The sequence below is a fragment of the Enterobacter cloacae complex sp. P2B genome (assembly GCF_014895985.1).
Lineage (GTDB): Bacteria > Pseudomonadota > Gammaproteobacteria > Enterobacterales > Enterobacteriaceae > Enterobacter > Enterobacter bugandensis.
In genome coordinates, this window is record NZ_JADBQQ010000020.1 from 57,672 (window position 1) to 113,865 (window position 56,194).

The following is a 56,194-nucleotide window of genomic DNA, read 5'->3' on the forward strand; positions in this document are numbered from 1 at the left end:
TACGGAATGTCCAGTTATCATCCATATAATAGGTGGTACCCAACGCAATGCGATAGGCGTCGTGGAAGCTCTCGTCCTTATAGAACAGCGTTTGACCGTTGGTGCCGGTCGCTTTCAGCTCCTGGAACTGGCTCCAGCTGGTATAGGCCAGGCTATAGTGAATAGCCCACTGTGGCGCTACGCGGTTGTAACCTGAGACTTCCCACATTTCTGGCAGATGCAGTGACAGTGAGCCAGGGACAGTTTGACCGGAAGTCCCCCACGGGATAGTGGTACCCGCACCAGGGACCAGGCTGTTGACCGGCGTCAGGATGCCGCTCTTGTAATCGCCGTCGAAGTCAATTTTTACTTCGGAACGATAGGTCAGGCCCCAGCGGTTGTTTTTGTCCAGCTCGTACAGAATACCGGCGTTCCAGCCATAGCCCCACTCATCACCCTTCAGGCTGGCAATTTTGTTGCTGTTTTTCGGCAGGCGAGCCGTTTGTTCACCGGCGTAACGCTCAATTTTTGCATCGGCGTAGACGGCATCAAAGCCCAGACCGAAGCTCCAGCTGTCGTTCAGACGATAAGCACCGCTCAGGTTCAGGTTTAGCGTTGTCAGGTCTGTTTTACCGCCGTATTCGCCTGCCGGGTAGTTGTTATTGAACTCGGTAGCAAGGCCATAGTTAGACGTGACGGATGCGCCCCAGCCAAATTGTTCATTGATTGGTGCAACGAAGTGCAGGTTAGGTACCCACGCCGTTGGCGCAATGTTATCTGCTTTCAGGCTCGCACCAGATGGTGACGTGCCGGAAATGTTGACATCAGGATCGATATACACCGCACCAGCAGAGAAGGTCGGGCGATCGAACATCATGATTAATGCAGGGTTACGGCTTGCGTTACCCGCATCATCAGCGATTGCACCTTCCCCTGAATACGCGCGGCCAAGGCCAGAGGAAGAAAATTCGTTTAGCTGAAAGCCCGCTGACCAGGCGGAAGTAGAGACGATTGCCACTGCGACTGCCAGCGCAGTCTTGTTGAACAGGGTTTTCTGGCTCATGACCATAACCTCATTGAGTTATTTTTATTCAATAATTGTTACATACCGTAACAGGAGCGCGAAGTGTAGGGTCTGAGGTATGACAGACAAATCAGACCAGTGGCCAGAGTATAGGTCCGACCAGCCTGAATGTTGCAAGTTTGTTTATTAATATTTTCAAACATGTTTCTTGAAACGAGATCTGGTTGGCAAAATTGTGACCATCGCGGCTCACCCAAAAGGGTGGTTTTTGTTTTAGATCATTTTTTAGTGTGATATCGGTCACTTATCCGATTTTGCGCCATTAACGGCTGGAGAGAGCCAGCGCTGGGGCGTAAAATATCAGCATCGTGTTTATCTCGCGCGCAGCGCGAATACAGAGGAAATTGAGCTATGAGTAAATGCAGTGCTGATGAAACCCCGGTTTGCTGCTGTATGGATGTTGGCACCATCATGGACAACACCGATTGCACCGCGTCTTACAGCCGTGTGTTCACCAACCGCGCCGAAGCCGAAGAAACGCTGGCCGCGCTGAGCAAGCGCGCGCGTGATGTGGAGTCCGATCCGTGTGAAATCAAATCTACCTTCACGGAAGTGGACGGCGGCGTGAAGCTGGATATCGACTTTGTTTTTGCCTGCGAAGCTGAAACGCTGATTTTCCAGCTCGGTCTGCGTTAATCCTTTTTGCCCGGCGGCGCTTCGCTTGCACGGGCCTGGGATCGTGTAGGCCGGGTAAGGCACCGTCGCCACCCGGCAACAAACCGCACAATTGCCTCTGCCATGCAGGGGCATTTTCTTTTTCTTCTCTGTGTTTTACCTCGCATTTTTAAGCTTCCCCGATTGGCTGAATGTAAAAAAATGGTTAAGACTGTTATCAGGTCAGACCACTTTATAGTCATGTAAAATTTTTCACAGGGGAAGGTTATGAGTCAGGCATTACCGCTAATCACCCGACAAGGTGACCGCATTGCCATTGTCAGCGGTCTGCGTACGCCGTTTGCACGTCAGGCGACGGCGTTTCACGGTATACCGGCTGTCGATCTGGGGAAAATGGTAGTGGGGGAGATGCTGGCTCGCAGCGAAATTCCGCCTGAGGTCATCGAACAGCTGGTCTTCGGCCAGGTGGTACAGATGCCTGAAGCCCCTAACATTGCGCGGGAGATTGTTCTCGGTACCGGCATGAACGTTCATACCGATGCCTACAGCGTCAGCCGCGCGTGCGCGACCAGCTTCCAGGCGGTAGCAAACGTGGCGGAAAGCCTGATGGCGGGCACCATTCGCGCCGGGATTGCAGGTGGCGCCGATTCTTCCTCCGTACTGCCGATTGGAGTCAGTAAAAAGCTGGCCCGCATTCTGGTGGATGCTAATAAAGCCCGCACCACCGGTGCGAAGCTCAAACTCTTCTCGCGTTTACGCCTGCGCGATCTCTTGCCCGTGCCACCTGCCGTCGCGGAATATTCGACTGGCCTGCGAATGGGCGATACCGCCGAGCAGATGGCCAAAACCTACGGCATCACCCGCGAGCAGCAGGATGCGCTGGCGCATCGCTCGCATCAGCTGGCAGCGAAAGCCTGGTCGGAGGGCAAACTCACCGACGAGGTCATGACCGCCTACACGCCTCCCTATCGAGAGCCTCTTACTGAAGACAACAATATTCGTGGCACCTCGACGCTGGCGGATTACGCCAAACTGCGCCCGGCGTTTGACCGCAAGCACGGCACCGTGACGGCGGCCAACAGTACGCCGCTGACCGATGGTGCTGCTGCGGTGATCCTGATGACGGAGTCGCGTGCAAAAGAGCTGGGCATCACGCCGCTGGGCTATTTGCGCAGCTATGCCTTTACCGCCATTGATGTCTGGCAGGACATGCTGTTAGGTCCGGCGTGGTCCACGCCGCTGGCGCTGGATCGCGCGGGGCTAACCCTGGCGGATTTAACCCTGATTGATATGCACGAAGCCTTTGCCGCGCAAACCCTGGCAAACGTGCAGCTGCTGGCAAGCGAGCGTTTTGCACGCGACGTGCTGGGCCGCGCCCATGCCACCGGCGAAGTGGATCAGAGCAAATTCAACGTGCTGGGTGGGTCGATCGCCTACGGCCATCCGTTTGCGGCCACGGGTGCGCGAATGATCACCCAGACACTACACGAACTCCGTCGCCGCGGCGGTGGGTTTGGTCTCGTCACCGCCTGCGCGGCGGGCGGCCTTGGGGCAGCAATGGTTCTGGAGGCTGAATAATGGATATGCCATCTGCATTTAATCTGACGGTTCGCCTCGATAACGTCGCGGTTATCACTATTGATGTGCCTGATGAAAAGATGAATACCCTGAAGGCTGAATTCGGCACTCAGGTTCGCGCCATGCTCAAGCAGATCCGCGAAAATAAAGCGATTCGTGGTCTGGTCTTTATCTCGGCTAAGCCGGATAACTTTATTGCCGGGGCCGATATCAACATGATCGCCCGAGCGAAAAGCGCGCAGGAAGCTGAAGATCTGGCGCGTCAGGGACAGCAGGTGATGGCTGAAATCAACGCTCTGCCGATTCCGGTTATTGCCGCGATCCACGGTGCCTGCCTGGGCGGCGGGCTGGAGCTGGCGCTGGCCTGTCACAGCCGTATCTGCACTGACGATCCGAAAACCGTTTTAGGGTTGCCAGAAGTGCAGTTAGGCCTGCTGCCGGGATCGGGTGGAACACAGCGTCTGCCGCGTCTGGTTGGGGTTAGCACCGCCCTGGAGATGATTTTAACCGGTAAGCAGCTACGCCCCCGTCAGGCACTGAAAGTGGGGGTGGTTGACGACGTCGTTCCGCACACCATTTTACTGGACGCTGCCGTTGAGCTGGCGCTGAAGGGACGTCAGACAAAACGTCTTCTCCCTGTACGCGAGCGCGTGCTGGCAGGGCCACTGGGTCGCGCGCTTCTGTTCAACATGGTAGGCAAAAAGACAGAGCAAAAAACCAAAGGCAACTACCCGGCGGCAAAGCGCATTCTGGAAGTGATGGAAACCGGGTTGTCGCAGGGCAGCAGCAGCGGCTATGCCGCTGAAGCCAAAGCCTTTGGCGAACTGGCGATGACGCCGCAGTCGCAGGCGCTGCGCAGCATCTTCTTCGCCAGTACTGAGGTGAAAAAAGATCCGGGCAGCGAGGCTGAGCCTGCGCCGCTGCGCGCCGTTGGCGTGCTGGGCGGTGGGCTGATGGGCGGCGGAATCGCGTTTGTTACCGCCAGCAAAGGCAAATTGCCCGTGCGTATCAAAGACATCAGCGCAAAGGGCATCAACCACGCGCTGCAGTACAGCTGGCAGAACCTTGATCGGAAGGTCAAACGCCGCCATATCAAGGCAAGCGAGCGTGATAAAACCCTGGCGACGATCTCCGGCACGACGGATTACAGCGGTTTTGCGCACCGGGACCTGGTGATTGAAGCCGTATTTGAAGACCTGGCGCTTAAGCAGCAGATGGTGGCTGACGTGGAGCAGCACTGCGCGCGGCACACTATTTTCGCCTCAAACACCTCGTCTTTACCGATTGGCGATATCGCGGCGAAAGCTGCTCGTCCGGAGCAGGTCATTGGTCTGCACTTTTTCAGTCCGGTCGAAAAAATGCCGCTGGTGGAGGTGATCCCGCACGCCACGACCAGCCCGCAGACCATCGCCACCGTGGTGAAGCTGGCGAAAAAACAGGGTAAAACCCCAATCGTGGTCGCGGACAAGGCTGGCTTCTACGTCAACCGTATTCTGGCACCCTATATCAACGAAGCGATGCGGCTGCTGACGGAAGGGGAGAAAATCGAGCACGTTGACGAGGCGCTCGTAAAGTTTGGCTTCCCCGTCGGTCCAATCCAACTTTTGGATGAGGTGGGAATAGACACCGGCACTAAAATTATACCTGTGCTGGAAGCGGCTTATGGCGATCGTTTTACCCCGCCTGCAAACATTGTTTCTGCAATTTTGAAGGACGATCGCAAAGGCAGAAAAAATGAACGCGGTTTCTATCTTTACGGCGCGAAAGGGCGTAAAAGCAAGAAACAGGTCGACCCTTCGGTTTATGGGCTTATTTCGGCCACCGGTCAGGGAAGACTGTCTGCCGTTCAGTGCGCAGAACGTTGCGTGATGATGATGCTCAATGAAGCGGCGCGCTGCTTTGGTGAAGAGGTGATCAAGAGCGCACGCGATGGCGACATCGGCGCGGTATTTGGTATTGGTTTCCCGCCGTTCCTTGGCGGCCCGTTCCGTTACATGGATACGCTCGGTGCGGGTGAAGTGGTTGTCATTTTGCAACGTCTGGCCTCGCAATACGGTCCGCGGTTTACACCGTGTGACGAATTATTGCAGATGGCGGAGCGGGGCCAGACATTCTGGCCTGCAAGGGAAACTGATTTCGTAAACTGAAGTCAAAGAAGGGTAAATCCTGAGGTGAATGAACCTGTTCTGGCGATTTTGTAAACAGAGATTGACTATACTTACGCCATTGAGGTAAAAAACAGCGTTTCATTCACCGAATGGATCAGGCACAATGCCCGGCCATCGGGTTTTCTACCTCAGAGCATTAATCGCGGGTAGTTAACGCCGGTGATTCTGGTTAACAAAAGCGGTGCAATATGCAAGTTTTTATCATGCGTCACGGCGACGCGGCACTCGATGCCGCCAGTGACTCAGTACGTCCTTTAACCGTCTGTGGCTGTGACGAATCCCGTCAAATGGCGACGTGGCTTAAAGGTCAAAAAGTGGACATTGAACGCGTTCTGGTGAGTCCGTTCCTGCGTGCAGAACAGACGCTGGACGTGGTAGGGGAGTGTATGAACCTGCCATCCAGCGTGGACGTTCTCCCTGAGCTGACGCCATGCGGCGATGTCGGTCTTGTCAGCGCTTACCTTCAGGCGCTGTGCAATGAAGGTGTCGCTTCCGCACTGGTCATTTCCCACCTGCCGCTGGTCGGCTATCTGGTATCTGAGCTGTGCCCGGGCGAAACGCCGCCAATGTTCACCACTTCCGCCATTGCCAACGTCACTCTCGACGAAACCGGCAAAGGGGTCTTCAACTGGCAAATGAGCCCGTGCAACCTGAAGATGGCAAAAGCCATCTGACGTGACGTGTGACAGGGCGGGGTACTACGTGTTTCCCGCCCTTCTGTCAGGGCAACTCTGGCGGCTGCCACTCCTCAATTTCAATCAACACCAGCAATGCGGCATCGCCGCCGTACTCTTTCGGTGCCTGATGAAACGCCATCACGTGCGGGTGCTGAGCCAGCCACAGCGGCGTCTGTTGCTTCAGAATGTGTTTACCGTGGCCGTGCATCACGCAGGCGCAAAAAACGTGTTCGCGACGACAGGCGGCAATCAACGCCCCCAGCTCCTGTTTCGCCTGCATCTGCGTTAGGCCGTGCAGATCGAGAAACAGCTCCGGCGAATAATCTCCGCGTCGTAACTTTTTCAGCTCAAAATGGCTGACGTCTTCGCGCACGTACTTCACAGCCCCTTGCGTATTGAGCAGCGGCTGAAATTCATCTGAAAAATAGTGGCTGTTATCCGCCTGCTCCTGGAGCAGCCGTTTGACCGGAACTTCGCTGATTTTTTTACGCTGCGGACGGTGGACAATCGTGTCCTGCGCGATTTTACGCGTCCCGGTCATCAGCTGGCGGAAGAGAGCCTGATCCTCCTCGCTGAGCGATGTTTTCTTTTTCATTCGTCATTCTCATCTCGTATTTCCGATAGTGTACCCGACTAAACGCATTTTTTAACCTCAAGCGGTACGCGTCATTGCTGATTTATCGCCGTCTTCATGGCAAACTAGCCGCCGAAAATTATGCGAGCATGCCCTGGAGGAAAGAGTGGATAAAATATTTGTCGATGAAGCAGTAAACGAGCTGCATACCATACAGGACATGTTGCGCTGGTCGGTTAGCCGCTTCAGCGCCGCTAATATCTGGTACGGTCACGGTACCGATAACCCGTGGGACGAGGCCGTTCAGCTGGTGCTGCCGTCTCTTTACCTGCCGCTGGACATTCCGGAAGACATGCGCACCGCGCGCCTGACCTCCAGCGAAAAACATCGCATCGTTGAGCGCGTGATCCGTCGCGTAAACGAGCGCATTCCGGTCGCCTATCTGACCAACAAAGCCTGGTTCTGCGGCCACGAGTTTTACGTCGATGAACGCGTGCTGGTACCGCGCTCGCCGATTGGTGAGCTGATCAACAATCACTTTGAAGGCCTGATTAACCATCAGCCGCAGCACATTCTCGATATGTGCACCGGCAGTGGCTGCATCGCTATTGCCTGCGCCTACGCTTTCCCTGAAGCGGAAGTGGACGCCGTCGATATCTCCACCGACGCGCTGGCCGTGACCGAACACAACATCGAAGAGCACGGCCTGATCCATCACGTCACGCCAATCCGCTCTGACCTGTTCCGCGACCTGCCGACGCTGCAGTACGATCTGATCGTCACTAACCCGCCGTACGTCGATGCAGAAGACATGTCCGATCTGCCGAACGAATATCGTCACGAGCCGGAGCTGGGCCTGGCGTCAGGCTCTGACGGCCTGAAGCTGACCCGCCGCATTCTGGCCTGCGCGCCGGATTACCTGACCGATGACGGCGTTCTGATTTGTGAAGTGGGCAACAGCATGGTACATCTGATAGAGCAGTACCCGGATGTGCCGTTCACCTGGCTTGAGTTCGACAACGGCGGTGACGGCGTCTTTATGCTGACCAAAGCGCAGCTGCTCGACGCGCGCGAGCATTTCAGCATCTATAAAGATTAATCCAGCGGGCTTCGGCCCGTTTCACAACGCTCAAACACAAACAACAACATCGGAGCCGTGATGGCAGGAAACAGTATTGGACAGTTATTCCGCGTGACCACCTTTGGCGAGTCGCACGGGCTGGCGCTGGGCTGTATCGTTGATGGCGTACCGCCAGGCATCGAACTGACCGAAGCAGATTTACAGCACGACCTTGACCGCCGTCGTCCGGGCACCTCTCGCTACACCACGCAGCGTCGCGAGCCGGACCAGGTCAAAATTCTCTCCGGCGTTTTTGAAGGCCGCACCACCGGCACCAGCATTGGTCTGCTGATTGAAAACACCGATCAGCGCTCTCAGGACTACGGTGCTATCAAGGACGTGTTCCGCCCGGGCCATGCCGACTACACCTACGAGCAAAAGTACGGCTTTCGCGACTATCGCGGCGGCGGACGCTCTTCCGCGCGTGAAACCGCGATGCGCGTGGCCGCTGGCGCGATTGCTAAAAAGTATTTGCAGCAGAAATTTGGCATCGTCATTCGCGGCTGTCTGTCCCAGATGGGCGACATTCCGCTGGCGATCAAAGACTGGGATCAGGTCGAGCAAAACCCGTTCTTCTGCGCCGATGCGGATAAGCTTGACGCGCTGGACGAACTGATGCGCGGCCTGAAAAAAGAGGGCGACTCCATTGGCGCGAAAGTCACCGTGGTGGCAGATGGCGTCCCGGCTGGCTGGGGCGAGCCGGTATTTGACCGTCTCGACGCCGATATCGCCCACGCGCTGATGAGCATCAACGCGGTGAAGGGCGTCGAGATTGGCGACGGCTTCGACGTGGTGGCGCTTCGCGGCAGCCAGAACCGCGACGAAATCACGAAAGCGGGCTTCCAGAGCAACCATGCGGGCGGCATTCTCGGCGGTATCAGCAGTGGACAGCAGATTATTGCCAACATCGCGCTGAAGCCGACCTCAAGCATCACCGTGCCGGGCCACACGATTAACCGCTCAGGCGAAGAAGTTGAGATGATCACCAAAGGTCGTCACGATCCGTGCGTGGGGATCCGTGCGGTGCCGATCGCGGAAGCGATGCTGGCGATCGTGCTGATGGATCACTTCCTGCGCCAGCGCGCGCAGAACGCGGACGTGACGACCACCATTCCACGCTGGTAAACATGAAAAAAACCGCAATTGCTCTGCTGGCGCTGCTGGCCAGTGGAGCCAGTCTGGCCGCCACGCCGTGGCAAAAAATCACCCATCCGGTGGCGGGAAGCGCGCAGTCCATCGGCGCCTTCTCTAACGGCTGTATCGTGGGCGCGCAGGAGCTGCCGCTGCAATCAGATACCTATCAGGTGATGCGTACCGACCAGCGTCGTTACTTCGGCCACCCTGATCTGGTGCTGTTCATTCAGCGACTGGGGAACCAGGTGCATAACCTGGGGCTGGGGACGATGCTGATTGGCGATATGGGGATGCCTGCCGGTGGCCGCTTTAACGGCGGGCACGCCAGCCACCAGACCGGACTGGATGTCGACATCTTCCTGCAGCTGCCGAAAACGCGCTGGACGTCTGCGCAGCTGCTGAAGCCGCAGGCGCTGGATCTGGTGTCGCGCGACGGCAAAAGCGTGGTGCCATCACTGTGGTCACGGGATATTTCGAGCCTGATCAAGCTGGCGGCGAAAGATAACGACGTCACGCGGATTTTCGTCAACCCGGCGATCAAGCAGCAGCTTTGCCTGGATGCGGGGACGGATCGCGACTGGCTGCGCAAAGTGCGCCCGTGGTTCCAGCATCGTGCGCATATGCACGTTCGTCTGCGCTGCCCGGCGAACAGCCTGGAATGTGAAGATCAGCCGCTACCGCCGCCAGGCGATGGCTGTGGTTACGAACTGCAAAGCTGGTTTGAGCCGGCAAAACCTGGAACCTCTAAGCCTGAGAAGAAGACACCGCCTCCGTTGCCGCCTTCCTGCCAGGCGCTACTGGATGAGCATGTACTTTAATGGATAATTTCGTCGATCTGTTTATGGTGTCACCGCTGCTGCTGGTGGTGCTGTTCTTCGTGGCCATGCTGGCCGGTTTTATCGATGCGCTCGCGGGCGGCGGCGGGCTGTTAACCGTGCCCGCGCTGCTGGCGGCGGGCATGAGCCCGGCGCAGGCGCTTGCCACCAATAAGCTGCAGGCCTGCGGCGGCTCGCTTTCGGCGTCGCTCTATTTTATCCGCCGCAAGGTGGTGAATCTCGCCGACCAGAAGCTCAATATCCTGATGACCTTTATCGGCTCAACGTCGGGCGCGCTGCTGGTGCAGCACGTGCAGTCGGATATTTTGCGCCAGATCCTGCCGGTTCTGGTTATCTGCATCGGTCTCTATTTCCTGCTGATGCCTAAGCTCGGCGAGGAAGACCGGGCGCGGCGGCTGCACGGCCTGCCGTTTGCGCTGATTGCCGGTGGCTGCGTCGGCTTTTACGACGGCTTCTTTGGCCCGGGGGCAGGCTCGTTTTACGCGCTGGCGTTCGTGACGCTGGCCGGCTTTAACCTCGCTAAATCCACCGCCCACGCTAAGGTGCTGAATGCGACCTCGAACGTCGGCGGCCTGCTGCTGTTTATCATTGGCGGCAAGGTTATCTGGGCAACCGGGTTTGTGATGATGGCAGGGCAGTTTTTGGGCGCGCGCGCAGGCTCGCGTCTGGTATTAAGCAAAGGGCAAAAGCTGATCCGCCCGATGATTGTTGTCGTCTCGGCGGTGATGAGCGCCAAACTTCTTTATGACAGCCATGGACAGGAGATCCTCACCTGGTTGGGGATGAACTAATGAACAGTACGCATAAATACGAACAGCTGATTGAGATCTTCGATAGCTGTTTTGCTGATGATTTTAATACCCGTCTGATTAAAGGCGACGACGAACCGATCTATCTTCCTGCTGATGCAGAGGTTCCGTACAACCGCATCGTCTTTGCCCACGGCTTTTACGCCAGCGGTTTGCACGAGATTTCGCACTGGTGCATCGCGGGGAAAGCGCGTCGCGAGCTGGTGGACTTCGGTTACTGGTACTGTCCGGACGGGCGCGACGCCGCCACCCAGGGCCAGTTTGAAGACGTGGAAGTGAAGCCGCAGGCGCTGGAATGGCTGTTCTGCGTGGCGGCGGGTTTCCCGTTCAACGTGAGCTGTGACAACCTTGAAGGTGACTTTGAGCCAGACCGTATCGTCTTCCAGCGCCGCGTGCATGCGCAGGTGATGGAGTATCTTGAGAAAGGCATCCCGGAACGTCCGGCGCGCCTGATCGAGGCTTTACAGAATTATTACCACACGCCGGAGATCACGGCGGAATGCTTCCCTTGGCCGGAAGATCTTTAACAGAGGAAAGAAGATGATCGCAGAATTTGAATCACGCATTCTGGCGTTAATTGATGACATGGTGGAACACGCCAGTGATGATGAGCTGTTCGCCAGCGGTTATCTGCGTGGTCACCTGACGCTGGCGGTAGCCGAGCTGGAAGCAGGTGACGATCACTCTGCCGACGCCGTTCACGCTGAAGTCACGCGCAGCCTGGAAAAAGCCATTCTGGCCGGGGAGCTCTCTCCGCGCGACCAGTCTCTGGTGCTGGGGATGTGGGACAATTTATTCCAGCAGGCTAAACGCTAAGCCGCTGTCCACTCTTCCCTCTCCCCTTTGGGGAGAGGGGATTCGACCGCACCCTACTTAACCATTTTCCCCTTCAGCAGTTTCCTTACCCACAACCGGTTCGGATTCAGCCCCGCGAGCGTAACCCTGTCCAGAGGAACCGGCTCATCGCTCATTTGCGCAGCAAGCACCTCTGCCAGCAACGGCGCGGAGCACAATCCTCGCGATCCTAATCCGCCCAGCATGAACAGTTCAGGATAAACCGGGGCACTTACCGCCGTTTCCTTGTTTTCTGCCAGATCCTGATAGAGTTCAAGCGTGGCTTCATAGTCCGGCACGTTTCCCGCCATCGGCAGGTGATCGCGGGTCGCGCAGCGCACGCCGCAGCGCGCTTCGCCCTCGCTAACGTCAACCTCTTTCGCCCACGCCGCGTCCGGGAAGCAGTCAATCAGGCGCTGGCGGTTTTGCTGCTGATCCGCTTCGCTGTAGCGCATATCCGCTTCGCCACGATGATAGCTGGCGCCGATGCAGTGATGTCCGTTAGACGGATTTTGTGGCGTCAGATAGCCGTCATAGCACAGCACCTGGCGCAGCTTGCTCAGTTCGGGCGCGGTTGGGATATGGCTTACCTGGCCGCCGACCGGATAAACCGGCAACGTCTCGGTCTGGATAAACTGGCTGATGTTATGTCCGTTTGCCAGCACAACGCTGGCATGGTGTGCCGCTTTGCCATCAGCAAAATGCAGAGTCCACCGTTCTGACCGGCTAAGCGATTCAACCTTATGAGAATAATGCACCCTCAGCCCGCGTGACTGCGCCAGGCTAATCGCCGCCGCGGTCAGTTCAGCCGGGCACAGCCAGCCGCCGAGCGGATATTGAATGCCGCCACAGCCGGTTTCCACGCCCGCCATGTCTGCCACCTCTTGCGCACTGACCGCGCGGGCAATCTCCTCCGGCAGACCCAGCGACAGCATCTGGGCGATTTTTTGCTGGCTTTTTTCATCCCAGCCGAGCTGCGTCACGCCGCACCAGTCATGGTCGAATGCCACCGGAATGGAATCATACAGGCGGCGAGCGAAGGTAAACGCTGCCGGGAAAAACTGGAACAGGGCCGGGTCGTGCGCGCTTAAAAGCGGGTAAAGCGCGCCCTGGCGGTTGCCGGACGCGCCGTTGGCTGGTGCCTCGTCAGCGCAGTAGAGCGTCACCTGCCAGCCCCGGTGCAGCAGCGCGAGAGAGAGCAGGGCGCTGGCGATCCCTCCGCCAACGATCGCCACTTCGCGCGATGCGCTGGCGCTGCGCGCAAACCAGGGAGCCCGAGCGGGAACGTCCAACGTCCGTTCCATCGTGCCGACCAGCATGTCGCGCTTGCGGCCAAAGCCTTTGGTCTTCTGCATGGTAAAGCCCGCGTCCTGCAGGCCGCGGCGAACAAAGCCGGCCGAGGTAAAGGTGGCGAGCGTTGCGCCGGGACGCGCCAGCCGGGCCATCGCGCTAAACAGATGCTGGCTCCACATGTCCGGGTTCTTGGCGGGCGCAAAGCCGTCAAGGAACCACGCGTCCACCGTCTGGTTCATCGCGTCGTCGAGCGTATCGGTCAGGTCGTTAATGTCGCCCAGCCATAAATCCAGCGTCACCCGTCCGCCGTCCAGAATCAGACGGTGGCAGCCGCCGATATGCGGCGGCCACTGCGCCTGAAGCTGCTCCGCCCAGGCTGCAAGCTCCGGCCAGCGCTGGTGGGCGAGCCGCAGATCGTGCGCGGTAAGCGGAAATTTTTCAAAACTGATGAAATGTAATCTTTGTAGCGTAGCCTCGGGGTGTGCAGCGCGAAATCGATCGAACGCCTGCCAGAGAGTCAGAAAATTCAGTCCGGTTCCGAAGCCGCTTTCCGCAACAACGAACAGACTGCGCGGGTGCGCAGGGAACCGGGCGCTGAGCTGGTTTCCCTCGAGGAAAACATAGCGGGTTTCTTCGAGTCCGTTATCATTAGAAAAGTAGACGTCATCAAAATCTCGGGAAACAGGTGTACCCTCAGCGTTGAATTCGAGGTTGGCGGGTTGTATAGCGTTTTGTTTCACGTAAGTTACTCGTCTGACAGGCAGTGGCACGATCTTAACGATGTGAGTCCATCGGTGCAAATTTCCGCAGAAAATGTCTGATCGGACTTGTTCGGCGTACAAGTGTACGCTATTGTGCGACTCGAAACTTTTTATAGTGCGACTTACAGAGGTATTGAATGAAACGTGCAGTGATTACTGGCCTGGGCATTGTTTCCAGCATCGGTAATAACCAGCAGGAAGTCCTGGCATCTCTGCGTGAAGGACGCTCCGGGATCACTTTCTCTGAAGAGTTTAAAGATTCAGGTATGCGTAGCCACGTATGGGGTAACGTCAAACTGGACACCACCGGTTTGATTGACCGTAAAGTGGTTCGTTTCATGAACGATGCCTCTATTTATGCTTATCTCTCCATGCAGGAAGCGATCAAAGATTCCGGCCTGAGCGAAGAGGTTTATCAGAACAACCCGCGCGTGGGCCTGATTGCCGGTTCCGGCGGTTCCTCTAAAGCGCAGGTATTCGGTGCTGACGCCATGCGCAGCCCGCGTGGTCTGAAAGCGGTAGGTCCGTACGTGGTGACTAAAGCCATGGGTTCTGCGGTTTCCGCGTGCCTGGCGACCCCGTTCAAAATTCACGGTGTGAACTACTCCATCAGCTCCGCGTGTGCGACTTCCGCACACTGTATCGGTAACGCTGTTGAGCAGATCCAGCTGGGTAAACAGGACATCGTATTTGCTGGCGGCGGCGAAGAGCTGGGCTGGGAAATGGCCTGTGAGTTCGACGCGATGGGCGCACTGTCCACCAAGTACAACGAAACCCCAGACAAAGCCTCCCGTACTTATGACGCGCACCGTGACGGTTTCGTCATCGCGGGCGGCGGCGGTATGGTTGTGGTTGAAGAGCTTGAGCACGCGCTGGCGCGTGGCGCGCACATCTATGCTGAGATCGTGGGCTACGGCGCAACGTCCGACGGCGCCGACATGGTTGCTCCGTCCGGCGAAGGCGCGGTGCGCTGCATGAAGATGGCGATGCACGGTGTTGATACCCCAATCGACTACCTGAACTCCCACGGTACCTCTACTCCGGTAGGTGACGTGAAAGAGCTGGGTGCGATCCGCGAAGTGTTCGGCGACAACAGCCCGGCTATCTCTGCCACCAAAGCCATGACCGGTCACTCTCTGGGTGCGGCGGGCGTGCAGGAAGCGATCTACTCTCTGCTGATGCTGGAAAACGGCTTTATCGCCCCAAGCATCAACATCGACGAGATGGACGAGCAGGCGGCTGGCCTGAACATCGTGACCAAACCAACGGAAGCGACGCTGACCACCGTCATGTCCAACAGCTTCGGCTTCGGCGGCACCAACGCCACACTGGTTATGCGCAAGCTGAAAGCATAAGCGTTTGAATGTATAATAGAAGGGAGCCGGAAGGCTCCCTTTTTTATGCCTGAACACGGAGTTATGCATGAAGGCTGTTACCGCCGAGAAGGGCACTCCTTCCGGGAACCTTTCTCTTTTCCGCATCGCCTTTGCGGTATTCCTGACCTACATGACCGTTGGCCTGCCGCTGCCGGTGATCCCGCTGTTCGTTCATCAGGAACTCGGCTATGGCAACACCATGGTCGGCATTGCTGTGGGCATCCAGTTTTTAGCCACGGTATTAACCCGCGGCTACGCAGGACGGCTGGCCGATCAGCACGGTGCAAAACGCTCGGCGCTGCAGGGAATGTTTGCCTGCGGTCTGGCGGGGGGCGCGTGGCTGCTGGCCGCTCTCCTGCCGGTCGACGCCGCGTATAAATTTGCGCTGCTGGTGGTGGGCCGTTTAATCCTTGGCTTCGGTGAAAGCCAGCTGCTGACCGGCACCCTGACCTGGGGGATGGGGCTGGTGGGGCCTGCGCGCTCCGGCAAAGTGATGTCATGGAACGGGATGGCGATTTATGGCGCACTGGCTGCAGGCGCGCCGCTGGGTTTGCTGATCCACAGCCAGTTTGGTTTTGCGGTACTGGCAGCAACCACCATAGTATTACCGCTGCTGGCGTGGGCTTTTAACGGTTCGGTACGCAAGGTGCCCGCCCATAAAGGCGAACGTCCTTCGCTGTGGAGCGTGGTGGGGCAAATCTGGCAGCCAGGGCTGGGGCTGGCGCTTCAGGGAGTAGGCTTCGCGGTGATTGGCACCTTCGTCTCCCTCTATTTCATGAGCCGCGGCTGGGCAATGGCGGGCTTTACGCTGACGGCCTTTGGCGGCGCGTTTGTCCTGATGCGTGTCCTGTTCGGCTGGATGCCGGATCGCTTTGGCGGCGTGAAGGTGGCGGTGGCGTCGCTGGTGATTGAAACCGTTGGGCTGGTGCTGCTCTGGCAGGCGCCGGTCGCCTCCGTTGCGCTGCTGGGTGCGGCGTTAACCGGCTGCGGCTGCTCGCTGATCTTCCCGGCGCTGGGCGTTGAGGTGGTTAAGCGCGTGGCGCCGCAGGTCCGCGGTACGGCGCTGGGCGGCTATGCGGCGTTTCAGGATATCTCATACGGCGTAACCGGGCCGCTGGCGGGTCTGTTAGCCACCTCGTTTGGCTACCCGTCCGTCTTCCTGGCCGGCGCGGTTTCTGCGGTGGTGGGGATCGTGGTGACGCTGGTGGCGTTTCGCAGAAATTAACTGTTGTCGCCGGGGGGCGGCTGCGCCTTACCCGGCCTACGGTTCGAGCCGCTGTAAGCGTAGCGCCACCGGGCAAATCCTCAGGCAACCAGCCAGAAAATCGCCAGCGCAATCAATAATGCAATCAACATTAATCCCGGACGGGCAGAGAGCGTTCTGAACGTCTCCACAACGGGCGCAAACAGCGGGCTGTAGATCGGCTGAACGTTTCTTACCTCCGGCACGCCACCTTCCCGCTCGGCGCGGCGAACAAAGATCTGATTCAGCAGATCCTGCACCTGCGCGGTGGTCAGTACCGTTTGCGGCGTGGCCTGCCAGTTCTGCTGGGCGTAATCCCGAATCACCTCGAACTCGTGCGGTTCCAGCGGCTGTTTAAGCGCCGCCTGAACGGTATGCAGGGTAGGGGCGCTCTGGGTGCTGAGCGTCTGGCGCGCCTGGAGCCAGGTCACCAGATGGGTAAACTGTTTGGCCGGAATCAGCTCGCCCGCCTTCACGCCGGACAGTTCCAGCATGGATTGCCAGATAAGCTTCGTCGACTCGCCGGTGGCGGCGGCCAGTTTGGTCACCATCTGGTTCAGCGTGTTGTGCTCGGCAGGCTGCAGCGGGCGCTCGGTTGAGGGGCGCACCTGAGGCTGCGGAATAGACAACTGATTGTTCTGCAACAGCGTCAGCACGGTTTTAAGCTGGTCTGGCGTCAGCTGGCTCAGGGCGGTCTGGCCATACTGCTGACGGATAAAGTCACTGACAGCCTGACGGTTATTTCCCTGGCCCAGCAGCTCGGTCAACTGCGTGACAATCTGACGCGTGGTGTGGTTCTGCTGCGCGGTCGTAATACGCTGGTTGAGATTTTGCTCGGCGGCAGGGAAATGGCGCGACTGCAGCGGTGCGTCGTTCCTCACGCCTAAATCATGCTTTACCCCGGCCCAGACTTCCGCGTTTTGCTGCGAAGTCAGCGCTATCAGGCGCGTGATCAGTCGCTCCAGCACGGTGCGCTGTTGCGTGGATAGTGGCTGTTCACCGGCAACGTTTGGCGTGACAGGGCCTTCACCCGGAGGGCGTGGCGGCGTACCTGAAATGGGCTGCATCGTCAAAAATCCTTAAAGTCAAAACTCAGCGTAAACCCGGCATACGTATATGCCTGGCGGCCAGATTATGGCACACTTGGCAGGTTTTCTTCCTCTCAAACAGGTACTCAGACGTGAAAATCCTCGTTGATGAAAATATGCCTTACGCCCGCGAGCTGTTTAGCCGCCTCGGCGACGTTAAGGCTGTCCCTGGTCGCCCGATCCCGGTTAACGAACTGGATGACGCAGACGCGCTGATGGTGCGCTCGGTGACCAAAGTAAATGAGGCGTTGCTTGCCGGTAAAGCGATTAAGTTTGTCGGAACCGCAACGGCAGGGACCGATCATGTGGATGATCAGTGGCTGAAGCAGGCCGGAATCGGTTTTTCCGCCGCGCCGGGCTGTAATGCCATTGCCGTCGTGGAATACGTTTTCTCCTCGCTGCTGATGCTGGCCGAGCGCGATGGTTTTGCGCTGAAAGACCGCACCGTGGGGATTGTCGGCGTGGGTAACGTCGGCGGGCGTCTGCAAAAGCGCCTTGAAGCGTTAGGTATCCGCACGCTGCTGTGCGATCCGCCGCGTAAAGACAACGGTGACGACGAGGATTTCCGCGCGCTGGATGAGCTGGTTGAACAGTGCGATGTGCTAACGTTCCACACGCCGCTGTTTAAAGAAGGGCCGTATAAGTCCCTGCATCTGGCGGACGAGGCGCTGATTCGCCGTCTGAAGGCTGGCACTATTCTGATTAATGCCTGCCGTGGCCCGGTGGTGGATAATGCCGCGCTGCTGAAATGTCTGAATGAAGGAAAAGATCTCAGCGTGGTGCTGGACGTCTGGGAGCCGGAGCCGGATCTCAACGTTGAGCTGCTGAACAAGGTTGACGTTGCCACCGCGCATATTGCGGGCTATACGCTTGAAGGCAAAGCGCGCGGCACGACGCAGGTGTTTGAAGCCTACAGCGCCTTTATCGGCCATCCGCAGCAGGTGGCGCTTGATACTTTACTCCCCGCGCCTGAATTTGGCCGCATTACCCTGCATGGCCCGCTCGATCAGGCAACGCTGAAAAGGCTGGTGCATTTGGTGTATGATGTGCGCCGCGACGATGCGCTGCTGCGTAAGGTGGCGGGGATCCCGGGTGAATTTGATAAGCTGCGCAAGAACTACGTTGAGCGCCGCGAGTGGTCTTCCCTGTATGTGATGTGCGACGACGCAGCGGCTGCGACGTTGCTCAAGAAACTGGGTTTTAACGCCGTTCATCATCCGGCGCATTAATGTCTTCTTAATGCTCCCTGTCGGATACGCCGACAGGGACGCTTTTTTATTTCTGGAGTAAACCACCATGTCTGAAGGCTGGAACATTGCCATTTTAGGTGCCACGGGTGCCGTGGGCGAAGCCCTGCTCGAAACTCTTGCCGAGCGTCAGTTCCCGGTGGGAGATATCTATGCGCTGGCGCGCACCGACAGCGCGGGCGAACATCTGCGCTTTGGCGGTAAATCCGTGATGGTTCAGGATGCGGCCGCGTTTGACTGGACCCAGGCGCAGCTGGCGTTTTTTGCCGCAGGTGCTGAAGCCACGGCGTCTTACATTGAAGAGGCGACCAATTCGGGCTGTCTGGTGATCGACCTGAGCAGTCTGTTCTCCCTGGAGCCGGACGTGCCGCTGGTGGTCCCGGACGTCAATCCGTTTGTGCTGGCTGACTACCGCAACCGTAACGTTATCGCGGTACCGAACAGCCTGACCAGCCAGCTGCTGACCGCGCTGAAGCCGCTGATTGACGACGGAGGCCTGTCGCGCATTACCGTCACCAGCCTGCTGTCCGCGTCGGCGAACGGTAAAAAGGCTGTTGACGCGCTGGCCGGGCAGAGTGCGAAGCTGCTGAACGGCATCCCGATCGACGAAGATGATTTCTTTGGCCGCCAGCTGGCGTTCAACATGCTGCCGCTGCTGCCGGATCGTGAAGGTTCCGTGCGCGAAGAGCGTCGTCTCGTCGACGAAGCGCGCAAGATTCTGCAGGACGAGGGGCTGATGATTTCCGCCAGCGTCGTACAGTCCCCGGTCTTCTACGGCCACGCGCAGATGGTCGGTTTTGAAGCGCTGCGCCCGCTGGCGGCAGAGGAAGCGCGCGACGCGTTTGGCCGCGGTGAAGACATCGTCCTTTCCGAAGAGAGCGAGTTCCCGACCCAGGTGGGCGACGCCACCGGCAGCGCGCATCTTTCCGTTGGCTGCGTGCGTAACGACTACGGTATGCCGGAGCAGGTTCAGTTCTGGTCCGTTGCCGATAACGTTCGCTTTGGCGGCGCGCTGATGGCGGTCAAGATCGCCGAGAAGCTGGTGCAGGAGTATCTGTACTGATGTCCGAAGTGGATCAAAAGCCGGTTCATAAAATTGCCTTGGGTATTGAGTACGATGGCAGTAAATATTATGGCTGGCAGCGTCAGAATGAGGTGCGCAGCGTTCAGGAAAAGCTGGAGAAAGCGCTCTCTCAGGTGGCAAACGAGCCGATTAACGTCCTGTGCGCGGGGCGTACGGACGCGGGTGTTCATGGCACGGGGCAGGTGGTTCACTTTGAAACCACCGCCGTGCGTAAGGATGCCGCCTGGACGCTGGGTGTAAATGCGAATTTACCTGGTGACATCGCGGTGCGTTGGGTGAAAGCTGTGCCGGATGATTTTCACGCGCGCTTCAGCGCAACGGCGCGTCGCTATCGCTATGTCATCTACAACCAGCGTCTGCGCCCGGCGGTGTTAAGCCAGGGTGTGACGCATTTTTATGAACCGCTCGATGCAGAACGTATGCATCGCGCGGCGCAGTGTCTGATTGGTGAAAATGACTTTACGTCGTTTCGTGCGGTGCAGTGTCAGTCCCGTACGCCGTGGCGTAACGTCATGCACATTAACGTCAGTCGTTTTGGCGCGTATGTGGTGGTGGATATCAAAGCCAATGCCTTTGTACATCATATGGTGCGGAATATTGTAGGCAGCCTGATGGAAGTGGGCGCCGGACACCAGCCGGAGAGCTGGATTGCAGAACTGCTGGCAGCGAAGGACAGAACGCTTGCGGCAGCAACGGCGAAAGCGGAAGGGCTTTATCTGGTCTCGGTAGACTATCCGGATCGGTTTGACCTGCCAAAACCGCCAATGGGCCCGCTGTTTTTAGCGGACTAAACAAAGGTGCAATTAAGGCTTAGACAATATGGACGTAATACGTTTTCTGATTGATTTCATTCTGCATATTGATGTTCACCTGGCGGAGCTGGTCGCGCAGTACGGCGTCTGGGTTTACGCCATTCTGTTCCTGATTCTGTTCTGTGAAACCGGTCTGGTCGTTACCCCGTTCCTGCCGGGAGACTCGCTGCTGTTTGTGGCCGGTGCGTTGTCGGCGCTGCCCACCAATGATTTGAACGTGCATCTGATGGTCGTGTTGATGGTGATTGCCGCGATTGTCGGGGATGCGGTCAACTATACGATTGGCCGGGTGTTCGGTGAGCGGTTGTTCAGTAATCCGGACTCGAAAATTTTCCGCCGCAGCTATTTAGACAAGACCCATGCCTTCTATGAACGTCATGGTGGAAAAACCATTATCCTTGCGCGTTTTGTGCCTATTGTGCGCACATTTGCGCCTTTTGTGGCGGGAATGGGCCATATGTCCTATCGTCATTTTGCAATGTATAACGTGGTGGGCGCACTGCTTTGGGTGTTGCTCTTTACCTATGCTGGCTACCTGTTTGGCGACTTGCCGGTGGTTCAGGAAAACCTTAAGTTACTGATTGTAACGATTATTGTGCTTTCCGTTCTGCCGGGTGTTATCGAAATCATTCGTCACAAACGCGCGGCAGCAAAGCAAGCGAAGTAAATGCACGCTGGCGGTTCGACCACTTTTTTATCCAAAGTTTCGGGCTGTTATGTTTTAATGTGCAACATTCATGGTCTGTTGGAGGCAAAAATGGCATTATTCGCCTCTTATAGCAAAACTGGCATACGACCAGGTTCAGGCAGAAAGGTTATCAATGAGCTGGATTGAACGAATTAAAAGCAACATTACCCCGACGCGCAAAGCGAGCATTCCTGAAGGGGTATGGACGAAGTGTGATAGCTGCGGCCAGGTTCTGTATCGCGCAGAGCTGGAACGCAATCTCGAGGTGTGTCCGAAGTGTGACCACCACATGCGTATGTCGGCGCGCAACCGCCTGCATAGCCTGCTGGACGAAGGTTCTCTGGTAGAACTGGGCAGCGAACTGGAGCCAAAAGATGTGCTCAAGTTCCGCGACTCCAAAAAATACAAAGATCGTCTGGCCTCTGCACAGAAAGAGACCGGCGAGAAAGACGCGCTGATCGTCATGAAAGGCACCCTGCACGAGATGCCGGTGGTTGCCGCTGCGTTTGAGTTCTCCTTTATGGGCGGCTCAATGGGCTCCGTGGTCGGCGCGCGTTTCGTGCGTGCCGTTGAGCAGGCGCTGGAAGACAACTGTCCGCTGATCTGCTTCTCCGCCTCCGGTGGTGCACGTATGCAGGAAGCGCTGATGTCCCTGATGCAGATGGCGAAAACCTCTGCGGCGCTGGCGAAAATGCAGGAGCGCGGTCTGCCGTACATCTCGGTGCTGACCGACCCAACCATGGGTGGCGTCTCCGCAAGCTTCGCGATGCTGGGTGACCTGAACATCGCTGAGCCAAAAGCGCTGATCGGCTTTGCCGGTCCTCGCGTCATCGAGCAGACCGTTCGTGAAAAACTGCCGCCGGGCTTCCAGCGCAGTGAGTTCCTCATTGAGAAAGGCGCTATCGATATGATCGTCCGCCGTCCGGAAATGCGCCTGAAACTGGCCAGCATTCTGGCGAAGCTGATGAATCTGCCAACGCCTAACCCGGATGAGCCGCGCGAAGGCGTGGTGGTACCGGATCAGGAACCCGAGGCCTGATAACTGAAAAGGGCAGGGCCAGATGGCGCTGCCCTTTTGCTTTATAACCTGTTAATGACAACCGGGCATTATGGAAAATAAAAGCATTCCCCAAGCCACGTCGCCCCTGGCCGCGTGGCTTTCTTATCTGGAAAACCTGCACAGTAAAACCATCGATATGGGCCTTGAGCGCGTAAGCCAGGTTGCCGCGCGTCTCGACGTGCTGAAACCGGCTCCGTTCGTGTTCACCGTTGCAGGTACTAACGGTAAAGGGACGACCTGCCGCACGCTGGAGTCAGTCCTGATGGCTGCGGGGTACAAGGTTGGCGTTTACAGCTCACCGCATCTGGTGCGCTATACCGAGCGCGTGCGGGTGCAGAACACCGAGCTGGCGGAATCTGCCCATACGGCGTCGTTCGCGGCTATCGAAGCGGCGCGCGGGGAAATCTCATTAACCTATTTTGAATACGGCACCCTGTCGGCGCTGTGGCTGTTCAAACAGGCGCAGCTGGACGTGGTGATCCTGGAAGTGGGGCTGGGCGGGCGTCTGGATGCCACCAATATGGTGGATGCGGACGTGGCGGTGGTCACCAGCATCGCGCTGGATCATACCGACTGGCTGGGCCCGGACCGTGAAAGCATTGGCCGCGAGAAGGCCGGTATTTTCCGGGCGAATAAGCCCGCCGTGGTGGGCGAGCCGGACATGCCGCATACCATTGCCGACGTGGCGAAAGAGAAGGGCGCACATCTGTTGCGCCGAGGCGTTGACTGGCAGTATGAGGTGCAGGGCAACGGCTGGCGCTTCAGCGATGCGCAGGGCGTGCTGGAGAATCTGCCGCTGCCGCAGGTGCCACAGCCTAACGCTGCAACCGCGCTGGCGGCACTGCGCGCCAGCGGATTAGCCGTAAGTGAGCAGGCGATCCGTGACGGCATTCAGAATGCGCTGCTGCCGGGTCGTTTCCAGATAGTCAGCGAGTCACCGCGTCTGATTCTGGATGTGGCGCACAACCCGCATGCGGCGGCGTATCTCGCAGGACGTCTCAAATCGTTACCAAAAACCGGGCGCGTGCTGGCGGTTATCGGTATGCTTCATGATAAAGATATCGGCGGCACGCTAGCCTGCATGGAGAGTGTGGTCGATAGCTGGTATTGTGCTCCTCTGGAGGGGCCGCGCGGTGCGACTGCTGAGCAGTTGATGGAACATCTCGGCAAAGGTGCAATCTACAGTAGCGTGGCGCAGGCCTGGCATGCCGCGATGGCGGATGCTAAACCAGAAGATACCGTGCTGGTGTGTGGCTCTTTCCACACGGTGGCACATGTCATGGAAGTGATGGACGCGGGGAGAACCGGTGGCGAGTAAGTTTCAGAACCGTTTAACAGGAACCATTGTGCTGGTCGCGCTCGGGGTGATTATTCTTCCCGGGCTGCTCGACGGGCAGAAAAAACATTATCAGGACGAGTTTGCAGCCATTCCGCTGGTGCCGAAGCCGGGCGACCGCGATGAGCCGGATATGCTGCCTGCGGCGACTCAGGCGCTGCCTGCTCAGCCGCCTGAAGGGGCGGCGGAAGAAGTTCGCGCGGGCGATGCCGCTGCACCGTCACTCGACCCGTCGCGTCTGGCGGCGAATAACAACATCGAGATCGATCCGGTACCGGTAGAGAAGCCTAAACCTGTTGAAAAACCGAAGCCGGTAGAGAAACCGCAGCCGAAGCCTCAGCAACAGCGAGATAAAGCAGCAGAGCAGCTGGCTGCAGCGTCTGAAACCCCACCACCGGCGAAGCAAGACGCAGCGCCGACCGGCAAAGCCTACGTTGTGCAGCTGGGGGCGCTGAAAAACGCCGATAAAGTCAACGAGGTTGTGGGTAAACTGCGCAGCGCGGGCTATCGCGTTTACACTTCACCTTCCACGCCGGTGCAGGGTAAAATCACCCGTATCCTCGTGGGGCCGGAGGCGTCGAAAGACAAGCTGAAAGGGTCGCTGGGCGAGCTGAAGCAGATCTCCGGGCTGAGTGGTGTGGTGATGAGCTACAGCGCGAACTAAGTACGACCTGCTCCTTTAGAGAGAGGCGATAAGCCACGGCGTTGAACATTTTTTCAGCGCCTTTTTTATTTACGCGCGGGAAGGAAATCCCTACGCAAACGTTTTCTTTTTCTGTTAGAATTCGCCCCGAACTGGATGACAGGGCGTTTAATCGTGGGACACATATGGTCTGGATTGATTACGCCATCATTGCGGTGATTGGTTTTTCCTGTCTGGTTAGCCTGATCCGTGGCTTTGTTCGTGAAGCGTTATCGCTGGTAACCTGGGGTTGTGCTTTCTTTGTTGCCAGTCATTACTACACTTACCTGTCTGTCTGGTTCACGGGCTTTGAAGATGAACTGGTCCGAAATGGAATCGCCATCGCGGTGCTGTTTATCGCGACGCTGATTGTCGGCGCTATCGTGAATTACGTGATAGGTCAGCTGGTCGAGAAAACCGGTCTGTCAGGAACGGACAGGGTACTCGGGATCTGTTTCGGGGCATTACGAGGCGTGCTGATTGTGGCCGCGATCCTGTTCTTCCTGGATACCTTCACCGGGTTCTCCAAAAGCGAAGACTGGCAAAAATCGCAGCTCATTCCAGAGTTCAGCTTCATCATCAGATGGTTCTTTGACTATCTGCAAAGCTCGTCGAGTTTTTTGCCCAGGGCATAAACCCTGAGATGTGGCTTAACGAGGAAAAGACGAATGTGCGGTATTGTCGGTATCGCCGGTTTCATGCCGGTAAACCAGTCGATTTATGACGCGTTAACGGTGCTTCAGCACCGTGGGCAGGATGCTGCGGGTATCATCACCATTGATGCAAACAACTGCTTCCGTTTACGTAAGGCCAATGGCCTGGTAAACGATGTATTTGAAGCCCGCCATATGCAGCGTCTGCAAGGTAATATGGGGATCGGTCACGTTCGTTATCCTACTGCTGGCAGTTCCAGCGCCTCTGAGGCACAGCCTTTCTACGTCAACTCACCGTATGGCATCACGCTTGCCCATAACGGCAACCTGACCAACGCTCATGAGCTGCGTAAGAAGCTGTTCGAAGAGAAACGTCGCCACATTAACACCACCTCTGATTCAGAAATCCTGCTCAATGTGTTCGCCAGCGAGCTGGATAACTTCCGTCACTACCCGCTGGAAGCAGACAATATCTTCGCTGCCATTGCCGCGACCAACCGCCAGATCCGCGGTGCGTACGCCTGCGTGGCGATGATCATCGGTCACGGCATGGTCGCCTTCCGCGATCCAAACGGCATTCGTCCGCTGGTGCTGGGCAAGCGCGACCTCGGCGATGGCCGTACCGAATATATGGTTGCCTCTGAGAGCGTGGCGCTGGATACCCTGGGCTTCGAATTCCTGCGCGACGTTGCGCCGGGCGAAGCGGTGTATATCACCGAGAAGGGCCAGTTGTTCACCCGTCAGTGTGCCGACAACCCGGTCAGCAACCCGTGCCTGTTTGAATACGTCTATTTTGCCCGTCCGGATTCGTTCATCGACAAGATTTCCGTCTACAGCGCGCGCGTCAATATGGGCACGAAGCTCGGCGAGAAGATTGCCCGCGAGTGGGACGATCTCGACATTGACGTAGTTATTCCTATCCCGGAAACCTCCTGCGATATCGCCCTGGAGATCGCCCGCATTCTGGACAAGCCGTACCGTCAGGGCTTCGTGAAGAACCGCTACGTTGGCCGCACGTTTATCATGCCGGGCCAGCACCTGCGCCGTAAGTCCGTGCGCCGCAAGCTGAACGCCAACCGCGCGGAATTCCGCGACAAGAACGTTCTGCTGGTGGATGACTCCATCGTTCGCGGCACCACCTCTGAGCAGATTATCGAGATGGCGCGCGAAGCGGGTGCGAAGAAAGTCTACCTGGCGTCTGCCGCGCCGGAGATTCGCTTCCCGAACGTGTACGGCATTGATATGCCAACCGCCAACGAGCTGATTGCTCACGGCCGTGAAGTGGATGAGATTCGCCAGATCATCGGGGCCGACGGCCTGATTTTCCAGGATCTGAACGATCTCATCGACGCGGTGCGCGCCGAGAACCCGGAGATTCAGCAGTTCGAATGCTCCGTGTTCAATGGCGTCTACGTGACGAAAGACGTTGACCAGCAGTACCTCGACTACCTTGATTCGCTGCGCAACGACGATGCGAAAGCCGTTCAGCTGCAAAACGATCTCGAAAGCTTAGAGATGCACAACGAAGGTTAATCTCTCAGCAGGTGAGGGCGCTCGCCCTCACTTGCAACTCCCCGCAAAATCCTGCACAGTCAGCCCAGAATTCAGCAAGGGCGAAATCATGAAACGACTCATAATAGGCATCAGCGGTGCCAGCGGCGCGATTTACGGCGTACGCCTGCTACAGGTTTTGCGTAACGTGGCAGAAGTGGAAACGCATCTGGTGATGAGCCAGGCGGCGCGGCAAACCCTTTCCCTTGAAACGGATCTCTCCCTGCGCGATGTCCAGGCGATGGCGGACGTGGTTCACGATGCCCGCGATATCGCCGCCAGCATCTCCTCAGGCTCGTTTAAAACCGCCGGTATGGTGATCCTGCCCTGTTCAATCAAAACGCTCTCCGGGATTGTGAACAGCTATACCGACAAGCTGGTAACGCGCGCGGCGGATGTGGTGCTGAAGGAGCGCCGCCCGCTGGTGCTCTGCGTGCGGGAAACGCCGCTGCACCTGGGCCATCTGCGCCTCATGACCCAGGCCGCCGAGTTGGGCGCAGTGATCATGCCGCCGGTGCCGGCGTTCTATCACCGACCGCAGTCGCTGGACGATGTGATCAATCAGACCGTCAATCGCGTGCTGGATCAGTTTGACATCGACCTGCCCGAAGACCTCTTCACCCGCTGGCAGGGAGCCTGATTCTGTGCACAAATGCTGTGCATGAAAAGAGACGTTGCCCTGTTTCAGGGCAATTATGCAACGGCGATCATATCCTCGACATTTAATTCGCTTTTTCCCTTTTTCTCTTTCCGGTTCGTTCGGCAGACCTGCTATCTTTCACCATTAAGGCAATATCGCAACGTTTTATTAACATATTTAACGTCGAAGTTTTGACCAGACGGCAATGTGGCATAAGACCTGCAAGAGAAGCCTGCAACACAACACACAACACAATACATAATAAAATCACGGTACTTGAGGGTAAATGTATGAAGAAGACGGTTCTGGCTCTGTCTTTGCTGGTGGGGTTAAGTGCGGCGGCAGGTAGCTACGCAGCGCTTCCACAGACGGTTCGTATCGGTACAGACGCAACCTACGCGCCATTCTCTTCCAAGGATGCGAAAGGCGATTTCGTGGGGTTTGATATCGATTTGGGAAATGAAATGTGCAAACGTATGGAAGTGAAATGCACATGGGTGGGCAGCGACTTCGACGCGTTAATCCCGTCGCTGAAGGCAAAGAAAATCGACGCCATTATCTCTTCTCTCTCCATCACCGAAAAACGCCAGCAGGAGATTGCCTTCTCTGACAAGCTCTACGCTGCGGATTCGCGTCTGATTGCCGCGAAAGGTTCCCCGATCCAGCCGACCATCGACTCGCTGAAAGGCAAGCATGTGGGCGTGCTCCAGGGCTCGACCCAAGAAGGTTACGCGAATGCCAACTGGCGCGAGAAGGGCGTCGACGTGGTGGCTTACCAGAACCAGGATCTGATCTACTCTGACCTGGCGGCAGGCCGTCTGGATGCCGCATTCCAGGATGAAGTCGCGGCGAGCGAAGGCTTCCTGAAGCAGCCGGCCGGTAAAGATTACGCCTTTGCGGGCCCGTCCGTGAAAGACAAAAAATACTTTGGTGACGGCACCGGCATCGGCCTGCGTAAGGACGATAAAGAGCTGAAAGCCGCCTTTGACAAAGCATTCACGGAACTGCGCAAAGACGGTACCTACGACAAACTGGCGAAGAAATACTTCGACTTCAACGTCTACGGTGACTAACGCACCGGCGTGGTGCGTCGCGGGTGTGGATGATTCAATATGGTGCAATTCGTGCACCATATTGGGTCGCTACGTGCATACTTAAGCATTTATAATGCAAAAATTCCCGTCTGAAAGGCATTATTCTTTGCCTGACAGCGTGGATTAATGGCACATTAACCCCACCCCGTCGTCGTAAAAAACCGTATGAAGACAGTTTGTTGAGGACAAATATGAAAAAACTCGTGTTGTCATTATCTCTGGTACTGGCCTTTTCCAGCGCCACCGCGGCCTTCGCAGCCATTCCGCAGAAAATTCGTATTGGCACCGATCCAACCTACGCGCCGTTTGAATCGAAGAATTCAAAGGGTGAACTGGTGGGTTTTGACATCGATCTGGCCAATGAGCTGTGCAAACGCATCAAAGCACAGTGTACTTATGTAGAGAACCCGCTGGATGCGCTGATCCCTTCCCTGAAAGCTAAAAAAATAGACGCGATTATGTCCTCGCTTTCCATCACCGAGAAACGTCAGCAGGAGATTGCCTTCACCGACAAGCTCTATGCGGCCGATTCACGTCTGGTAGTGGCTAAGTCTTCTGACATTCAACCGACCCTCGAGTCGCTGAACGGGAAACGCGTGGGCGTGCTGCAGGGCACCACGCAGGAAACCTACGGTAACGAACACTGGGCGCCGAAGGGGATCGAAATCGTCTCCTATCAGGGCCAGGAAAATATTTACGCAGACCTGACGGCAGGCCGTATTGATGCGGCATTCCAGGATGAAGTCGCGGCAAGCGAAGGTTTCCTGAAAACGCCGGTGGGTAAAGATTACAAGTTCGGCGGTCCGTCCATTAAGGATGAGAAGCTCTTTGGCGTGGGTACCGGTATGGGCCTGCGTAAGGAAGACAACGAACTGCGTGAGGCGCTGAACAAAGCGTTTGCTGAAATGCGCGCTGACGGTACCTACGATAAGCTGGCGAAAAAGTACTTCGATTTCAATGTGTACGGCGGCTAATCGCTCCGTCAAATAACGTGCGGCCCCTCCCGCTGGAGGAGGGGATAAGACACGGTTTACCACTCACGATACGACAGGGCTCGCGGTATGCTGTACGGATTTTCTGGCGTTATTTTACAGGGCGCGCTTGTCACCCTTGAGCTGGCTATCAGCTCCGTGGTGCTGGCGGTGCTGATAGGTCTGGCGGGCGCAGGGGCGAAGCTTTCGGCTAACAAACCGCTGTCGCTCATTTTCGAAGGCTATACCACGCTCATTCGCGGCGTACCCGATCTGGTGCTGATGCTGCTTATTTTTTACGGCCTGCAGATTGCCCTGAACAGCGTGACGGATGCGATGGGCATGGGACAAATTGATATCGACCCGATGGTGGCCGGTATTATCACCCTCGGTTTTATCTACGGTGCCTACTTCACGGAAACCTTCCGTGGCGCTTATATGGCGGTTCCCAGAGGACACATTGAAGCGGCAACCGCATTTGGTTTTACCTCTTCACAAACGTTTCGCCGGATTATGTTCCCGGCCATGATGCGCTATGCGCTGCCGGGCATCGGCAACAACTGGCAGGTTATCCTCAAAGCGACGGCGCTGGTCTCTCTGCTCGGTCTGGAAGACGTCGTGAAAGCGACTCAGCTGGCGGGCAAGAGCACCTGGGAGCCGTTCTACTTTGCGGTGGTCTGCGGCGCGATCTATCTGGTCTTTACGACCGTCTCCAATGGTGTGCTGCTTCTGCTCGAGCGTCGCTACTCCGTGGGTGTGAAGAGGGCTGACCTGTGATTGAGATTATTCAGGAATACTGGAAATCCCTGCTGTGGACGGATGGCTACCGCTTTACCGGCGTGGCGATCACGCTCTGGCTGCTGATTTCTTCCGTGGTGATGGGCGGCATTCTGGCGGTGTTTCTCGCCATCGGCCGCGTGTCGAACAATAAATTTATTCAGTTCCCGATTTGGCTATTTACCTACGTGTTTCGCGGCACGCCGCTGTACGTGCAGCTGCTGGTGTTCTATTCGGGGATGTATACGCTGGAGATCGTAAAAGGCACGGAAATGCTGAATGCGTTCTTCCGCAGTGGCCTGAACTGTACGGTGCTGGCGCTAACGCTCAACACCTGCGCCTATACCACCGAGATTTTCGCCGGGGCCATTCGTTCCGTGCCGCACGGTGAGATCGAGGCCGCGCGCGCGTACGGCTTCTCCTCGGTGAAACTTTACCGCTGCATTATTCTGCCGTCGGCGCTGCGCATTGCGCTACCAGCCTACAGCAACGAAGTGATTTTGATGCTGCACTCCACCGCGCTCGCCTTTACCGCCACGGTGCCGGACCTGCTCAAAATCGCGCGCGATATCAACTCCGCGACCTATCAGCCGTTTACCGCGTTTGGCATTGCGGCGGTGCTCTATTTAATTATCTCGTATGTTCTGATTAGCCTGTTCCGTAAGGCTGAAAAACGCTGGTTGCAGCATATAAAACCTTCTTCGACGCACTGAGAAAGATGATGGCTGAGAACAAATTAAACGTTATTGATTTGCACAAACGCTACGGCGAACATGAAGTGCTGAAAGGGGTGTCGCTGCAGGCTAACGCAGGCGACGTAATCAGTATCATCGGTTCATCCGGCTCGGGTAAAAGTACCTTCCTGCGCTGCATTAACTTCCTCGAAAAGCCGAGCGAAGGCTCGATTGTGGTGAGCGGGCAGAACATCAACCTGGTGCGTGACAAAGACGGCCAGCTGAAGGTGGCGGATAAGCATCAGCTGCGCCTGCTGCGTACGCGCCTGACGATGGTGTTCCAGCATTTCAACCTGTGGAGCCACATGACGGTGCTGGAGAACGTGATGGAAGCGCCGGTTCAGGTGCTCGGCTTAAGCAAGCAGGAAGCCCGGGAACGCGCGGTGAAATACCTGGCGAAAGTGGGGATCGATGAGCGCCAGCAGATGAAGTATCCGGTACACCTCTCCGGTGGCCAGCAGCAGCGTGTCTCCATCGCCCGCGCGCTGGCGATGGAGCCGGAAGTGCTGCTGTTCGACGAACCGACCTCCGCGCTGGACCCGGAACTCGTCGGCGAAGTGCTGCGCATCATGCAGAAGCTGGCCGAAGAGGGCAAAACGATGGTGGTGGTGACGCACGAGATGGGCTTCGCCCGTAACGTCTCGAACCACGTGATTTTCCTGCATCAGGGGAAAATTGAAGAGCAGGGGCACCCTGACGAGGTGCTGGCAAACCCGCAGAGCCCGCGTTTGCAGCAGTTCCTTAAAGGATCTCTGAAATAAAGAGGGCATCAGCCCGCAGTGCAGCCCAATCGTCCGGTGACGCTTCGCTTACCGGGCCTACAAAACCCCAGGCCGGGCAAACGCAGTGCCGCCCGGCATTCAGGCCGCACCACACTCCAGGCGATACACCCAGTCGTCATACCGCACGCCGTCAATCTCATACGCCTTTTCAAGCACCTGCGTGCGCACAAACCCGGCTTTCTCAAGCACCCGCACAGACCCGCCGTTGTCCGCCAGCACGTACGCGTTAATCGCCTTCACGCCAGTCTGGTTAAACGCGTAGTCACATACCGCGCGCAGCGCCTCGCTGGCGAGGCCTTTTCCCTGCGCGGCAGGCACAACCGTGTAGCCGATTTCCGCCTCTTCACGATTCTCAGGGCTAATTTGCAGGCCGATATCGCCCAGCGGCGTATCGTCATCCCGAAAGCGGATCACGAAGACATGCTCCGCCATCAGGCGTGCGGCAAACACGCGTCGGGTCTCTTTCTCAGGCGCAATCGCGGCCATATAGCGCATGATGTCGCTGTTTTCGCGCAGCGAGCGGAAGAACGCCCAGTCAGAGGGTTCGAAAGGGGTGAGGTGAAGTCGGGATGTAGTGATGGTTGCCATTGTTACGCCATTTCATCGGAACATGGCGTATCACTGTAACATATTCAGCGTACCACATCCCCCAGCGCCTCTTCTAAGTCATACCAGCGAAACGCAAACCCCGCCGCTTCCAGCCGTTTTGGCAGCGCGCGCTGACCGCCCAGCACCAGCACGGACGCTTCGCCCATCAACAGGCGAATTGCCGTCGCAGGCACGCGTAAAATCGCCGGGCGATGCAGGGCATGCCCCAGCGCGTGGGCAAACTGTTCATTTCGCACCGGATACGGCGCAACCATGTTAAACGGCCCGCGCAGATCGTTATCCAGCAGCCAGATAATGCCGTTCACCATATCGTCGATATGGATCCAGGCCAGGTACTGTCGCCCGTTGCCGATCGGCCCGCCGAGCCCCAGCCTGAAGGGCGGAAGCATTTTACCCAGAATGCCGCCTTTCGGCGCAAGCACTACGCCGGTACGCAGCAGGCAGACGCGGGTATTGTCGCTTTGCGCCGCGCAGGCGATGCGCTCCCACTGGGCGCAGAGTTTATGGGTGAACTCGTTGTGGGGCGGCTCTTCCTCGGTCACCACCACTTCGCCGAGATCGCCGTAATAGCCCGTCGCAGAGCCTGAAATCAGCACCGACGGCGGGGTCTGGCTGTTGCGAATCAGCTCAACCAGCTTCTCGGTGATGTTCCAGCGGCTGCTGCACAACCGCTGTTTCTGCTCTTCGGTCCAGCGCTTATCGGCGATGGGTTCGCCCGCAAGGTTGATGACGGCGTCGAAGCCGTCCAGATTCTGCCGATCGGCCAGCCCTTTCCAGATATCGACTCCCGCGCCCAGCACCTGGCGCGCTTTCTCCGGGCTGCGGGTCACTACGGTAATGTCGTGATGCAGCGCCTGCAAACGCGCAATGAGATGGCGCCCAATCAGGCCTGTACCGCCGGTCAGCAGAATCTTCATACAACCTCCAGGTTTACGCCTGGCGTCGCCAGCTTAACGTCATGGAGACGGAGTCGGCATAGCGCAGGGCGTGAAGTTTATCGATCTCTACTTCAGCATAAGTGACCCAGTGATGATCGCGTGCGATATCGAGCACATCCTGGGTTAATTTTTCCAGCAGCGAGAAGCGGTTGTTTTCCACGTACTGGATGATGTTTTTAGTGATCGTGCGATAGTTCAGCGCGTCATTGATGTCTTCGCTGGCCCGCGCTTTGTCTGCCGGGTAGTGAATCACCACATTAATGACAATATCCTGACGGTTGGCAATCTCTTCCTCTTTGATACCAATGAACGTGCGCAAGCGTAAATTTTTTATACGAATAATAGCGTCTGGCTGTGACATTGCAGGTCTTCTCCGTGTCAGTATTTCCCGCCCATAATACATGAGAGCCTCTCAGCCACCCAGCCTCATAGGTGATTAAACCTGCTGGATTTTTTGCATTGCGCGTTCGGTGGCCGGGCGGGTCCGGATACGCTCAAACCAGTTGTTCACCGCCGGGTAAGACGCTAAGTCAATCCGGTGTTTATCATGCGTATTTACCCACGGCCAGCAGGCGATATCGGCAATGCTGTAATGGTCGCCCCCGAGCCACGGCGTTTTCTCCAGCCGCTGGTTCAGAACGCCGTAAAGACGCTGGGTTTCAACCTGATATCGCTCAATGGCGTAAGGAATAGTCTGCGGCGCGAAGGCGGTGAAGTGGTGGTTCTGCCCCAGCATCGGCCCAAAGCCGCTTGACTGCCAGAAAAGCCACTGCAGAGTGTGGTGACGCTCGCGCAGTTCACCGCTCAGCAGCTTGCCGGTTTTCTCTGCCAGATAAAGCAAAATTTCACCGGATTCAAACAGGCTTAACGGCCTGCCTCCGTCCGCCGGCTGGCTATCAATAATGGCCGGAATTTTATTGTTGGGCGAAATAGCCAAAAACACAGGGTTGAACTGTTCGCCTTTGCTGATATCCACGCGGATGATTCTGTAATCCAGTTCAGCTTCTTCGAGAAAGAGTGTGATCTTGTGGCCGTTTGGGGTAGGGGCGTAATAAAGGTCAATCATTCTCAACTCCTGTCCATGCGAATAGTGGTGCCATGACAAATGAGTATAGGTGCTTGTTGTAAATCGTGAGTTTTCATCAAGTGACAGCGAAGCAAAGAGATTATATGTTGAGTAAAAACCGATCAGCCGATGAGGATGTTATGAACCAGCCCGTAATTACGTTGTGGTCCGATGCAAATTTCTTTTCTCCCTATGTTATGAGCGTTTACGTCGCGCTGGCCGAAAAGGGGCTCTCTTTTACGCTGAAGACCGTCGATCTCGACGGTGGTGAACACCTCAAACCCCAGTGGCAGGGTTACGACCTGACGCGACGCGTGCCGGTGCTGGAACTGGATGGTTTTGCACTGAGCGAATCCTCGGCGATCGATGAATATCTGGAAGATCGTTTTGCGCCGCCGGAGTGGGAGCGCATCTATCCTCACGATCTGCAAAAGCGCGCCCGCGCCCGGCAGATCCAGGCGTGGCTGCGTAGCGACCTGGTGCCGATTCGCGTCGAGCGCTCCACGGATGTCGTGTTTGCCGGTGTGAAAAAGCCAGCGCTCAGCGCAGAAGGCGTCGATAGCGCGCAAAAGCTGATTGAAACTGCAACCTCGCTGCTCGCTCACGGCAACCCGAACCTGTTCGGTGAATGGTGTATTGCCGATACCGATCTGGCGCTGATGCTGAACCGTTTGATCCTCAACGGCGATGAGGTCCCTCAACTGCTGGTGGACTATGCGGCGTTCCAGTGGCAGCGAGCCTCCGTACAGCGCTATGTGGCACTCTCCGCTAAGCGCGCGGGCTGATAAGCCCTGACGCTTCAGGTATGATAAGGGGAGTTTTTTTACCAGGGAGTGACGGATGAAACTGATGTTTGCGTCAGATATCCATGGATCGCTGCCCGCGACCGAGCGAGTGCTTTCTCTGTTTTCGCAAAGCGGGGCCCAATGGCTGGTGATTCTGGGGGATGTGTTAAATCATGGTCCGCGTAATGCGCTGCCGGAAGGCTATGCCCCGGCGCAGGTGGCGGAAAAGCTTAACCCGTTTGCCTCGCGCATTATCGCCGTTCGCGGTAATTGCGACAGCGAAGTCGACCAGATGCTGCTGCATTTTCCCCTTACCGCGCCATGGCAACAGGTTCTGCTGGAAAACAGCCGCCTGTTTCTTACCCACGGACACCTTTTCGGCCCGGATAATCTCCCGGCGCTCGCGGCTGGCGATGTCCTGGTTTACGGCCATACTCATATTCCGGTGGCTGAAAAACGCGGTGAGATTTACCATTTTAACCCGGGGTCGGTCAGCATTCCGAAAGGCGGATATCCTGCGAGCTATGGCCTGCTGGATGGAAATACCCTGAGCGTTATCGCACTTAATGATCAGCAAGTTATTGCGCAGGTAGCGATTAATCCGTAAGTTACACCACAACTGCAAACGCGCCGAAAGAGCGCTTAGACGAGAAGGTTTCCCGATGGTGGAGCAGAATCATTTGGCAAGTACTGAATGGGTTGACATTGTCAGCGAAGAAAATGAAGTGATCGCGCAGGCGAGCCGCGAACAAATGCGTGCAGAGCGACTGCGTCACCGTGCAACGTACATCGTTGTGCATGACGGCATGGGCAAGATTCTGGTCCAGCGCCGCACGGACACCAAAGATTTTCTTCCGGGCATGCTTGATGCCACCGCAGGCGGCGTCGTGCAGGCCGATGAAGTGCTGCTGGATTCCGCACGCCGTGAAGCGGAAGAAGAGTTAGGTATCGCCGGGGTGCCGTTTGCCGAGCACGGGCAGTTCTATTTCGAAGACGAACATTGCCGCGTCTGGGGTGGACTGTTTAGCTGCGTTTCCCATGGGCCTTTCGCCCTGCAGGAAGAGGAAGTGAGCGAAGTCTGCTGGATGACGCCGGAAGAGATTACCGCCCGCTGCGATGAGTTCACGCCGGATTCGTTAAAAGCGCTGGCGCTGTGGATGACCCGCAACGCCAAAAACGAATCCGCTAAGCCGGAAAACAAAGCGGAAAAAGAGGAAGAGGCTGAGTAAGCCTTAACAGCTTTCCCGCAGGCACAGGCTGGACGCGATGGGTTTTTGGTCGCGCCAGTCTCCGTCATTCAGACGTTCCAGTAGCGCTTTACCTGCCTCAATCCCAATCTTTCGATGCGGTACCGCCATCGTCGTCAGCGGCGGCTGGCAGACGCGGCTCACATCGCTATCGCCAAAGCCCACGACAGCCAGATCGTCCGGCACTTTAATGCGTCGACGCTGACACTCATACAGCGCGCCGCAGGCCAGCTCATCTGATACGCACACCAGCGCATCCAGCTCCGGCCACGCCAGCAAGAACTCTGGCAGCTGTGCCGCGCCGGTCGAGAAGCTCGGCGGCATCGCCGCGTTAATTACCCGGTTCGGCGACAGATGATGGCGCAGCATCGCCTTGTACCAGCCCTGCAAATGCTGCTGGAAAATCCACTGCTCCTGGTTTGCGCACAGCAGGCCGATATTCTGGTAGCCGCGCCTAATCACCATTTCCGTCAGCTCGTACATGGCCGCCACGTTATCGATCCCGATATTCATATCGATCGGATCGGCGCGCATCGCACCCATCTCCATTACCGGAATCGAGGCGTTTTTCAGCCAGTGTCGAACGGTGTCGGTGTGCTCGACGCTGAGCAAAATCGCGGCGGCGATATTTGACGCCAGCAGGGTCTCAAGCAGCTTCTCTTCCTGCTCAAGCCGATGCTGGGACTCTGCCAGCATAATCTGGTATCCGGCGGGCTGCAGCACCTGCTGTAGGCCCGCAAACATTTCAGAGCAACCGGCTTCGGAAAGGTTGGGAACAACCATCGCAATCGTCCATGAGGACGCGGATGCCAGTGCGCTGGCGGCGAGATTGGGCATATAGCCCAGCTCCTGCACCGCAGCTTCAATTTTTTCACGCAGTTTATCGGAAACCTGTTCGGGCGTGCGGAGCGCACGGGAGACGGTCATCGTGCCGACTCCGGCAAGCTGCGCGACATCAGCGAGCGTGACTTTTCCGGTACTGCGCCGTTTTCGGGTTAAAGACATACACCTTCCTGCTGACCAGACGCGTTCTTTTTTCCTTCATTTCAGGTGACAGGCAGTATACGCCTTAAATCCCTTTTTTTGCTGTGATTTCACACCATGATTACATTTTGATAGCGCTATCACATTTCTGCATGTTGGTAATTGGTAGCGCTATCTTTGTGATCCCGATCGCAGTCAATGATTGATGGGTTGAATAAAGTTTGCCCATCTTTAGCGTTTGGCGGGAGGGAAAATGCTCAAAAATTGGATATATGATACAACCATCACGCTGCAGGATAGCGTGGAAAGCTGGCCACAGGCGCTGGAGATATGCGCGAAACCGCTGCTGGATCTGCAGGTGATTGCACCGGAATACGTGACGGCAATCATTCAGCAGCACCATACGTTAGGACCCTATTATGTGCTGGCACCAGGGCTAGCCATGCCGCATGCGCGGCCGGAGGAAGGCGCCAAAGGACTGGGCTTGTCATTACTAAAACTAAAACAGGGCGTCTCTTTTGGTGCCGGAGAGTTTGACCCTGTCGATCTGATTATTATGCTTGCGGCACCGGATAAACATAGCCATATCGAAATGATATCCGCGCTCGCTGAATTATTTTCCAGCGACGAAGATATGGAGAAATTACATCAGGCGAATACCCTGGAGGACATTAAAACCATTATTGACCGCTTCTGATTTAATTTTTTAATCCGATTATTCACAACATTACGCGCCAGCGTGATGGGGCGTGCTCTACTCAAAATAAGGGGACAACAATGAAAATCATGGCTATTTGCGGTTCTGGCCTGGGCAGCAGTTTTATGGTCGAAATGAACATTAAAAAAGTGCTTAAAAAGCTGGACATTGAGGCCGAGGTTGAACACTCCGATCTCTCATCCGCCACGCCGGGCGCGGCGGACCTGTTCGTGATGGCGAAAGACATTGCGGCCAGCGCCAGCGTGCCGGAAAGCCAGCTGGTGGTGATCAACAACATCATTGATATCAACGAACTCGAAGCGCAGCTGCGCGCCTGGTTCGACAGACAATAACCCTGATAAGGCGAGGTGGATATGTTTATCCTTGAAACGCTGAATTTCGTTGTCGATATTTTAAAAGTCCCTTCGGTGCTGGTGGGTTTAATTGCGTTAATTGGTCTGGTCGCGCAGAAAAAAGCGTTTTCTGATGTCGTAAAAGGCACAATTAAAACGATTCTCGGCTTTATTGTACTGGGCGGTGGCGCCACGGTGCTGGTGGGGTCGTTAAACCCGTTAGGCGGCATGTTTGAGCACGCTTTTAATATCCAGGGCATTATTCCAAACAATGAAGCGATTGTGTCGATCGCGCTGGAAAAATACGGTGCCTCGACCGCGCTGATCATGGCCTTCGGCATGGTGGCGAACATTGTCGTCGCGCGCTTTACCCGCCTGAAGTACATCTTCCTGACCGGGCACCACACCTTCTACATGGCGTGCATGATCGGCGTGATCCTGACGGTCGCAGGCTTCGAGGGAGTAGGGCTGGTCTTTACCGGTTCACTGATTCTCGGCCTGATTATGGCCTTTTTCCCGGCGATTGCGCAGCGCTATATGAAGCGTATTACCGGCAACGATGAGATCGCCTTCGGTCATTTCGGTACGCTGGGCTACGTGCTGTCCGGCTGGATTGGCAGCAGGGTCGGCAAAGGCTCGCGCTCCACCGAAGAGATGAACCTGCCGAAAAACCTCAGCTTCCTGCGCGACAGTTCGATCTCCATCTCCCTGACCATGATGATTATCTATCTGATCATGGCGGTAAGCGCCGGGCGTGAGTACGTGGAGTCCACCTTCAGCGGCGGGCAAAACTACCTGGTGTATGCCATCATCATGGCGATCACCTTCGCGGCGGGCGTGTTCATCATCCTGCAGGGCGTGCGCCTGATTCTGGCGGAAATCGTCCCGGCCTTTACCGGCTTCTCGGAAAAACTGGTGCCGAACGCGCGTCCGGCGCTGGACTGTCCGGTGGTCTACCCCTATGCGCCAAACGCGGTGCTGATTGGCTTCCTGTTCAGCTTCCTCGGGGGAATTGTGGGGTTGTTGATCTGCGGTCAGTTTAGCTGGGTGCTGATCCTGCCGGGCGTGGTGCCGCACTTCTTCACCGGTGCGACGGCGGGCGTGTTCGGAAACGCCACCGGTGGACGCCGCGGGGCAATGATAGGCGCCTTTGCTAACGGCCTGCTGATTACCTTCCTCCCGGTCCTGCTGCTGCCGGTACTGGGTGCGATTGGCTTTGCTAACACCACCTTCTCGGACGCCGACTTCGGCGCGGTCGGGATTGTGCTGGGCAACCTGGCGCGCTTCCTGTCACCGCTTGCCATCACCGGGCTGGTTGTGGCGCTGTTCGCGCTGCTGGTGGCCTACAACATCTTCGCGAAAAACAAACCTGCGGGTAGTAACGCGCAGGAAAATACCGGAGCCAAATCATGAATGAGAACGAGATAACCGAACTGGCGCGTCAGATCCGTCTTGAAACCCTCAAATCCCTGACGCAGCTGGGCTTTGGGCACTACGGCGGCAGCATGTCGGTGGTGGAAACCCTGGCGGTGCTGTACGGCGCCGTGATGAAGATCGACCCGGCGGATCCGGACTGGCCTGAGCGCGATTACTTTGTGCTGTCGAAAGGTCATGCAGGCCCGGCGCTCTACAGCACCCTGGCGATTAAGGGCTACTTCCCGGTTGAAGAGCTGAGCACGCTGAACCAGAACGGAACGCGTCTGCCCAGCCACCCGGACCGCCTGAAAACGCGAGGCGTGGATGCCACCACCGGCTCGCTGGGGCAGGGGATCTCCATTGCGGGCGGTATGGCACTCTCGCACAGGCTGGCCGGGCGACCGAATCGGGTCTTCTGCATCGTTGGCGACGGCGAGCTGAACGAAGGCCAGTGCTGGGAAGCGTTCCAGTTTATCGCTCACCATCGTCTGAACAACCTGACCGTGTTCGTGGACTGGAACAAACAGCAGCTCGACGGCGAACTGGACGAAATCATCTGTGCCTTCGACCTGGAGGGCAAATTCCGCGCCTTTGGCTTTGACGTGGTGACGGTCAAAGGGGATGACATTCCGGCACTGCTGAAGGTGACTTCAAGGGTACCGGAGGCCGATGCGCGTCCGCGTGTGGTGATCCTCGACAGCATCAAAGGGCAGGGCGTGCCTTACCTGGAACAGCTCAGCAACTCGCACCACCTGCGATTGACCGCGGAGAGCAAAGCGGCCCTCAATGAGACGATTCGCCAACTGGAGGCTTCACATGATTAAGGTTGCACCGGCAGGACAGAAAGACGCCGTTGAGATGCGCAAGGTCTACGCGGGCTTTGTGGCAAAGCAGATTGAGGCCGGCAGCGAGATTATCGCCCTGGAAGCGGACCTGATGAGCTCAATGGCGATGGACGGCGTAGCGCGCGATTATCCGCAGCACGTGATTAACTGCGGCATTATGGAGGCCAACGTCATCGGCACTGCGGCGGGGCTGTCGCTCACCGGCCGTAAGCCGTTCGTGCACACTTTCACCGCGTTTGCCAGCCGCCGCTGCTTCGACCAGCTGTTTATGTCCCTGGACTACCAGCGCAACAACGTGAAGGTGATTGCCTCGGATGCGGGCGTGACGGCCTGCCACAACGGTGGGACGCACATGTCCTTCGAGGATATGGGCATCGTGCGCGGTCTGGCGCATTCGGTGGTGCTGGAAGTTACCGATGCGGTGATGTTCGAGGATGTGCTGCGTCAGCTTATCGATCTCGAAGGCTTCTACTGGGTGCGCACCATCCGCAAGCAGGCGCCGAGCGTCTATGCGCCGGGCTCAACCTTCACCATTGGCAAAGGCAACGTGTTGCGCGAGGGAAGCGATATCACGCTGATTGCCAACGGCATCATGGTGGCGGAAGCGCTGGAGGCGGCGCGCCAGCTGGAACAGGAGGGGGTAAGCGCAGCGGTCATCGACATGTTTACCCTGAAGCCCATCGATCGGATGCTGGTGAAAAACTATGCCGAGAAAACCGGGCGTATTGTGACCTGCGAAAACCACAGTATTCACAACGGTCTCGGGTCAGCGGTGGCGGAAGTGCTGGTGGAGACCTGCCCGGTGCCGATGCGTCGCGTGGGCGTGAAGGAGCGTTACGGCCAGGTGGGCACACAGGACTTCCTGCAAAAAGAGTATGGCCTGACGGCGCATGACATTGTGTCGGCGGCGCGGGAGCTGCTGTAATAAAAAAAGGCGACCGTGTGGTCGCCTTTTTGTTGCCCGGTAAGCGCCAGCGCCACCGGGCAAAACATTACTGCTGCTGCGAAGACTGAATCGCCGTCAGCGCGATGGTGTAGACGATATCGTCAACCAGCGCACCACGGGACAGGTCGTTCACAGGCTTGCGCATGCCCTGCAGCATTGGCCCGATGGAGATCAGGTCGGCTGAACGCTGTACCGCTTTATAAGTGGTGTTACCGGTGTTCAGATCCGGGAAGATGAACACGGTCGCACGACCGGCAACCGGCGAGTTCGGCGCTTTGGATTTCGCCACGTCAGCCATTACCGCGGCGTCGTACTGCAGCGGGCCGTCGATCATCAGATCGGGACGTTTTTCCTGCGCAATACGGGTCGCTTCACGGACTTTCTCTACGTCGCTACCTGCACCCGAGGTGCCGGTGGAGTAGGAGAGCATCGCTACGCGCGGCTCGATACCGAAAGCGGTCGCGGAGTCCGCAGACTGGATAGCGATTTCTGCCAGCTGTTCTGCGGTAGGATCCGGGTTGATCGCGCAGTCGCCGTAAACGTAAACCTGTTCAGGCAGCAGCATGAAGAACACGGAAGAAACCAGAGAGCTGCCCGGTGCGGTTTTGATCAGCTGCAACGGTGGACGGATGGTGTTCGCGGTGGTGTGAACCGCACCGGAAACCAGACCGTCAACTTCGTCCTGCTCCAGCATCAGCGTGCCCAGCACGACGTTGTCTTCCAGCTGCTCGCGCGCAACGGCTTCGGTCATGCCCTTGTTCTTACGCAGCTCAACCAGACGGGCAACGTAGCTTTCGCGCACCACTTCCGGGTCAACGATTTCGATGCCTGTGCCCAGCTCAACGCCCTGAGACGCCGCAACGCGGTTGATCTCATCCGGGTTACCCAGCAGCACGCAGGTCGCGATGCCGCGCTCTGCACAGATAGCCGCCGCTTTAACGGTACGTGGCTCGTCGCCTTCTGGCAGAACCACGCGTTTGCCCGCTTTACGCGCCAGCTCGGTCAGCTGGTAGCGGAAGGCTGGAGGAGACAGACGGCGGCTGCGCTCGGAGGTCGCGGTCAGGGATTCAATCCAGTCTGCGTCGATGTAACCCGCAACGTATTCCTGAACTTTCTCGATACGCTCGTGGTCATCAACCGGCACTTCCAGGTTGAAGCTTTGCAGGCTCAGAGAGGTCTGCCAGGTGTTGGTGTTCACCATGAAGACTGGCAGGCCGGTAGCGAACGCACGTTCGCACAGCTTGCTGATGCGCGCGTCCATTTCGTAGCCGCCGGTCAGCAGAATTGCACCGATTTCCACGCCGTTCATCGCCGCCAGACAGGCAGCAACCAGCACGTCCGGACGGTCTGCGGAGGTCACCAGCAGGGAACCTGCGCGGAAGTGCTCCAGCATGTGCGGAATGCTGCGCGCGCAGAAGGTCACGGACTTCACGCGGCGGGTGTTGATATCGCCTTCGTTAACGATGGTCGCGTTCAGGTGACGCGCCATATCGATTGCACGGGTGGCAATCAGATCGAAGCTCCATGGCACTGCGCCGAGTACAGGCAGCGGGCTGGATTCCTGCAGCTTTGCCGGATCAACCTTGATGACTTTCGCTTTGGAAGAGTCGTCGAAGATTTCGGACAGGTCAGGACGCGTACGGCCCTGTTCATCAACCGGTGCGTTCAGTTTGTTAACGATCACGCCGGTGATGCTGGTGTTTTTCGCGCCGCCGAAGCTGCTGCGCGTCAGTTCGATACGCTCTTTCAGCTGCTCTGGGGTATCAGTACCCTGAGACATCACGAAAACGATCTCTGCGTTCAGGGTTTTCGCGATTTCAAAGTTCAGGGACTGGGCAAACTGGTGTTTGCGGGTCGGGACCAGGCCTTCAACCAGCACCACTTCCGCGTCCTGCGCGTTAGCGTGGTAGTTGGCGATGATCTCTTCCATCAGCACGTCTTTCTGGTTGCTGGAGAGCAGAGACTCAACGTGGCTCATCTTCAGCGGTTCAGCCGCAGGAAGATTGGAGTTCTTACGCACGATGGTGGTGGTCTGGTCTGGCGCATCGCCACCGGCACGAGGCTGGGCAATAGGCTTAAAGACGCTCAGACGAACGCCTTTGCGTTCCATAGCGCGGATCACGCCGAGGCTGACGCTGGTCAGGCCGACGCTGGTTCCGGTAGGGATCAGCATAATAGTACGGGACACGGTTTATCCTCTTTCGTTACCGCCGCGTTGGGCGGGTTACAAAACAGCACCGCCAGCATTGCTGGCGGTGTGGAATCAGGCAGTCAGGCGGCACGCGTCTTGCGCGATGACCAGCTCTTCGTTAGTTGGGATAACGATAGCCGGGCGGGTGCCTTCTTTGTTGATGAAGCCAGACTTGCCGAAGCGGGCAGCCAGGTTACGCTCGTGATCGACTTCGAAGCCCAGTACGCCCAGTTTGCCCAGGGACAGTTCACGTACCATTGCCGCGTTCTCACCGATGCCGCCGGTGAAGATAACCGCGTCCAGACGACCATCCATCAGCGCGGTGTAAGAACCGATGTACTTCGCCAGACGGTGGCAGTAAACGTCCATTGCACGCTTCGCGTCTTCTTTGCTGTCGTAGTTGTCTTCAACGTAACGGCAGTCGCTGGTGACTTCGGTCAGACCCAGCAGGCCAGACTCTTTGGTCAGCATTTTGTTGATGTCGTCAACGCTCATGCCCAGTGTGTCGTGCAGGTGGAAGATGATCGCCGGGTCGATGTCACCGGAACGGGTACCCATCACCAGACCTTCCAGCGGGGTCAGACCCATAGAGGTATCAACACATTTACCGTTGCGGATAGCAGAAACAGAACCACCGTTGCCCAGGTGGCAGGTGATGATGTTGACTTCTTCAACCGGCTTGTTCAGGACTTTTGCGGCTTCCTGAGTCACATAGAAGTGGCTGGTGCCGTGCGCGCCGTAGCGACGTACGCCGTGCTCTTTGTACAGGCTGTACGGCAGGGCATAGAGGTAAGACTCTTCCGGCATGGTCTGATGGAACGCGGTGTCAAACACGGCCACGTTTTTGTCTTTCAGATTCGGGAAGGACTTCAGCGCTTCAGCTATACCGATCAGGTGCGCCGGGTTATGCAGCGGAGCAAAAGAGGCAGAGTCTTTGATGCCCTGGATAACTGAGTCGTCGATGACAACGGAGCTGGTGTATTTTTCGCCGCCGTGGACGATACGGTGACCAATCGCAGTCAGCTGAGCAGACAGTTCTGGTTTTTGTGCCAGAATAGTGTTAACGATAAAGTTCAGCGCTTCACTGTGAGCGGCGCCTGCACCTAAAGCCGCTTCTTGTTTGCTGCCGTCCATCTTCCACTTGATACGTGCTTCAGGCAGATGGAAACATTCGGCCAAACCAGAGAGGTACTCGTCACCGTTGAGCGCATCGATGATGGCGAATTTCAGTGAAGAGCTACCGCAGTTCAGAACCAGTACTAACTTACTCGACATGGAAGTACCTATAATTGATACGTGGCTAAAAAAACGTCAATGAGCCTAAAAGCGTAACGCAAGCTGACCCAGACGTTTATGATTAACATCATGCCAAACGAACATTCTGGCAGGATGGAAGAAATACCTATGATTTTAAGCCATTTTGAACATTTTTCAGACAATGGCATAATATGCGATAATTTGACGAGTTAACGCTTCTCGTCTACGGCCCTATCAGGCTGGCACAGAATACCCGATACGGGGTAGCGATGACAAAATATTTTGAACGTTGTCATAGCCTGTTGTGGTTTTGCACAAAAATTTTAATTTTTATATGTGAAGTTGAGGTACAGCCATGTCGACACCCGAAATCCCGTCCGTGAGCTTTTTCAGTCTGTTTCGTCGGGGACAGCATTACGCAAAGACGTGGCCAATGGAAAAGCGCCTTGCGCCAATGTTTATTGAGAATCGCACGATCCGCGCCACGCGCTATGCGATTCGCTTTATGCCTCCGGTGGCTATCTTTACTCTGTGCTGGCAAATCGCCCTCGGTGGACAGCTTGGTCCTGCCGTCGCAACGGCGCTCTTCGCGCTAAGCCTGCCGATGCAGGGGCTGTGGTGGTTAGGCAAACGCTCCATTACGCCGCTTCCGCCTTCTATTTTACACTGGTTTTATGAAGTGCGTGGAAAACTGGAGGAGGCCGGGCAGGCGCTGGCCCCGGTTGAAGGCAAGCCGGATTACCAGGCGCTGGCGGACACGTTAAAGCGTGCTTTTAAGCAGCTGGATAAAACATTCCTCGATGACTTGTGATTGATCATCGAAACGACTAACAAAAGAAGGCACAGTAACACACCGTTACCGTGTCTTTTTTTTACAGTGCAATGCGCTACAGGAGTCGAAAGATGGAAATGACCCATGCTCAACGTCTGATTTTGTCTAACCAGTACAAGATGATGACTATGCTTGATCCCGATAACGCTGCGCGCTACAGCCGCCTGCAAACCATCGTCGAACGCGGTTTTGGTTTGCAAATGCGCGAACTGGACCGCGAGTTTGGCGAGCTGAAAGAAGAAACCTGCCGCATCGTGATCGACATTATGGAGATGTATCACGCTCTGCACGTCTCCTGGACGAATCTCAAAGACCAGCAGACCATTGACGAACGTCGCGTGACCTTTTTAGGCTTTGATGCCGCGACGGAAGCGCGCTATCTGAGCTATGTTCGCTTTATGGTGAACACCGAAGGGCGCTACACCCATTTTGATGCGGGAACGCACGGCTTCAACGCCCAAACCCCCATGTGGGATAAATATCAACGTATGCTGAGCGCGTGGCACGCCTGCCCGCGTCAGTACCATTTAAGCAGCAACGAAATTCAACAAATCATTAATGCCTGACGGAGGTGCGTGTGCAGTGTAAAGGTTTTCTGTTTGATCTGGACGGTACGCTGGTGGATTCGCTGCCGGTGGTGGAGCGTTCTTGGTGCCACTGGGCCGACCGGCACGGCATCGACCATCAGGACGTGCTGAATTTTATCCATGGCAAACAGGCCATTACCTCATTGCGGCACTTTTTAGCGGGGCGTTCTGAGGAAGAGATCCAGGCGGAGTTCAAATACCTGGAGCAGATTGAGGCCACCGACACCGAGGGCATTACCGCGCTGCCCGGGGCGCGCGAACTGCTTGAGCATCTGAATGAAGCGCAAATCCCGTGGGCTATCGTCACCTCCGGCTCTGTTCCGGTCGCGCATGCCCGCCATAAGGCGGCCGGTTTACCGAAGCCTGAGGTGTTCATTACGGCTGAGCGCGTTAAACGCGGCAAGCCGGAGCCGGATGCGTTTCTGCTTGGTGCAGAAATGCTGGGCTTCGCGCCTGCAGAGTGTGTGGTGGTGGAAGATGCGGCCGCTGGCGTGCTGGCCGGGCTGAACGCCGGGAGCCACGTCATTGCCGTTAACGTTCCGGCGGGATCTCCACGCCTGGACGAGGCGGACTTTGTGATTCATTCCCTGATGGCGCTGGCGGTGTCAAAAGCGCCCGACGGAGTTGTAACCGTCTCGCTAAAAATGTAATCCCATGATATAGCCCCACGCTGCTGGGGCTTTTTTATGGCAAAATTTCTCATCTTCCACTGACAAGGATAGGTTGTGAACGGTGAACTGATCTGGGTTCTGAGCCTGCTTTTAATCGCCATTATTCTCTTCGCCACAGGCAAGGTGCGCATGGATGCCGTCGCCCTGTTTGTCATCGTCGCGTTTGTGCTGAGCGGCACGCTCACGCTACCGGAAGCCTTCTCCGGGTTCAGCGACCCCAACGTTATCCTTATAGCTGCCCTGTTTATCATCGGCGACGGCCTTGTTCGCACCGGCGTGGCGACCATCATGGGCGCGTGGCTGGTTAAGGTGGCCGGCAGCAGTGAAACCAAAATGCTGATCTACCTGATGCTGACGGTCGCCGGGCTGGGGGCGTTTATGAGCTCAACGGGCGTGGTCGCTATTTTTATCCCGGTGGTGCTGAGCGTTTCAATGCGGATGCAGAGCTCGCCGTCGCGCCTGATGATGCCTCTGAGCTTTGCCGGTTTGATCAGCGGAATGATGACGCTGGTGGCGACGCCGCCGAACCTGGTTGTCAACAGCGAGCTGATTCGTGAAGGGTTTCAGGGCTTCAGCTTTTTCAGCGTCACCCCGCTTGGACTGGTGATTCTGGCGATGGGCGTGGTCTACATGCTGCTGACCCGTTTTGCCCTCAAAGGCGACAAACAGGATAAGAATAAAGAGGGGTGGAAGCGACGTACCTTCCGCGATCTGATCAAAGAGTACCGCCTCACCGGGCGGGCGCGCCGTCTGGCCATTCGCCCCGGCTCGCCGATGGTCGGCCAGCGGCTCGACGACCTTAAGCTGCGCGAGCGTTATGGCGCGAACGTGATCGGGGTTGAGCGCTGGCGTCGTTTTCGTCGGGTGATCGTTAACGTGAACGGGGTATCAGAGTTCCGCGCGCGTGATGTCCTGCTGATTGATATGTCAACGGCGGACGTGGATCTGCGAGAGTTCTGTAGCGAGCAGCTGCTGGAGCCGATGGTGCTACGCGGCGAGTATTTCTCCGACCAGGCGCTGGATGTGGGGATGGCCGAAGTGTCGCTGATACCGGAATCGGAACTGCTGGGTAAAACCGTGCGTGAAATGGGTTTCCGTACCCGCTATGGCCTGAACGTAGTGGGGCTGAAGCGTGATGGCGTGGCGATGGAAGGGGCCGTCGTCGATGAGCCGATCCTGCTGGGAGATATCTTTCTCGTGGTCGGCAACTGGAAGTTGATAAGCCAGCTCGGGCAAAAAGGGCGTGATTTTGTGGTGCTCAACATGCCGGTCGAGGAGAGCGATGCCTCCCCGGCGCACAGCCAGGCGCCCCATGCGATTTTCTGTCTGGTGCTGATGGTGGCGCTGATGCTGACCGATGAAATCCCTAATCCGGTCGCAGCCATTATCGCCTGCCTGCTGATGGGGAAATTCCGCTGCATTGACGCCGAAAGCGCGTATAAAGCCATTCACTGGCCGAGCATTATTCTTATCGTCGGGATGATGCCCTTTGCCCTGGCACTGCAAAAAACCGGCGGGGTGGATCTGATCGTAAAAGGCTTGATGGACGTGGGCGGCGGGTATGGACCGTACATGATGATGGTCTGTCTGTTTGTCATGTGCGCCACGATAGGGTTATTTATCTCGAATACCGCGACGGCGGTGCTGATGGCGCCCATTGCGCTGGCGATGGCGAAATCTATGGGCGTGTCGCCGTACCCGTTTGCGATGATGGTCGCGATGGCGGCATCCGCGGCGTTTATGACGCCGGTTTCATCGCCGGTGAACACGCTGGTGCTGGGGCCGGGGAATTATAAGTTCAGCGATTTCGTGAAGCTGGGCGTGCCGTTCACCGTGCTGGTGATGGTGGTGTGCGTGGTGTTAATTCCGGTGTTATTCCCGTTTTAGCGTGAGCGCAGAAACGTAGGCCGGGTAAGGCGAAGCCGCCACCCGGCTAAAATTACAACGGTGAATCCTGGCTAATCTCGTCCAGCGATAGATGGAAGCTCGGCACAAATACCTGCATGAAGTAGTCCATCTCTTCGCTGCGGCGGGATTCTAGCGTTTTTTCCAGACGCGTTTTCGCCAGTAAAAACTCATTATTGCCCGCAGACAGCTCTTCCAGACACTTCAGATAGGCGCACAGCGCGTCGGCCTGTTTGACCAGCGACTTTTCATCTTCCGTATACTGATGCTCGTCGATGAGCGGTTCAAAGATATCGCGTAGCTCTTCGGGCACCATCTCGATAAGCTTCTGCTGGGCAATCTTCTCGATAGCCTTATATTCCTGAGCAATCTGAGAATTGAAATATTTCACTGGCGTAGGCAGGTCGCCGGTCAGCACCTCTGATGCGTCGTGGTACATCGCCAGCAAAGCGATGCGCTCGGCATTCACCTGCCCGTTAAATTTGCGATTCTTAATGGCAGCCAGCGCATGAGCAACCATAGCAACCTGAAGACTATGCTCAGACACGTTCTCTGTACGCACGTTGCGCATCAGCGGCCAGCGGTTGATCAGTTTCAGGCGGGAGAGGTGGGCAAAGAAATGGCTCTGACTCATAGGTTACCTTTTGTCTTCACTGCGACAGGACTTCATTGTGCGGGGAGGGGAGGGAAGATGCAAATCAGGCTACCGAAGTAGCCTGATTTTAAGATTACTGATGGTATCCAGAGAGGAATCGCCCGAAGCGGCTGATAGCCATTTCGAGATCGTCTTCACGTGGCAGGGTCACGATACGCACGTGGTCCGGCCACGGCCAGTTAAACGCCGTCCCCTGAACCAGCAGCACTTTTTCCTGCAACAGGAAATCGAGCACCATTTTCTGATCGTCGTGGATATTGAAGCGCTTCGCGTCAATTTTCGGGAACATATACAGCGCCCCGTTCGGCTTCACGCAGGAGACGCCCGGGATATCGTTGATCAGTTCCCATGCGCGGTTACGCTGTTCGTACAGGCGACCGCCAGGGACGATAAACTCGCTGATGCTCTGGTAGCCGCCCAGCGCCGTCTGGATCGCGTGCTGAGCAGGCACGTTGGCGCAAAGACGCATCGACGCCAGCATCTCAAGCCCTTCAATATAGCCTTTTGCGTGCTTTTTCGGGCCGTTCAGCACCATCCAGCCCTGACGGAAACCGGCCACGCGGTAGGTTTTAGACAGTCCGTTAAAGGTGACGGTAAGCAGGTCGGGCGCCAGCGCGGCGATAGAGTGGTGCTGCGCCGCGTCGTAAAGGATCTTGTCGTAGATTTCGTCAGCGAAGATGATCAGGTTGTGCTGGCGGGCGATCTCCACGATCTCCATCAGCAGCTCTTTTGAATAGACCGCGCCCGTCGGGTTGTTCGGGTTGATGATCACAATCCCACGCGTGCGAGGCGTGATTTTCGCGCGAATGTCGTCCAGATCCGGGAACCAGTCAGAGGATTCGTCGCAAAGATAATGTACCGCTTTACCGCTGGAGAGCGATACGGCAGCGGTCCACAGCGGATAGTCCGGCGCGGGAACCAGCATTTCGTCACCGCTGTTCAGCAGCGCCTGCATGGCCTGAACAATAAGTTCGGAGACGCCGTTGCCGATATAGATATCTTCGACGGTAACGTCACGCATACCGCGCGCCTGGTAGTGCTGCATAATGGCTTTACGGGCGGAGTAAAGTCCCTTTGAGTCACAATAGCCTTGTGCCGTAGGCAGGTTGCGGATCACATCAACCAGAATTTCATCCGGCGCTTCAAAACCAAATGGCGCGGGGTTGCCGATGTTGAGCTTCAGAACCTTGTTGCCTTCTTCTTCAAGGCGTTTTGCCTCTTTCAGAACCGGGCCACGGATGTCATAACAGACGTTATCTAGCTTGCTGGATTTTTCGATAGGGGACATGAACCTTTAACCTTTTCGCTATTATTGCCACTCCCTGCCGTGGAAGTCAGCACGGAATAATGTACTCCCCCCACGCTTCGTTTTGAAGGGTGTGCAGAAGAAGATTTTGTGCCCATAGCGAAATTGTGATGAATCGTTTTAACTATTGACTGACGCTTTCACTGCCTTAACGTCATGTACAAACCATAAATAAAGGTTGATTGTGCTACTGATTTATGTGAATTATGCATATTGTTCTGATGGAAAATAAAAAACGCGCAGACAACAAGCAGAAGTTACGCTGGGTGACATTTCGTAAAACCTGAGTGTTGAAGGGACCTTGCAGTAATAGCCCGGAGCGGCTAAAAGTTAATCATGTGAAATTAATGTTAAGTGTTATTAATGAATGACCATAATCTAAATTAAAATTTATTTATTATTAACCAACAAAATGCAACTTTAGTTAATTCTAATAAAATTAGTTTAGAAGCTTAACAAACCTCTTTAATCCTGAATATTGCAATAAGACTTATAAATAAAGTGGATTTGGGTTAAGATGTCTATACGGAAAGCAGTAGAAAGATGCAGTGGTTTTGCATTTTTGAAACTGATTTTTCGATTTAATTGATTGTTATTGTTGGAGTTATCTCTGGCTGGAATGTGTCAAACATCTCCTGCTACGTTGACAGCGCTGCGAAAAAGATGGCAGAAAAAGTGTTACGCCTTTAATGTAATTTACATAATCCTGCGAACATCTAAATATCCTGAACGTTTAAGAGAATAAAAATAACGTCATGAAACGTGCTTTCTGACTGTTGATATAAAGCAGCACAATAACTATCTGTCAGGCAGTCTGCCGGGCCGGGATGCGAGGGAAAACCTTCAGAAGGAATTGCTTAACTGTTACACACAGCTTCAACCCGGGCAGCTCCGCACGAGCAACCTGAAAGTGAATAGATATGATAAATGCAAATCGTCCGATAATGAATCTCGACCTCGATCTGCTGAGAACGTTTGTTGCGGTCGCCGATCTCAACACTTTTGCAGCAGCTGCTGCCGCCGTCTGCCGAACTCAGTCCGCCGTTAGCCAGCAAATGCAGCGGCTGGAGCAACTGGTTGGGAAAGAGCTTTTTGCCCGTCACGGGCGTAATAAGCTCTTAACGGAACACGGTATTCAGCTACTGGGTTATGCCAGGAAAATTCTTCGCTTTAATGATGAAGCATGTATGTCATTAATGTTTAGCAACCTTCAGGGGGTGTTAACCTTAGGGGCATCTGATGAGTCAGCGGATACAATATTGCCGTTTCTTCTCAACCGAATTAGCTCGGTTTATCCGAAGCTTGCGCTGGATGTGAGCGTAAAGCGTAATGCCTTTATGGTTGAGATGTTAAATGAGAACAAGGTCGACCTGGTGGTCACGACGCATCGTCCCGGACAGTTTGATTGTCTGACCTTGCGCACATCGCCAACGCACTGGTATTGCGCAGCGGAATACGTGTTGCAAAAAGGGGAACCCGTACCGCTGGTTTTACTGGACGATCCGAGTCCTTTCCGGGATATGGTGCTTACGGCGTTAAATGAAGCCAACATTCCGTGGCGTCTGGCCTATGTAGCGTCCACGCTGCCCGCGGTGCGTGCCGCCGTGAAAGCGGGTCTTGGCGTAACGGCCCGTCCGGTAGAGATGATGAGCCCCGATCTGCGCGTTCTCGGTAAATCTGATGGTCTCCCAGCGCTGCCGGATACCGAGTATCTGCTTTGCCATAACGCGTCCAGTCATAACGAGCTGGCGAAGGTGGTGTTTGAGGCGATGGAAAATTACCATAACCCATGGCAGTTCGAGCATGTTACCTCCGAAGGGGGGGATGATTCCCTGATCGTTGAAGGTGACTTTGAGTGATCAAAAGCTCAAAATTCTGGTAACAAATTGTAAGTGTAAAAAAAAGCCACTCGTGCCGTTTTCGCACGCAGTGGCTTTTTTTTGCCATTATTATCCTCTTTCGTTACAGGGTTTTCATAAATAAAACATACATATCAAGGGAATAAATGCTTCTGCTTAAATCTTGTTCACTTTCCGTTCTAACTTCATCCATAACCCCTTGATGTTAAAAAAGCAGCAAATATGTTGCCGGTTTTTTGGGTGAATTAACAAAAGCGTGTCTCAGATCAAGAAAATACTCCTATTTGGGGGGAGGAATCGTTGGCAAATCCTGTCAAAATAGGAGGGTTATTTTTTTTACTTCCAAAACGGACACGATTCAACAACATGCATTTGACGAAAAGTCAGGTAACCACCAGGGTTAAAGGGCACCAAATGTTAATGAGAATCGCTCGATGTAATTTAATGTGAAGAAACCTTTGTTAAAGTTGACAATAGGTTATAGAAAGGAGTAAAAAACCCCATCATTTTGCTGTCTACGTCTCATTTCAGACAGTTAGTGTAAGGTTATTTGTTCCTCCCCATGAATCGATGTGATGCCCATCTGCCAGCAAGAGCAGTGTCGTCGGTATCACTTTTGATGAGTAAGCAATGAGTATGTCAACATCCACAGAAGTCATCGCTCATCACTGGGCATTCGCAATCTTTCTTATTGTAGCCATTGGCCTGTGCTGCCTGATGTTAGTCGGCGGCTGGTTCCTGGGCGGTCGCGCCCGTGCAAGGCACAAAAACACACCTTTCGAATCAGGTATTGATTCAGTAGGTTCCGCTCGCTTACGCCTGTCTGCCAAGTTCTATCTGGTAGCGATGTTCTTCGTCATCTTTGACGTGGAAGCGCTCTACCTGTTCGCATGGTCGACCTCCATTCGCGAAAGTGGTTGGGTGGGCTTTGTCGAGGCCGCAATTTTCATTTTAGTGCTACTGGCCGGTCTGGTTTATCTGGTGCGTATTGGCGCGCTTGACTGGACGCCTGCGCGTTCACGTCGTGAACACATCAACCCGGAAAACAGTATCTCTAATCGTCAGCAGTAACAGCGAGGCAATAAGATGGATTATACGCTCACCCGCATAGATCCTAACGGTGAGAATGACCGTTACCCCCTGCAAAAACAGGAGATCGTAACCGACCCCCTGGAGCAAGAAGTCAACAAAAGCGTGTACATGGGCAAACTCGAACATGCCATGCACGATATGGTCAACTGGGGTCGTAAGAACTCCATCTGGCCATACAACTTTGGCCTTTCTTGCTGCTACGTTGAAATGGTGACGTCATTCACTGCGGTGCATGACGTTGCGCGTTTTGGGGCCGAGGTACTGCGTGCTTCCCCGCGTCAGGCTGACCTGATGGTGGTGGCCGGTACCTGCTTTACCAAAATGGCACCTGTTATTCAGCGTCTGTATGACCAGATGCTGGAGCCAAAATGGGTTATTTCCATGGGCGCATGTGCAAACTCCGGCGGTATGTACGACATTTATTCCGTTGTACAGGGCGTTGATAAGTTCATTCCGGTGGATGTTTACATCCCGGGCTGCCCGCCGCGCCCAGAAGCCTATATGCAGGCGCTGATGCTGCTGCAGGAGTCTATCGGTAAAGAACGTCGCCCACTCTCATGGGTTGTTGGCGATCAGGGTGTCTATCGCGCGAACATGCAGTCCGAGCGCGAGCGTAAACGCGGTGAACGTATTGCCGTCACCAACCTGCGTACGCCTGACGAAATTTAATTTGCGCCTGTAGGCCTGGAGAAAACCTTCGCATATCACTACTCAAATAGCGCGAAGCCAGGCTTAACAGTCACCACGGACCATTTGCAATGGTGAACAATATGACCGACTTAACCGCGCAAGAAGCCGCCTGGCAGACCCGGGATCATCTTGATGACCCCGTTATTGGCGAACTGCGCAACCGTTTTGGGCCGGATGCCTTTACCGTTCAGGCGACCCGCACCGGGGTACCCGTTGTTTGGGTGAAGCGTGAACAATTGCTGGAAGTTGTCGATTTCCTCAAGAAATTGCCAAAACCTTACGTCATGCTGTTTGACTTACACGGCATGGACGAACGTCTGAGAACGCACCGCCAGGGTCTCCCTGCTGCGGATTTTTCCGTTTTCTACCACCTGATCTCAATAGACCGCAACACGGATATCATGCTCAAGGTGGCATTGTCTGAAAACGACATGCATCTGCCGACGATCGTCAAACTTTTCCCGAACGCCAACTGGTACGAGCGCGAAACCTGGGAAATGTTCGGCATGACCTTTGACGGCCACCCGCACCTGACGCGCATCATGATGCCGCAGACCTGGACCGGCCACCCGCTGCGTAAAGACTACCCGGCACGTGCGACCGAATTCGATCCGTTTGAACTGACCAAAGCCAAGCAGGATCTGGAGATGGAAGCGCTGACCTTCAAGCCGGAAGACTGGGGCATGAAGCGCGGAACTGAAAACGAGGACTTCATGTTCCTCAACCTCGGTCCGAACCACCCGTCTGCGCACGGTGCATTCCGTATTATTCTTCAGCTTGATGGCGAAGAGATTGTCGACTGCGTCCCTGACATCGGCTACCACCACCGCGGTGCTGAGAAGATGGGCGAGCGTCAGTCCTGGCACAGCTACATTCCGTATACCGACCGTATCGAGTACCTCGGCGGCTGCGTAAACGAAATGCCATACGTGCTGGCCGTTGAGAAACTGGCAGGCATCACCGTACCGGATCGCGTTAACGTGATTCGCGTTATGCTGTCAGAACTGTTCCGCATCAACAGCCACCTCCTGTACATCTCCACGTTCATTCAGGACGTCGGCGCGATGACCCCGGTCTTCTTCGCCTTTACCGATCGTCAGAAAATCTACGATTTGGTCGAAGCCATTACCGGTTTCCGTATGCACCCGGCCTGGTTCCGCATCGGCGGTGTGGCGCACGATCTCCCGCGCGGCTGGGACCGCCTGCTGCGTGAATTCCTCGACTGGATGCCCAAGCGTCTGGCCTCCTACGAGAAAGCCGCGCTGCGCAACACCATCCTGAAAGGCCGTTCCCAGGGCGTTGCTGCCTACGGCGCGAAAGAAGCGCTGGAGTGGGGGACGACAGGTGCTGGCCTGCGCGCGACCGGTATTGATTTCGACGTGCGTAAAGCCCGTCCTTACTCTGGCTACGAGAACTTCGACTTTGAAGTCCCGGTAGGCGGCGGCGTGTCCGACTGCTACACCCGCGTGATGCTGAAAGTGGAAGAGCTGCGCCAGAGTCTGCGCATCCTTGAGCAGTGCCTCAACAACATGCCGGAAGGCCCGTTCAAGGCGGATCACCCGCTGACGACGCCGCCGCCGAAAGAGCGCACGCTGCAGCATATCGAAACCCTGATCACCCACTTCCTGCAGGTTTCCTGGGGTCCGGTCATGCCGGCGCAAGAATCCTTCCAGATGATTGAAGCGACCAAGGGTATTAACAGTTACTACCTGACCAGTGACGGCAGCACCATGAGCTACCGTACTCGCGTGCGTACGCCGAGCTTTGCGCACCTGCAGCAGATCCCGTCCGCCATCCGCGGCAGTCTGGTCTCTGACCTGATTGTGTATCTGGGTAGTATCGATTTTGTTATGTCAGATGTGGACCGCTAATTATGCACGAGAATCAACAACCACAAACCGAGGCTTTTGAGCTGAGTGAAGCAGAGCGTGCCGCCATTGAGCACGAGATGCACCACTACGAAGACCCGCGTGCGGCGTCCAT

General features: G+C 56.1%; 57 protein-coding genes (2 of these 57 only partly in view). 44 read left to right on the top strand and 13 right to left on the bottom strand.

Annotation, left to right across the window (positions count from 1 at the left end):
* Positions 1–1,042, bottom strand: partial view of a long-chain fatty acid transporter FadL gene (gene fadL / locus IM313_RS17415; protein ID WP_041908871.1) — the 5' portion only. The gene continues 239 nt to the left of window position 1, outside the view; 1,042 of the gene's 1,281 nt are visible here — the first part of the coding sequence; the start codon lies at positions 1,040–1,042; the stop codon falls past the left edge of the window.
* Positions 1,043–1,414: 372 nt separating this feature from the next.
* Between fadL and IM313_RS17420 the strand changes: the two genes are divergently transcribed.
* The 4 genes from IM313_RS17420 to sixA all read left to right on the top strand — a co-directional run bounded on the left by IM313_RS17420 (position 1,415) and on the right by sixA (position 6,098).
* Positions 1,415–1,699, top strand: coding sequence for a YfcZ/YiiS family protein (locus tag IM313_RS17420; protein WP_028013973.1), 285 nt, complete (start codon positions 1,415–1,417; stop codon positions 1,697–1,699).
* A 246-nt stretch (positions 1,700–1,945) separates the two neighbouring features.
* The gene (gene fadI / locus IM313_RS17425) at positions 1,946–3,256 is read left to right on the top strand and encodes an acetyl-CoA C-acyltransferase FadI (protein ID WP_126345370.1); all 1,311 of its coding nucleotides are present in this window, start codon (positions 1,946–1,948) and stop codon (positions 3,254–3,256) included.
* Positions 3,256–5,403 (top strand): fatty acid oxidation complex subunit alpha FadJ, encoded by a 2,148-nt coding sequence (gene fadJ / locus IM313_RS17430; protein WP_192971251.1) that lies wholly within the window; start codon positions 3,256–3,258, stop codon positions 5,401–5,403. Before fadI ends, fadJ begins: the two co-directional genes overlap by 1 nt.
* 209 nt (positions 5,404–5,612) lie before the next feature.
* Entirely contained in the window at positions 5,613–6,098 is a 486-nt protein-coding gene (gene sixA / locus IM313_RS17435; protein ID WP_003861375.1) for a phosphohistidine phosphatase SixA, read from the top strand.
* A gap of 46 nt (positions 6,099–6,144) precedes the next feature.
* Here the strand turns inward: sixA and smrB are convergent, their stop codons facing one another.
* Positions 6,145–6,696 carry an endonuclease SmrB gene (gene smrB / locus IM313_RS17440; protein ID WP_049000445.1) on the bottom strand — a complete coding sequence of 184 codons (552 nt, stop codon included), beginning with the start codon at positions 6,694–6,696 and terminating at the stop codon, positions 6,145–6,147.
* Between the two features lie 145 nt (positions 6,697–6,841).
* On the opposite strand from smrB, the gene prmB reads away from it, so the two are divergent.
* The 6 genes from prmB to IM313_RS17470 are packed head-to-tail and all read left to right on the top strand — an operon-like array spanning position 6,842 to position 11,390.
* Positions 6,842–7,774 carry a 50S ribosomal protein L3 N(5)-glutamine methyltransferase gene (gene prmB, locus IM313_RS17445; RefSeq protein ID WP_023312578.1) on the top strand — a complete coding sequence of 311 codons (933 nt, stop codon included), beginning with the start codon at positions 6,842–6,844 and terminating at the stop codon, positions 7,772–7,774.
* A gap of 60 nt (positions 7,775–7,834) precedes the next feature.
* Positions 7,835–8,920: a chorismate synthase gene (aroC, locus tag IM313_RS17450; RefSeq protein WP_049000442.1), complete on the top strand. Its 1,086-nt coding sequence runs from the start codon at positions 7,835–7,837 to the stop codon at positions 8,918–8,920.
* A gap of 2 nt (positions 8,921–8,922) precedes the next feature.
* Positions 8,923–9,747 (top strand): penicillin-insensitive murein endopeptidase, encoded by an 825-nt coding sequence (mepA, locus tag IM313_RS17455; protein ID WP_041908880.1) that lies wholly within the window; start codon positions 8,923–8,925, stop codon positions 9,745–9,747.
* Positions 9,747–10,556: a sulfite exporter TauE/SafE family protein gene (locus IM313_RS17460; RefSeq protein WP_028013968.1), complete on the top strand. Its 810-nt coding sequence runs from the start codon at positions 9,747–9,749 to the stop codon at positions 10,554–10,556. The genes mepA and IM313_RS17460 overlap by 1 nt, the downstream gene beginning before the upstream one ends.
* The gene (locus tag IM313_RS17465; RefSeq protein ID WP_045259677.1) at positions 10,556–11,101 is read left to right on the top strand and encodes an elongation factor P hydroxylase; all 546 of its coding nucleotides are present in this window, start codon (positions 10,556–10,558) and stop codon (positions 11,099–11,101) included. The genes IM313_RS17460 and IM313_RS17465 overlap by 1 nt, the downstream gene beginning before the upstream one ends.
* Positions 11,102–11,114: 13 nt before the next feature.
* Complete coding sequence (locus IM313_RS17470; protein WP_028013966.1) at positions 11,115–11,390, top strand: YfcL family protein; 276 nt, start codon at positions 11,115–11,117, stop codon at positions 11,388–11,390.
* Positions 11,391–11,443: 53 nt separating this feature from the next.
* Here IM313_RS17470 and mnmC read toward each other — a convergent pair whose 3' ends face one another.
* On the bottom strand, positions 11,444–13,441 hold the full coding sequence (mnmC, locus tag IM313_RS17475; protein ID WP_192971252.1) for a bifunctional tRNA (5-methylaminomethyl-2-thiouridine)(34)-methyltransferase MnmD/FAD-dependent 5-carboxymethylaminomethyl-2-thiouridine(34) oxidoreductase MnmC: 1,998 nt from the start codon (positions 13,439–13,441) through the stop codon (positions 11,444–11,446).
* Positions 13,442–13,599: 158 nt separating this feature from the next.
* Between mnmC and fabB the strand changes: the two genes are divergently transcribed.
* On the top strand, positions 13,600–14,817 hold the full coding sequence (gene fabB / locus IM313_RS17480; RefSeq protein ID WP_023336433.1) for a beta-ketoacyl-ACP synthase I: 1,218 nt from the start codon (positions 13,600–13,602) through the stop codon (positions 14,815–14,817).
* A gap of 67 nt (positions 14,818–14,884) precedes the next feature.
* Entirely contained in the window at positions 14,885–16,063 is a 1,179-nt protein-coding gene (locus IM313_RS17485; RefSeq protein ID WP_192971253.1) for an MFS transporter, read from the top strand.
* An 80-nt stretch (positions 16,064–16,143) separates the two neighbouring features.
* Here IM313_RS17485 and flk read toward each other — a convergent pair whose 3' ends face one another.
* A complete protein-coding gene (flk, locus tag IM313_RS17490) occupies positions 16,144–17,148 on the bottom strand; it encodes a flagella biosynthesis regulator Flk (RefSeq protein ID WP_192971254.1) in 1,005 nt (334 codons plus the stop codon).
* A 113-nt stretch (positions 17,149–17,261) separates the two neighbouring features.
* On the opposite strand from flk, the gene pdxB reads away from it, so the two are divergent.
* From pdxB to hisP, 15 genes are all read left to right on the top strand, one after another.
* On the top strand, positions 17,262–18,398 hold the full coding sequence (pdxB, locus tag IM313_RS17495) for a 4-phosphoerythronate dehydrogenase PdxB (RefSeq protein WP_088204760.1): 1,137 nt from the start codon (positions 17,262–17,264) through the stop codon (positions 18,396–18,398).
* A 67-nt stretch (positions 18,399–18,465) separates the two neighbouring features.
* Positions 18,466–19,479, top strand: a complete 1,014-nt coding sequence (locus tag IM313_RS17500; protein WP_192971255.1) for an aspartate-semialdehyde dehydrogenase — start codon at positions 18,466–18,468, stop codon at positions 19,477–19,479.
* Positions 19,479–20,291 (top strand): tRNA pseudouridine(38-40) synthase TruA, encoded by an 813-nt coding sequence (truA, locus tag IM313_RS17505; RefSeq protein ID WP_045259682.1) that lies wholly within the window; start codon positions 19,479–19,481, stop codon positions 20,289–20,291. The genes IM313_RS17500 and truA overlap by 1 nt, the downstream gene beginning before the upstream one ends.
* A 28-nt stretch (positions 20,292–20,319) precedes the next feature.
* The gene (locus IM313_RS17510) at positions 20,320–20,979 is read left to right on the top strand and encodes a DedA family protein (protein ID WP_192971256.1); all 660 of its coding nucleotides are present in this window, start codon (positions 20,320–20,322) and stop codon (positions 20,977–20,979) included.
* Positions 20,980–21,133: 154 nt separating this feature from the next.
* On the top strand, positions 21,134–22,039 hold the full coding sequence (accD, locus tag IM313_RS17515; protein WP_047053266.1) for an acetyl-CoA carboxylase, carboxyltransferase subunit beta: 906 nt from the start codon (positions 21,134–21,136) through the stop codon (positions 22,037–22,039).
* 70 nt (positions 22,040–22,109) lie between these two features.
* Positions 22,110–23,378, top strand: a complete 1,269-nt coding sequence (gene folC / locus IM313_RS17520) for a bifunctional tetrahydrofolate synthase/dihydrofolate synthase (RefSeq protein WP_108780339.1) — start codon at positions 22,110–22,112, stop codon at positions 23,376–23,378.
* The gene (dedD, locus tag IM313_RS17525) at positions 23,368–24,060 is read left to right on the top strand and encodes a cell division protein DedD (protein WP_045259684.1); all 693 of its coding nucleotides are present in this window, start codon (positions 23,368–23,370) and stop codon (positions 24,058–24,060) included. The genes folC and dedD overlap by 11 nt, the downstream gene beginning before the upstream one ends.
* Before the next feature lie 164 nt (positions 24,061–24,224).
* Positions 24,225–24,713, top strand: coding sequence for a colicin V production protein (gene cvpA / locus IM313_RS17530; RefSeq protein WP_000262116.1), 489 nt, complete (start codon positions 24,225–24,227; stop codon positions 24,711–24,713).
* A 33-nt stretch (positions 24,714–24,746) separates the two neighbouring features.
* Entirely contained in the window at positions 24,747–26,264 is a 1,518-nt protein-coding gene (purF, locus tag IM313_RS17535) for an amidophosphoribosyltransferase (protein WP_014884664.1), read from the top strand.
* Positions 26,265–26,352: 88 nt separating this feature from the next.
* Entirely contained in the window at positions 26,353–26,922 is a 570-nt protein-coding gene (locus IM313_RS17540; RefSeq protein WP_192971257.1) for a UbiX family flavin prenyltransferase, read from the top strand.
* Positions 26,923–27,212: 290 nt separating this feature from the next.
* Positions 27,213–27,995, top strand: coding sequence for a lysine/arginine/ornithine ABC transporter substrate-binding protein ArgT (gene argT, locus IM313_RS17545; protein WP_028013956.1), 783 nt, complete (start codon positions 27,213–27,215; stop codon positions 27,993–27,995).
* A gap of 212 nt (positions 27,996–28,207) precedes the next feature.
* Positions 28,208–28,990, top strand: a complete 783-nt coding sequence (gene hisJ, locus IM313_RS17550) for a histidine ABC transporter substrate-binding protein HisJ (protein WP_049000431.1) — start codon at positions 28,208–28,210, stop codon at positions 28,988–28,990.
* An 87-nt stretch (positions 28,991–29,077) separates the two neighbouring features.
* A complete protein-coding gene (locus tag IM313_RS17555; protein WP_049000429.1) occupies positions 29,078–29,764 on the top strand; it encodes a histidine ABC transporter permease HisQ in 687 nt (228 codons plus the stop codon).
* Positions 29,761–30,477 carry an ABC transporter permease gene (locus IM313_RS17560; RefSeq protein WP_028013953.1) on the top strand — a complete coding sequence of 239 codons (717 nt, stop codon included), beginning with the start codon at positions 29,761–29,763 and terminating at the stop codon, positions 30,475–30,477. Before IM313_RS17555 ends, IM313_RS17560 begins: the two co-directional genes overlap by 4 nt.
* 8 nt (positions 30,478–30,485) lie before the next feature.
* A complete protein-coding gene (hisP, locus tag IM313_RS17565; protein WP_010433274.1) occupies positions 30,486–31,259 on the top strand; it encodes a histidine ABC transporter ATP-binding protein HisP in 774 nt (257 codons plus the stop codon).
* A 99-nt stretch (positions 31,260–31,358) separates the two neighbouring features.
* Here hisP and IM313_RS17570 read toward each other — a convergent pair whose 3' ends face one another.
* From IM313_RS17570 to yfcG, 4 genes are all read right to left on the bottom strand, one after another.
* Positions 31,359–31,868, bottom strand: coding sequence for a GNAT family N-acetyltransferase (locus tag IM313_RS17570; RefSeq protein WP_192971258.1), 510 nt, complete (start codon positions 31,866–31,868; stop codon positions 31,359–31,361).
* Positions 31,869–31,912: 44 nt separating this feature from the next.
* A complete protein-coding gene (locus IM313_RS17575; protein ID WP_047367995.1) occupies positions 31,913–32,806 on the bottom strand; it encodes a TIGR01777 family oxidoreductase in 894 nt (297 codons plus the stop codon).
* A gap of 13 nt (positions 32,807–32,819) precedes the next feature.
* Positions 32,820–33,188 (bottom strand): dihydroneopterin triphosphate 2'-epimerase, encoded by a 369-nt coding sequence (gene folX, locus IM313_RS17580; RefSeq protein ID WP_028013950.1) that lies wholly within the window; start codon positions 33,186–33,188, stop codon positions 32,820–32,822.
* 75 nt (positions 33,189–33,263) lie between these two features.
* Entirely contained in the window at positions 33,264–33,893 is a 630-nt protein-coding gene (gene yfcG / locus IM313_RS17585) for a GSH-dependent disulfide bond oxidoreductase (RefSeq protein WP_028013949.1), read from the bottom strand.
* Positions 33,894–34,033: 140 nt separating this feature from the next.
* Between yfcG and yfcF the strand changes: the two genes are divergently transcribed.
* The 3 genes from yfcF to yfcD are packed head-to-tail and all read left to right on the top strand — an operon-like array spanning position 34,034 to position 35,907.
* Positions 34,034–34,678, top strand: coding sequence for a glutathione transferase (yfcF, locus tag IM313_RS17590; protein ID WP_049000425.1), 645 nt, complete (start codon positions 34,034–34,036; stop codon positions 34,676–34,678).
* A 55-nt stretch (positions 34,679–34,733) separates the two neighbouring features.
* Positions 34,734–35,285, top strand: coding sequence for a phosphodiesterase (gene yfcE, locus IM313_RS17595; RefSeq protein WP_028013947.1), 552 nt, complete (start codon positions 34,734–34,736; stop codon positions 35,283–35,285).
* Positions 35,286–35,340: 55 nt separating this feature from the next.
* On the top strand, positions 35,341–35,907 hold the full coding sequence (gene yfcD / locus IM313_RS17600) for an NUDIX hydrolase YfcD (RefSeq protein WP_006811396.1): 567 nt from the start codon (positions 35,341–35,343) through the stop codon (positions 35,905–35,907).
* 3 nt (positions 35,908–35,910) lie between these two features.
* Here the strand turns inward: yfcD and IM313_RS17605 are convergent, their stop codons facing one another.
* A complete protein-coding gene (locus IM313_RS17605; RefSeq protein ID WP_041908911.1) occupies positions 35,911–36,930 on the bottom strand; it encodes a LacI family DNA-binding transcriptional regulator in 1,020 nt (339 codons plus the stop codon).
* A 232-nt stretch (positions 36,931–37,162) separates the two neighbouring features.
* Between IM313_RS17605 and IM313_RS17610 the strand changes: the two genes are divergently transcribed.
* From IM313_RS17610 to IM313_RS17630, 5 genes are all read left to right on the top strand, one after another.
* Complete coding sequence (locus tag IM313_RS17610) at positions 37,163–37,606, top strand: PTS sugar transporter subunit IIA (RefSeq protein WP_069733479.1); 444 nt, start codon at positions 37,163–37,165, stop codon at positions 37,604–37,606.
* Between the two features lie 80 nt (positions 37,607–37,686).
* The gene (locus IM313_RS17615) at positions 37,687–37,959 is read left to right on the top strand and encodes a PTS sugar transporter subunit IIB (protein WP_041908914.1); all 273 of its coding nucleotides are present in this window, start codon (positions 37,687–37,689) and stop codon (positions 37,957–37,959) included.
* A 21-nt stretch (positions 37,960–37,980) separates the two neighbouring features.
* The gene (locus IM313_RS17620; RefSeq protein WP_045631476.1) at positions 37,981–39,372 is read left to right on the top strand and encodes a PTS ascorbate transporter subunit IIC; all 1,392 of its coding nucleotides are present in this window, start codon (positions 37,981–37,983) and stop codon (positions 39,370–39,372) included.
* Positions 39,369–40,199, top strand: a complete 831-nt coding sequence (locus IM313_RS17625) for a transketolase (protein ID WP_028013942.1) — start codon at positions 39,369–39,371, stop codon at positions 40,197–40,199. The genes IM313_RS17620 and IM313_RS17625 overlap by 4 nt, the downstream gene beginning before the upstream one ends.
* Positions 40,192–41,145, top strand: a complete 954-nt coding sequence (locus IM313_RS17630) for a transketolase family protein (RefSeq protein WP_045259691.1) — start codon at positions 40,192–40,194, stop codon at positions 41,143–41,145. The genes IM313_RS17625 and IM313_RS17630 overlap by 8 nt, the downstream gene beginning before the upstream one ends.
* A 67-nt stretch (positions 41,146–41,212) precedes the next feature.
* Here IM313_RS17630 and pta read toward each other — a convergent pair whose 3' ends face one another.
* Positions 41,213–43,354: a phosphate acetyltransferase gene (pta, locus tag IM313_RS17635; RefSeq protein WP_041908921.1), complete on the bottom strand. Its 2,142-nt coding sequence runs from the start codon at positions 43,352–43,354 to the stop codon at positions 41,213–41,215.
* A 75-nt stretch (positions 43,355–43,429) separates the two neighbouring features.
* Entirely contained in the window at positions 43,430–44,632 is a 1,203-nt protein-coding gene (ackA, locus tag IM313_RS17640) for an acetate kinase (RefSeq protein ID WP_041908924.1), read from the bottom strand.
* 337 nt (positions 44,633–44,969) lie between these two features.
* On the opposite strand from ackA, the gene yfbV reads away from it, so the two are divergent.
* From yfbV to IM313_RS17660, 4 genes are all read left to right on the top strand, one after another.
* Positions 44,970–45,425: a terminus macrodomain insulation protein YfbV gene (yfbV, locus tag IM313_RS17645; protein ID WP_028013938.1), complete on the top strand. Its 456-nt coding sequence runs from the start codon at positions 44,970–44,972 to the stop codon at positions 45,423–45,425.
* A 92-nt stretch (positions 45,426–45,517) separates the two neighbouring features.
* Positions 45,518–46,012 carry a YfbU family protein gene (locus IM313_RS17650; RefSeq protein WP_003861461.1) on the top strand — a complete coding sequence of 165 codons (495 nt, stop codon included), beginning with the start codon at positions 45,518–45,520 and terminating at the stop codon, positions 46,010–46,012.
* Positions 46,013–46,023: 11 nt separating this feature from the next.
* Positions 46,024–46,683, top strand: a complete 660-nt coding sequence (locus tag IM313_RS17655; RefSeq protein ID WP_192971259.1) for a sugar phosphatase — start codon at positions 46,024–46,026, stop codon at positions 46,681–46,683.
* 75 nt (positions 46,684–46,758) lie between these two features.
* Entirely contained in the window at positions 46,759–48,591 is a 1,833-nt protein-coding gene (locus tag IM313_RS17660; protein WP_028013936.1) for an SLC13 family permease, read from the top strand.
* 52 nt (positions 48,592–48,643) lie between these two features.
* Here IM313_RS17660 and yfbR read toward each other — a convergent pair whose 3' ends face one another.
* Positions 48,644–49,243, bottom strand: coding sequence for a 5'-deoxynucleotidase (gene yfbR / locus IM313_RS17665; RefSeq protein WP_028013935.1), 600 nt, complete (start codon positions 49,241–49,243; stop codon positions 48,644–48,646).
* Between the two features lie 94 nt (positions 49,244–49,337).
* The gene (gene alaA, locus IM313_RS17670; protein WP_003861471.1) at positions 49,338–50,552 is read right to left on the bottom strand and encodes an alanine transaminase AlaA; all 1,215 of its coding nucleotides are present in this window, start codon (positions 50,550–50,552) and stop codon (positions 49,338–49,340) included.
* A 938-nt stretch (positions 50,553–51,490) separates the two neighbouring features.
* Here alaA and lrhA point away from each other — a divergent pair.
* From lrhA to nuoE, 5 genes are all read left to right on the top strand, one after another.
* The gene (gene lrhA, locus IM313_RS17675) at positions 51,491–52,429 is read left to right on the top strand and encodes a transcriptional regulator LrhA (RefSeq protein WP_028013934.1); all 939 of its coding nucleotides are present in this window, start codon (positions 51,491–51,493) and stop codon (positions 52,427–52,429) included.
* A 630-nt stretch (positions 52,430–53,059) separates the two neighbouring features.
* Positions 53,060–53,500 carry an NADH-quinone oxidoreductase subunit NuoA gene (gene nuoA, locus IM313_RS17680; RefSeq protein WP_014171000.1) on the top strand — a complete coding sequence of 147 codons (441 nt, stop codon included), beginning with the start codon at positions 53,060–53,062 and terminating at the stop codon, positions 53,498–53,500.
* Positions 53,501–53,515: 15 nt separating this feature from the next.
* On the top strand, positions 53,516–54,190 hold the full coding sequence (nuoB, locus tag IM313_RS17685; RefSeq protein ID WP_003861482.1) for an NADH-quinone oxidoreductase subunit NuoB: 675 nt from the start codon (positions 53,516–53,518) through the stop codon (positions 54,188–54,190).
* 89 nt (positions 54,191–54,279) lie between these two features.
* Entirely contained in the window at positions 54,280–56,082 is a 1,803-nt protein-coding gene (gene nuoC, locus IM313_RS17690) for an NADH-quinone oxidoreductase subunit C/D (RefSeq protein ID WP_192971260.1), read from the top strand.
* Between the two features lie 2 nt (positions 56,083–56,084).
* On the top strand, positions 56,085–56,194 hold the beginning of the coding sequence (gene nuoE, locus IM313_RS17695; RefSeq protein WP_006176513.1) for an NADH-quinone oxidoreductase subunit NuoE. It continues 391 nt past the right edge of the window; the window shows 110 of its 501 coding nt (coding positions 1–110); it begins with the start codon at positions 56,085–56,087; its stop codon lies beyond the right edge, outside the window.

Bases quoted from the DNA above. Each gene is read 5' to 3' on its own strand.
- IM313_RS17420 (WP_028013973.1), top strand. From the start codon at position 1,415: ATGAGTAAATGCAGTGCTGATGAAACCCCGGTTTGCTGCTGTATGGAT.
- fadI (WP_126345370.1), top strand. From the start codon at position 1,946: ATGAGTCAGGCATTACCGCTAATCACCCGACAAGGTGACCGCATTGCC.
- fadJ (WP_192971251.1), top strand. From the start codon at position 3,256: ATGGATATGCCATCTGCATTTAATCTGACGGTTCGCCTCGATAACGTC.
- sixA (WP_003861375.1), top strand. From the start codon at position 5,613: ATGCAAGTTTTTATCATGCGTCACGGCGACGCGGCACTCGATGCCGCC.
- smrB (WP_049000445.1), bottom strand. From the start codon at position 6,696: ATGAAAAAGAAAACATCGCTCAGCGAGGAGGATCAGGCTCTCTTCCGC.
- aroC (WP_049000442.1), top strand. From the start codon at position 7,835: ATGGCAGGAAACAGTATTGGACAGTTATTCCGCGTGACCACCTTTGGC.
- mepA (WP_041908880.1), top strand. From the start codon at position 8,923: ATGAAAAAAACCGCAATTGCTCTGCTGGCGCTGCTGGCCAGTGGAGCC.
- IM313_RS17460 (WP_028013968.1), top strand. From the start codon at position 9,747: ATGGATAATTTCGTCGATCTGTTTATGGTGTCACCGCTGCTGCTGGTG.
- IM313_RS17465 (WP_045259677.1), top strand. From the start codon at position 10,556: ATGAACAGTACGCATAAATACGAACAGCTGATTGAGATCTTCGATAGC.
- IM313_RS17470 (WP_028013966.1), top strand. From the start codon at position 11,115: ATGATCGCAGAATTTGAATCACGCATTCTGGCGTTAATTGATGACATG.
- fabB (WP_023336433.1), top strand. From the start codon at position 13,600: ATGAAACGTGCAGTGATTACTGGCCTGGGCATTGTTTCCAGCATCGGT.
- IM313_RS17485 (WP_192971253.1), top strand. From the start codon at position 14,885: ATGAAGGCTGTTACCGCCGAGAAGGGCACTCCTTCCGGGAACCTTTCT.
- flk (WP_192971254.1), bottom strand. From the start codon at position 17,148: ATGCAGCCCATTTCAGGTACGCCGCCACGCCCTCCGGGTGAAGGCCCT.
- IM313_RS17500 (WP_192971255.1), top strand. From the start codon at position 18,466: ATGTCTGAAGGCTGGAACATTGCCATTTTAGGTGCCACGGGTGCCGTG.
- truA (WP_045259682.1), top strand. From the start codon at position 19,479: ATGTCCGAAGTGGATCAAAAGCCGGTTCATAAAATTGCCTTGGGTATT.
- IM313_RS17510 (WP_192971256.1), top strand. From the start codon at position 20,320: ATGGACGTAATACGTTTTCTGATTGATTTCATTCTGCATATTGATGTT.
- accD (WP_047053266.1), top strand. From the start codon at position 21,134: ATGAGCTGGATTGAACGAATTAAAAGCAACATTACCCCGACGCGCAAA.
- folC (WP_108780339.1), top strand. From the start codon at position 22,110: ATGGAAAATAAAAGCATTCCCCAAGCCACGTCGCCCCTGGCCGCGTGG.
- cvpA (WP_000262116.1), top strand. From the start codon at position 24,225: ATGGTCTGGATTGATTACGCCATCATTGCGGTGATTGGTTTTTCCTGT.
- purF (WP_014884664.1), top strand. From the start codon at position 24,747: ATGTGCGGTATTGTCGGTATCGCCGGTTTCATGCCGGTAAACCAGTCG.
- IM313_RS17540 (WP_192971257.1), top strand. From the start codon at position 26,353: ATGAAACGACTCATAATAGGCATCAGCGGTGCCAGCGGCGCGATTTAC.
- argT (WP_028013956.1), top strand. From the start codon at position 27,213: ATGAAGAAGACGGTTCTGGCTCTGTCTTTGCTGGTGGGGTTAAGTGCG.
- hisJ (WP_049000431.1), top strand. From the start codon at position 28,208: ATGAAAAAACTCGTGTTGTCATTATCTCTGGTACTGGCCTTTTCCAGC.
- IM313_RS17555 (WP_049000429.1), top strand. From the start codon at position 29,078: ATGCTGTACGGATTTTCTGGCGTTATTTTACAGGGCGCGCTTGTCACC.
- hisP (WP_010433274.1), top strand. From the start codon at position 30,486: ATGGCTGAGAACAAATTAAACGTTATTGATTTGCACAAACGCTACGGC.
- IM313_RS17570 (WP_192971258.1), bottom strand. From the start codon at position 31,868: ATGGCAACCATCACTACATCCCGACTTCACCTCACCCCTTTCGAACCC.
- IM313_RS17575 (WP_047367995.1), bottom strand. From the start codon at position 32,806: ATGAAGATTCTGCTGACCGGCGGTACAGGCCTGATTGGGCGCCATCTC.
- folX (WP_028013950.1), bottom strand. From the start codon at position 33,188: ATGTCACAGCCAGACGCTATTATTCGTATAAAAAATTTACGCTTGCGC.
- yfcG (WP_028013949.1), bottom strand. From the start codon at position 33,893: ATGATTGACCTTTATTACGCCCCTACCCCAAACGGCCACAAGATCACA.
- yfcF (WP_049000425.1), top strand. From the start codon at position 34,034: ATGAACCAGCCCGTAATTACGTTGTGGTCCGATGCAAATTTCTTTTCT.
- yfcE (WP_028013947.1), top strand. From the start codon at position 34,734: ATGAAACTGATGTTTGCGTCAGATATCCATGGATCGCTGCCCGCGACC.
- yfcD (WP_006811396.1), top strand. From the start codon at position 35,341: ATGGTGGAGCAGAATCATTTGGCAAGTACTGAATGGGTTGACATTGTC.
- IM313_RS17605 (WP_041908911.1), bottom strand. From the start codon at position 36,930: ATGTCTTTAACCCGAAAACGGCGCAGTACCGGAAAAGTCACGCTCGCT.
- IM313_RS17610 (WP_069733479.1), top strand. From the start codon at position 37,163: ATGCTCAAAAATTGGATATATGATACAACCATCACGCTGCAGGATAGC.
- IM313_RS17615 (WP_041908914.1), top strand. From the start codon at position 37,687: ATGAAAATCATGGCTATTTGCGGTTCTGGCCTGGGCAGCAGTTTTATG.
- IM313_RS17620 (WP_045631476.1), top strand. From the start codon at position 37,981: ATGTTTATCCTTGAAACGCTGAATTTCGTTGTCGATATTTTAAAAGTC.
- IM313_RS17625 (WP_028013942.1), top strand. From the start codon at position 39,369: ATGAATGAGAACGAGATAACCGAACTGGCGCGTCAGATCCGTCTTGAA.
- IM313_RS17630 (WP_045259691.1), top strand. From the start codon at position 40,192: ATGATTAAGGTTGCACCGGCAGGACAGAAAGACGCCGTTGAGATGCGC.
- ackA (WP_041908924.1), bottom strand. From the start codon at position 44,632: ATGTCGAGTAAGTTAGTACTGGTTCTGAACTGCGGTAGCTCTTCACTG.
- yfbV (WP_028013938.1), top strand. From the start codon at position 44,970: ATGTCGACACCCGAAATCCCGTCCGTGAGCTTTTTCAGTCTGTTTCGT.
- IM313_RS17650 (WP_003861461.1), top strand. From the start codon at position 45,518: ATGGAAATGACCCATGCTCAACGTCTGATTTTGTCTAACCAGTACAAG.
- yfbR (WP_028013935.1), bottom strand. From the start codon at position 49,243: ATGAGTCAGAGCCATTTCTTTGCCCACCTCTCCCGCCTGAAACTGATC.
- alaA (WP_003861471.1), bottom strand. From the start codon at position 50,552: ATGTCCCCTATCGAAAAATCCAGCAAGCTAGATAACGTCTGTTATGAC.
- lrhA (WP_028013934.1), top strand. From the start codon at position 51,491: ATGATAAATGCAAATCGTCCGATAATGAATCTCGACCTCGATCTGCTG.
- nuoA (WP_014171000.1), top strand. From the start codon at position 53,060: ATGAGTATGTCAACATCCACAGAAGTCATCGCTCATCACTGGGCATTC.
- nuoB (WP_003861482.1), top strand. From the start codon at position 53,516: ATGGATTATACGCTCACCCGCATAGATCCTAACGGTGAGAATGACCGT.
- nuoC (WP_192971260.1), top strand. From the start codon at position 54,280: ATGGTGAACAATATGACCGACTTAACCGCGCAAGAAGCCGCCTGGCAG.